This window comes from Henriciella sp. (genome assembly GCF_029936995.1).
Classification (GTDB): domain Bacteria; phylum Pseudomonadota; class Alphaproteobacteria; order Caulobacterales; family Hyphomonadaceae; genus Henriciella.
The window spans coordinates 57672-114602 of sequence record NZ_JAPYRE010000003.1 but is presented as its reverse complement, the minus strand read 5'-3'; the positions used below and the strand labels follow the sequence as shown (position 1 = coordinate 114602).

Sequence of the window (56931 nt, the reverse complement as noted above, 5' to 3'; positions counted from 1 at the left end):
CCACTACGCCTTCACAAGCCGAGTTTCTGCCTGAGTATCTGATTGACAGCCTGCGGATTTGCCTTTCCGCCCGAAGCTTTCATCACCTGCCCCACAAACCAGCCCATCGCTTTCGGCTTCTCCTTGACCGATTCAGCCTGCTCCGGATTTGCGGCAATGATCTCATCAACTATCGCCTCGATGGCGCCAGTATCAGTGACCTGTTTTAGGCCGTGCTTTTCCACAATATCGCCGGGACCGCCTTCTCCATCGATCATGCGATTGAATACGTCTTTGGCGATTTTGCCGGAAATGGTGTCGTTTGAGATGAGATCGATCAATTCGCCAAGCTGCTCTGCAGAAACTGGACTGTCAGCAAGTTCCAACTCGGCACGGTTGAGATAACCGAATAGCTCCTGGCTGACCCAGTTTGCGGCCAGCTTGGCATCGCGCCCCTTGGCAACCGCTTCGAAAAATTCAGCACGCTCGAAATCGGCCGTCAGGACACCAGCATCATAGCGCGAAAGGCCATAGTCCTTCTCAAAACGTGCGCGCTTCTCATCCGGCAGTTCCGGCAGGCTCTTGCGAATATTGTCGACGAACAGGTCGTCTATCTCCAAGGGAAGCAGGTCCGGGTCCGGAAAATAGCGGTAATCATGCGCATCTTCTTTGTTACGCATGGAGCGCGTCTCGCCTTTATTCGGATCGAACAGACGCGTTTCCTGTATAACCTTGCCGCCACCCTCAATGATTTCAATCTGGCGGCGGGCCTCATATTCGATAGCCGCCTGGATGAAGCGGAAAGAGTTCATGTTCTTGAGTTCGCAGCGTGTACCAAGATGGCTGAAATCGCCGGTCTCGCGGAACTTCTCATAACCACCAGGCTTGCAGACCGATACGTTTACATCCGCACGCAAATTGCCCTTTTCCATGTCGCCGTCACAAGTGCCCAGCGCGACAACAATAGACTTCAATTTCTTGACGTAAGAAGCTGCTTCCAGCGGGCTTCTTATATCCGGTTTGGACACAATCTCCATCAAAGCAACACCAGACCGGTTCAGGTCCACATACGTAGCTGTCGGATCCATGTCATGGATCGACTTGCCAGCATCCTGTTCCAGATGGAGCCGCTCAATGCGGACGGGAAATGCGTAGGCAGCATCGCCATGAGCCGGCTCGACATCGACTTCGATCTCGCCTTCGCCAACGATTGGAAAGTCGAACTGACTGATCTGATAGCCTTGTGGCAGGTCCGGATAGAAATAGTTCTTACGATCAAACCTCGACCACTGGTTGATCTTTGCCTTGAGACCAAGCCCTGTGCGCACAGCCTGTTCAACACACTTGCGATTGATGACCGGCAGCATGCCAGGCATCGCCGCATCGACAAGGGAGACATTGCAATTGGGGTCTGCCCCGAACCGTGTTGACGCACCAGAAAACAGCTTCGCCTCTGAAGCCACCTGGGCATGAACCTCAAGTCCCATCACCAGTTCCCAGTCTCCAGTTTCACCTTGCAGCGTATAGGTCGGGCGCTCGCTCATTCCACTCATCCCGCAATAAAATCAATTCGTCAGGCGTTTAAGCATAGCTATGCTGGCCTTGCCATAGCGCAATCCGCAAGAGCCGCAGTGTCAGCTATCTTTTTGCTGATCAGCCTGTTTCAGGGCCGCTTCTACGCGCGCCTTGCGTGCAGCCATACGGTCACTCAGCTTCGAGCTGTAGCGGCTGGGCGCATCTTCAGGTGACAGGGGCTTCTGTGACTTCCGGAACTGCATGCGTTCAACGAATACCGCGCCCCGGATCGAGACATATAGCGCCACAACAACCGCGAGCAGCCAGTACATGCGGGTTCGCGGATGAAACGGGTTAACCCCCTGTTGCCAGGCCATCAGGAATATTACGAGCAGCAGGACCAGAAAGGCCCCTGCCGCGTAAAGCACTGTTTTCGTTCGTCTGGACATGTCAGCAGATTAGCACCCGTGCCTCAGCACGTCACGCCCGGGAATGCGCTAGTCACTCCGGTCGTGATCATCCCAGTTGTCAGCCAGGGGCAACACCGGCAAGACGACAAGGAAAATGGCGAAGAGAAACAGAAGCGCCGGAACGGCAACGCCTTTATCCTGTCCATCAACGGCCATGCCTGAAGCTATAGAATGGACAGCGAGAGCCGCCAGGAGCGAAGCAATCGGCCAACGCACCCACCGATACCTGAAGACACGTGCACCGAACGTCCGGCTTATAATAAGCTCCAGAAGATTGCGATGACCTCGAACCGACATGCCTCTCAGCTTACCACCATCTCTCCGGCTTGGCGACAAATTCCGCCGCCTCTTCGAGAGCGCCGGCAACACGGAAACAGCTGGCCTCATCAAGTGCCTTACCGATGACTTGGAGACCAAGCGGAAGTCCCTGTTTATCGATTGCAGCCGGCACTGAAATGCCTGGCAGCCCGGCGAGGTTGGCTGTTACAGTGAAGATATCATTGAGATACATCTGCACCGGATCAGCCTTTTCGCCATAGGCAAAGGCAGCCGATGGGCAAGTCGGTGTCAGGAGGGCATCGCAGCCTGTAAATGCCTCGACAAAGTCGTTCAGGATCTTCTGGCGAACTTTCTGGGCACGCAGATAATATGCATCGTAATAACCAGAGGATAGCACATAAGTGCCTATCATCAGGCGACGCTGAACTTCTTCGCCGAAGCCCTGGCTGCGAGTACCTTCATAAGTATTGACCAGATTGTCTCCGGTAACACGCGCGCCATAACGCATACCGTCATAACGTGCGAGGTTGGAAGACGCCTCCGCTGGCGCCACAATATAGTAGGCGGGTAGCGCATACTTGGTGTGTGGCAGGGACACATCGACAATCTCAGCACCCTGCTCTTTCAGCCAGTCGATGCCCTGGCTCCACAGTGCCTCAATCTCTTCGGGCATGTTCTCGACGCGGTATTCTTTCGGAATGCCGATCTTCATGCCCTGCACGCCGCGTTTTACGGCATTACGCCATTCCGGCACTGGTTCCGAGAGAGAAGTTGAGTCTTTCGGATCATGCCCACACATCGCCTCAAGCAATATGGCACTATCCTCGACCGTATGCGCAATCGGCCCAGCCTGGTCGAGTGAAGAGGCAAACGCCACCATCCCATACCGGCTCGCCCGTCCGTAGGTCGGTTTAATCCCGACCGTTCCGGTAAAGCTCGCAGGCTGACGGATCGATCCCCCCGTATCAGAAGCCGTCGCCCCGAGACAGAGATTGGCGGATACTGCCGTGGCGGACCCGCCAGATGATCCACCAGGTGTAAGCGTCTGGTTTGATCCCTCACGCCGCCAGGGATTGGCCGGTGGACCAAAGCGCGAGGTCTCGTTCGACGACCCCATAGCAAACTCATCCATGTTGAGCTTACCAAGCATGACCGCACCAGCATCCCACAATTGCTGGGTCACACTCGACTCATAGGTCGGCGTGAACTCACCGAGTATGTTTGAACAGGCGGTCGTACGCACGCCCTTGGTACAATAGAGGTCTTTCACCCCGAGTGGTGCGCCTTCCAGTGAACCGGCCTCCCCATTGGCAAGCCGTTTGTCGGAAGCTGACGCCATTTCCAGCGCTTTTTCCGGCGTCTGCACGACATAGGCGTTCAGCGCATCATTGGATGCCTCGATCTCGTCGATGAAAGCCTGCGTGATCTCGGTCGCGGAAAAAGCTTTTGTCTTCAGCCCGTCCAGCGCGGCTGCGAGCGTCAGTTTGGTCAATTCGGTCATGTCGTGTTCAGCTGCCTGAAAGTAATGTTGGCCCTTCGTATGCAGGCCAATGATGAAAGTTCAAGTCCCGATGACTGATGCCTGTGATTTGAAACTTTCTGTAATACCAGACATTCATTTCTAAAGAGACGTCCAGCTGGGAAGGCCAGATCCCCCGCAGGACAAAGGAGGAAACATGCAAATGACTACCGCATTTCCGGCTTTTGCCATATCCGCACTCATGGCTCTTGGTGCCTGCACCGCCTCGAATGCTGGTTCGGATACCAAAGAAAGAGAATGGCTGCAGGATGCCCGGCTTGGCGAAAAGGTCGATCGGGTCTGCTTTAAATCCAGTATCGACAGCTTCCGAAGCCCTATGGATAAGACCGTTATCGTCGAAGAAGGCGTGAATGACGAGTACCTTATCGAGACAACCGGCAATTGCCCGGATCTCGATTGGGCACAGTCTATCAGTTTCGACACACCACGAGCAGCCTCATGCGTCACACGCGGCGATTCAATCTATGCATATGATAGCGTTTTTGGCCCGGATAATACTGGCATCGCGCCAATCCGCTGCCCTATTTCGGCCATCTATGTATGGAATGAAGAAAGTGCTGATAAGGAGGCGGACATGGACGGCGAAGAATAGTTCATTGTGACTTGCCCGGGGGCGCTTCATGCCCCCCGGCCCTCACTTCAAATTAGTGCCACAAATATTAAAATACTAAGTCTTGCGATCAGGACAATCGCAACCTGAGCAACAAGGCTCAGATACCAGGCGCTCCCAAGCTTCAGAAGCCATCCGCCTATAATCCCCGCCAGCAGCATCAGGACCAAGGCCACCAGCCAATTCATCGTAATCGCGAACACCAGCGTCAGATATCCCGTCACGAGAAGGATATGCAGACCTGTCCACCCGCAGAATTTCAGGAAACGATTAAACATCGCTTCGCGATTGGCAATATTCACTTGGGGAGGCTGGTGAGCATGCGTTTCGGAATTGGCCACTGTCGCCTCACATCATCAAGACATCCCCCGCCCTTGCCCATATAAAGGCTGCAAGAGCTGGATTGTTCCTGACCTGTATTTAACAGCAATCGGACAGTGGTTTATTCCACGGACTTCGGGACCACGAAGAACCCGTCTTCGCTCTTGGGCGCATTGGCGAGAACCTGGTCCTGAATGTTACCGTCCGTGACGACATCGTCCCGCAGAGGCAATTTCGCATCGACAACCGATGTCATAGGTTCAACACCCTCGACATCAACTTCATTCAGCTGCTCGATCCAGCCAATAATGGCAGATAGCTCATTGGCCAATGGCTCAAGGCGTTCTTCAGATACAGCAATTCGGCTCAGTTGCGCGGCCTTGCGGACATCGTCTTTTGTAACGCTCATCAGCTGTCTCTCCAATCGACAAGACGTTGCGATACGCGCTAGGCAGGGCAAATTCAAGAGATGAGACCACAAGCCCGCATGCCAGTCACAGACCTCTTTGCCCTGCCCCGCTCCGGGCCCCTCATCGGAATTGATCCCGGCAGCAAGACGCTTGGCATTGCTGCATGCGATGCTGGCCGTCTGATCGCTTCGCCCGTCGAGACGATCAGGAAAGGCCGCAAGCTTGGTCCCTCCCTGGATCGACTCTTCGTAATCATCGACGAGCGTCTGGTTTCTGGCCTCATTATTGGCCTGCCACTCAACATGGATGGCAGTGAAGGGCCACGCGCCCAGTCCGCCCGGGCGCTTGCACGCAATATACTGGCCCGGCAGGACATCCCAATAGCCTTTCATGATGAACGCCTGTCCAGTTCAGAGGCCGAACGCGCCATGATCGCTGGCGATCTTTCCCGTGCTCGCCGCGCTGAACTGATAGACGCCTCCGCGGCTGCCATCATACTGCAAACCGCCATAGATCGGCTCGCCAACGCCTCATGAGCGCTTTCCTCGCTGCCCTCGTCCCGGTTGTCCTGATCGTTGCGCTTGGCCGTTTCCTTGGCTGGCGGCGCGTCATCCCTGATGAGGGGTGGCGCGGTATCGAGAGGCTGGCATACGTTGTGCTGTTTCCGGCGCTTATCATTCGGGCACTCGCCCACGCCCCCTTTGAGGAGGCCCCCTGGAAGCTCGCCATCATCCTCATGGTGTCTCAATGCCTTCTCGGCGGTGTCGGGCTACTGGCCCGAAAGTGGCCAGATATCGAAAGCCCGGCTATCGGCTCAATCATTCAGTCGAATGTACGCTGGAATACCTTTGTGGCCCTCTCGATTGGCAGCGCACTTTTTGGCGAAGAAGGTCTTGCACTGGTCTCGATAGCTGCTGCTGCCATGATCCCTGCCGCAAATATACTAAGCGTAACGGCACTTACAGCTCATGCTGATCATACAAACCTGCCCAGACGCAATCCAGTAGCCGAGCTTGTTCGCAATCCTCTCATCATCGCTTGTGCTGTTGGTGGCCTTCTGGCGGCGCTTGACGTCGAAATTCCCGAACTTCTGGATCTGTCCATAGATCTTCTGGGCCAAGGCACGATTGCGCTGGGCCTTCTCGCCGCCGGAGCCGGGATGAATATTACTGCGCTGGGCCGCGCTGGCCTCAAGACACTTACATGGTCGCTGGTCCGGCTTCTCGGGCTACCTGCGTTCACAATCACAGGAGCCCTACTTCTTGGCCTGACAGGCACGCCCTTCGCGATCGCAATTATCTGCGCGTCCGTACCAACGGCAACCAGCTCCTATATTCTGGCCCGTCAGCTTGGCGGTGATGCCCCCCTCGCAGCTAATCTTATTGCGATGCAGACCGTGCTATCCATTCTCACCATGCCGGTAATCTGGTTTGCTTGTATGCAGGCTGGGCTTTTCTAGAGCTACCTCATTCACCCCGCCTCTTGCTCCAATCAGGAAACGAGCATAAACCGCCAAAAATCGAGAGGCAGGGCATGACGGCCATACCGGGCTATACCTACAAATTCAGTCACACCCATCTGTTGAGTATTGAAGACCTTTCCAGGCTCGACATCGAACATATTCTCGATCTGTCAGAAGAGTTCGCTGAGGCGACCCGACGCGGCGAACGTCCGGAACCGCATCTCAAGAACAATACCGTCATAAATCTCTTCTTCGAGAACTCGACGCGGACCATGTCGAGTTTCGAGATCGCCGCGAAGCGCCTCGGCGCCGACGTCGTCGCCATGCCGATTGCCCAGTCCAGCGTAAAAAAGGGCGAGACACTGATCGACACAGCCATGACGCTGAACGCCATGGCCCCGGATGCCATCGTAATCCGGCATTCAGCCTCAGGCGGTGTGAAGCTTCTCTCCCGCAAGGTGGATTGTGCTGTCATCAATGCCGGAGACGGTACACACCAGCACCCCACACAGGGCTTGCTCGATACGCTCACAATCCGACGTGCGAAGGGGCGCATCGAGGGCCTGAAAGTGACTATTTGTGGCGACATCATGCATTCGCGGGTTGCACGTTCTACGACACAGGCTCTGCACTTGCTGGGCGCTGAAGTCACGTTATGTGGCCCAGCAACCCTGATGCCAGCCGGCACCGAGACCTGGGGCGCAGCGCGCGCCATGAGCGATTTCGATGCTGCTATTGAGAAGGCTGATGTCGTCATGATGCTAAGGTTGCAGCTTGAGCGCATGAACGGAGCCTATCTACCAAGCCAGCGTGAATACTTCCGTGATTTTGGTCTGACATCAGAGCGCCTGAAGCGGGCAGCTTCCGACGCCACCGTCATGCACCCAGGCCCGATGAACCGAGGTATCGAAATCGAAAGCGCCATCGCGGATGGAGAGCGCTCGGTTATTACCGAACAGGTGGAAATGGGTGTCGCGGTCCGCGAAGCGGTCCTGAAGCTGCTTTCAGGGAGGCGCGTATGAAGACGCTGATTGAGAACGCCCGCCTGCTCTGTCCAGCGAATGGAATAGACGAAACAGGCGCCCTGCTTATCGAAAATGGCCAGATTGCCAGTATAGGCGAAGCGAATGGCAAAGCCGACCAAACGATAGATGCAGCCGGGCTATGCCTGGCGCCTGGCCTCATAGACCTGCGTGTCAAGACCGGCGAACCCGGTGCCGAGCAGAAAGAAACACTTGCGACTGCCTCCCGTTCTGCACTGTCCGGCGGCGTCACCAGCATGGTCGTCATGCCTGACACCAACCCCGTTATAGACGATGTCGCACTCGTTCAGTTTATCGCCAATCGCAGCCGGGAAACCGCAAAGACCCGGATCTATCCGGCTGGAGCTCTGACCAAAGGACTCAGGGGTGAGGCCATGGCGGAAATGGGCCTGATGTCGGAGTCGGGAGCGGTCTTCTTCACCAATGGCGACCTGCCCGTTTCTCAGCCCTCCGTGCTCCGTCGGACAATGGCCTATGCCGCCAGCTGCGGGGCCGTCGTGGCCAGCCGGGCTGACGAGCATGCCCTGGCCGCGAGCGGCGTGATGAACTCCGGTGCCCTTGCTGCCCGTATGGGGCTTTCAGGCTTGCCACGTGAAGCAGAATGGATTGGCCTCGCGCGTGACCTGCTAATAGCCGAAGCAACTGGGTGTACGCTCCTTGTGGATCAGGTTTCGACAGCACGCAGTGTTCAAATGGTGAAACAGGCCCGCCAGAATGGCGTCAAGGCATATACCAGCGTTGCAGCGCATCATCTGTTCTTCAACGAACTCGATGTCGGCGACTATCTCACTTATTGCAAAGTCAATCCGCCTTTCCGCTCGGAAGATGACCGTCAGGCGCTGGTCGATGCGCTCACGGCTGGTGAGATTGATGCCGTTGTTTCTGCACACGATCCCCAGCCACCTGAAGAAAAGCGCCTGCCATTTGCCGAAGCAAGTTTCGGCGCCGCAGGGCTTGAAACCGTCCTTTCAGCATTGCTGGTCCTGGTTCAAGACGAACGCATCACTCTTCTGGAGGCCTTGAAACCTGTGACGTGCCGCCCGGCGGATATAATCGGCGTACCGCAGGGCCGTCTGGCTGAGGGGGCGCCGGCTGACTTGATTCTGTTCGATCCGGAAAAGCCGTGGCTGTGTGAACGGGAAAACCTGCTTTCACGCTCGCTCAATTCCCCATTTGACGGTCGACGCATGGTTGGCCGCGTGATGCATACAATTATCGGTGGCGAGATAGTATTTTCCCGCTAGCACCCAGTCTGCATGATGCGAAGCAACCGTCTTTCCAGCTCATCCGGAAAAATTCGTGCTTTCCGGCTCAGGACCTCTGCCTCGACACCCCGGCAGATGGCGATAAGAACCCTAGCCATTTCCTCAGCATTTGCCTGGCCATGTGCCTGAAGAGCCGCCGTTACAGCATCAGGCAGACACGCTGCCCAAAGCCTCACTGAATCGCCGATTTCAGTGTCGCGCTGGGCCAGTGATACCAGTTCATACTCCAGCACAGCGAGTTCTGCATCAGAAGGATCGAGCGTGGTCAGCGTAGTAAGGAACCGGGCAATTTCACCTGGCGAGGACAAAGGCCGTGCAGCAAGGGCATCATCAAGGCCGCATTGATAATCATGCATATAAAGGCGGAAAGCCTCACGGATCATCCCGTCCCTGTCTGCAAAATGATACGTAAGCGTACCTGGCGACAGCTCGGCTGCCTCGGCCACAAGACGATGCGTAACACGCTCTGCCCCGTGCCTTACGATGAGGCTGAGAACGGTTCTGAGAAGGCGTTCTCTGGCGGGCATGACGAAGGTATCACTCGCTGAGATCATAAATGTACAATTAGCACGACATCCCCTTTTCGGAAGTGAAAGCAGCGGTCACGCCCGAATGACCCTGCCGTTTTCACGTTACTTCCAAGAACAGCTGCGCGATCTTTCGAAATCCTAGAAAAACAAGGTACAGCATTGTTCCCTAGCGGGCCGTGCTTGACCACAGGCGGCATCAAATAGAGAACAGAGCACAGGAAAGACAGAATTAAATTTCAGACACGCGAGACCCATGACCTATCTCCCTTTCGCCATAGCCGTGCTCGGCGGATACCTCCTCGGGTCAATTCCCTTTGGCCTGGTTATCACACGCGCCGCTGGGCTCGGTGATATCCGCAAGATTGGCTCTGGCAACATAGGCGCGACCAATGTTCTTCGAACCGGGCGCAAGGACCTCGCACTCGCAACACTCCTGCTGGACAGTTTCAAGGCAGGTCTGGCTGTCCTTGTATTTTCAATCATCTTTGCAGACAGAAATGTAGGACTGATCGCTGGTGCGGCTGCTTTTCTGGGGCATTGCTACCCGGTCTGGCTGGGCTTCAAGGGCGGCAAGGGTGTCGCAACTTATGCTGGCCTGCTCGCCTTTGCATCCCTGAAAGGCTTGTTGGTTGGTGCCCCGGTCTGGCTTGGCCTGTTTGCACTTTTGCGAATATCTTCACTTGCTGCTCTCGGCGCAGCAAGCCTCGTCCCCATCGGTGCATTCCTGCTTGGCGAAACGATTTTCGCCGTCACCGTATTGGCAGCGCTCAGCCTTCTGGTCTTCTGGACACACCGTGCCAACCTCGTCCGTTTGCTGAATGGAACTGAGCCAAAATTTGGTAAGAAACAAGAGCAGGAGAAGGAATGAGCATGGCGTTGGGGGATGCTGAGCGTGTTGACTGGATCGCGCTTGCACGTGCCCCACGTATTGGCCCGGTCACTTTCTTTCAGCTTTTATCCAGATATGGAACACCCGGAGCAGCTCTAAAGGCCCTACCTTCCATAAAAACTGACAAGACTACAGCGGCGCGTGAACTGGAAGCTACACGGGCCTTGGGAGCTGACATCCTTACTGCTAGCGATCCTGATTTTCCAACCGCGCTCTCACAGCTATCCCCACCCCCACCCGTCATTTCAGTACTTGGTCGGACAGAACTGTTCACGCGGCCAGCCATCGCGCTTGTCGGCGCGCGAAATGCCTCAGCGGCGGGGCGCCGCATTTCCCGGCAGCTTGCAAAAGGTTTGGGTGAAGCCGGTTTTGTTATCGCCTCGGGCATGGCGCGAGGTATTGATGGCGAAGCCCACGACGCCAGTCTGGAAACGGGAACCATCGCGGTTCTCGCTGGCGGAATAGACCAGATATATCCACCACAACACGCGCAATTATACCATGCCTTAAGCCAACAGGGGGCAATCATCTCCGAACGCGCATTGAGTCATCGTGCCGGCGCACGTGATTTTCCTCGCCGCAACCGCATCATCACTGGCCTGGCAGTTGGCACGGTCGTGATTGAAGCGGCCGAGCGGTCTGGCTCGCTGATCTCCGCACGGATGGCAGGTGAACAGGGACGCGAGGTGATGGCCGTGCCAGGTTCACCACTTGATCCGCGGTCGGCCGGCACCAATCGGCTTATACGGAACGGAGCAACACTCGTACGGCATGCCGGGGATGTCACTGAAGCTGTCTCTCACCAGCTTTGTAACAATGATCACATCAGCTGGTCTCCCATATTACCGCTCGCGCCCGAGAACGATCATGAGATCATGACAGAAGGGCTATCAGGCCGGATTCTGGAAGCCCTGTCACCTACGCCACTCCCAATTGCCGAGATTGCCCGCGTCAGCGGCTGTTCAGCCCGGCAATGTGCCGCCCTGCTGATGGAACTGGAGATAGATGGCAAAGCTTTCACGCATGCGGGCGGACTGGCTTCACGCGCCTGAAGACACATTGCCAATGATGACAGTAAGGTCACAGGCGTGATGAAATCCCCGCAAGCAATTCATACAGTCTCTGGACGCCGATCCCGGGCCCGCTTATGCGGAACCAAGGGTAGGAGTAGATCAGGAGACCCCATGGCCGTCTGGAAATGCGCCCTGGCAGCAATACTGCTCGGTTCGGCCAGTCACGCAGCATATGCACAGCCGGCCCCTGCCGAGTCGGAAGAAAAAGCTGAGCGCGTCACTTTGACCGCAGATAGTGCTTACGTTCTGGAAAACGAGAATCTCGTTGTCGCAGAGGGCAATGTCCAAGCCGAGTATGAAGGGCGTGTGATGACGGCCGACCGCCTGACCTATGACCGTCGCACAGGCGTTGTCCATGCACAGGGCAATGTTACAATCCTCGAACCGGACGGGACACAGCGGTTTGCCGATGAGGTCGAAACCGATGCCCAGCTGGCAAATGGGTACGCCGTCGATTTCGCGATGCGCACACCTGACGGCGCCACAGCCTCATCCAATCTTGCAACTCGCGAGAATGAAACCCGCACGACTCTGGAACGCTCGATCTATACATCCTGCGAACTTTGCGAAGAAGACAGTACACCGACTTGGGCAATCCGTGCCCGCAAGGCCGTTTTTGATGAAGAAGACGGCATGTATACTTACCGTGATGCTGTCGTCGAAATCGCGGGTTTTCCAGTCATCTACCTGCCCTACTTCGCCCATCCGGATCCACAGGCGGAACGACGCTCCGGCTTTCTCTTCCCCAAGGTGGGAAGTTCCTCAAAGCGCGGAGTATTTTATCAACAGCCCTACTACTGGGCCATTTCCCCTCACCAGGATCTCGTCATCTCCCCGATGATAAACTCGAAGGTAAACCCGGTCATGGAGCTGGATTACCGCAAAAGGTTCTACTCGGGTCAGGTCAATATCAATACCAGTTTCACTAATGAACAGAACTTCGACAGCGACGGTGAACGGTTCGGCGACAAGGAATGGCGCGGCCACATATTTGCTGACGGCAAGTTCCGGCTAAACGATGACTGGCTGTGGGGGTTTGGCGTCGAGAAAATGAGCGACGACCTCTATTCCCGTCGCTATGACATTGACGGCGAGAATGATCAGCGCGGCCTCTATACCAACCAGCCAAGAATCCTGCTATCTCAGATCTACACGCAGGGCCAGTCGACAAACTGGTACGCAGATGCCTCTGTCCTTACGTTTGACAGCCTTCGTTTTGACGACAGCCGTGAGGATAGCATCGCTGATGTCCTGCCACTGGGGTATGCCGAACGGGCTTTCGATCTGGGCGCCTTCGGTTATGCCAGCGTAAGTGGTTCAACGGCCTTTCTGAGCCGCACTAGCGGAACAGATAGCAAACGTGCCTCCATCTCGGCTGACTGGTCTGTTCAGAAAATTCTGCCTGGCGGTTTCCTGGCCGAGCCATTTGCTGAAGCCCGTTACGATTATTACGATCTGAACGACTTCCCGGTTGAAGGCCAGAGCGACGCCGTAGAACGGGGCTTCGGCACGGCTGGCCTTGAACTGTCCTACCCGCTCTACCGTGCGGGTGAGAATGTAGATATTCTCGTCGAGCCAATCGTTATGGGCGCGGTCGGCACAAGCGGGCCCAATGATTCCGAAATCCCGATTGAAGATGGCCTCTTTTACGAACTCGATGTGTCTTCACTATTCGAGGGTAACGCCCAGGTCGGCTATGACCTCTACGAAGGAGACAGCAAGGTCGCAGCCGGTATTTCAACCGTCGCACGCTGGAAATCCGGAGTTCAATTTACGGGCATCGCTGGAAGACGTTGGCGCAGCCGCGATGATCCGCGTTTTGACGAAGCAAGTAATCTTGACGGAACGGTCAGTGACTGGATTGGTGCGTTTGGCTTGGACTTCGGCAGCCCCTTTTCTATCAAGGCGAAAGTTCGTCTGGATGATGACACACTTGAGCTCAATCGGCTCGACACGAGCATGGAGCTCAATTTCGATCGAGTGAAGGCAAGCGCACTTTACTATCGAATTCAGGAGAAGGCCTCACAATCTGGCAATCGTCAGGAAGGTATTATTCTTAATTCTGAGGTGTCCGTTACCGACAACTATTTCGTGCTATACGGATTGCAGCGGGATATAGAAGGTAATCGGGACATTAGTCACTCGGTTGGCGTGGGCTATGAGGACGATTGTTCCCGCTTCGAGATTGTTTTTGCACGCTCAGAGCAGATCGACAGACAGCTTGGGCCATCCGATTCCATTCTGTTCCGGTTCTCGTTGAAGTCACTCGGTAATATTGGTTCATCAAACTTCGACTAGGTTCAATACGAACTGGGATCGGCGCATTGCCTCTCACACATTGCGCGGTATGGTTCGCCATAATTTCAGCGACTTGTCGGTCCAGACTGGCAAGTGGAGGTTAGAATGATCAGAATTGCCGTTTCAGCTTTCGCACTTGCTTTTGGAGCGCCAGCGCTTTCGTCGCAGGCGGCTGCTCAGCAGACGCAGACAATTGAAGGCATCATTACGATCGTTAATGACCAACCGATTTCCTACAGCGACGTCCGTGAGAGGGCGAGCCTGCTCCTTCTGACTCTCGGCGCCCAGCGGCCGTCCCAGGAACAGATTGCACAGATCACTGATCAGGCACTCGATGAATTGATCGATGAGAAGCTGCAAATTCAGGAATCGGCGGAATATGAAATCGAGGTTTCGGAACAAGAAATCAACGCCGCTGTTGCCGACATGGCTCGTCAGTCCGGTATGGATCGCGAGACCCTCCTCGGCGTATTGCGGGAGTCCGGGGTCGATCCCCAGAGTCTCCAGGAACAGATGCGCGCTGAAATCGCCTGGCGTCAGATCATGGGCGGGCTGTATGGCTCGCGCATCAGGATTTCCTCCAACCAGATCGACGAACGCCTGAAACGCCTCGAGACGAACGCTCAGAAGACGCAATACCGGCTTGGGGAAATTTTCCTTTACACCGCCAATGAACAGGAAAAACAGCAAGCCCTGAATGGCGCTGAAACAATTCTCGAGCAGCTGCGCAACGGCGCACCGTTTGAGGTTGCTGCGCAACGCTTTTCCTCCGCACCGACCTCAGCCGCAGGTGGAGATATGGGCTATGTTTCGCTGGCTGACGTCGATCCAGACGTCGCGGAAGCCGTTCGCGGCATGAATGAGCCCGGCTATAGTGACCCGATCGAAGTTGAGAATGGCGTCTATATCGTAGCTTACCGTGGCAAGCAGGATCCTTCGGAAACCGTGACTGTCGCCGACCTTATCCGTCTATCTGTTGAGAATGGTTCGGAAGACGATCTGATGGCCGCAACAGCAGCGGCAGATGGGTGCGAGGACATACAAGAGATTGCTGGAAATGACCCGAACCTGACGGCCACCGACCTCAGTGATGTTCGCCTTAATGACCTTGGCGCAGAAGGCCGGAACATGGTCGAATCGACGGAAATTGGAGCGGCTACGGATGTCTTCGCCATGGGGGGATCCATTGGCGTCATGTATGTGTGTTCACGTGACGAAAGCGGCAGCAGCCTGCCATCACGTGATGAAATTGAAGACCAGCTTTTTGCACGCCAGCTGAACATGATCTCACAGCGGGAACTGCGCGACCTGCGTCGTGAAGCGACCATCATTCATCGCGACCCCAGCGCACAAGGCGAAAACAGCACGCCACCAGCCGGGGCCACACCAGGTAACGCCGGAGGGTCCTAACCCGGAACCTGGCGTTATCCCGTCTAGGCAGCGCGCATAGGTCCATGATGGCCATTAAACCAGACACTCCCCCTCTCGCGGTTACCATGGGCGATCCTGCCGGGTGTGGACCGCAGATTACAGCACGGGCCTGGAATACTCTTAGACGTGAAAGCAGGCGCACACCGTTCTATGTCATCGCCGACCCGGCACTCTTTGCGTGTGAAACACAGGTAATCCAAGATCCAGCGGAGACTGGCACGTATTTCGATGACGCATTGCCAGTTCTTCCACTATCCGGAAGGTTGCCTGTTGTGCAGCCCGGCACAGCGGATAGTGCCGCTGCCGCAAGCATTCTCGAGAGCATTGAACGTGCGACCCGGCATGCACTCGAAGGCTATTCCGCCGGTGTCGTAACCAATCCCATCTCCAAGGCCGTACTTTACTCAGCGGGATTTCGTCATCCAGGCCACACTGAATATCTTGCAGCTATCTGTGAGGACGTCACAGGTGAACCTAATCCGCCCGTCATGATGCTTGCAGGCGGAGGGTTACGTGTTTCCCTTGTGACGATCCACGTTCCCCTGATGAGTATTCCCCAGCATCTGACACCGGATACCCTGGCTTCGGTTGCCCATACGACAAATCTCGCACTGAAACGCGATTTTGGCATCTCTCAACCACGTCTCGCGTTTACTGGCCTCAATCCTCACGCTGGCGAGAGCGGCAGCATTGGCACCGAGGAGCGCGATATTATCAATCCACTAGCCACGCAGCTGCGTGAAGCAGGCATGGATATTTCAGATGCACGCTCTGCCGATACGGTATTCGCGGAGATGCTCGATGGTCGCTTCGATGCTGTTATTGCAATGACTCACGATCAGGGGCTTATCCCGGTCAAGACACTGGACTTCTGGGGTGGGGTGAACACAACTCTCGGCCTGCCAATCATCCGAACCAGTCCGGATCATGGCACGGCCTATGATGCTGCCCGTGAAGGCACAGCCCGGCCCGACAGCCTGATTAGCGCCATAAGACTCGCCAGTGAAATGGCAGGCAACCGGCTGTCCCATGTCTGAGGATGATCCACCTTTCACCCAGGGCCGTGCACGAAAGGCGCTTGGCCAGCACTTCCTGTTTGATCCCGACATACTGCGTCGCACTGCTCTAGCCGCTGGGCCTGTCGAAGGAAGAACCGTTATTGAGGTCGGTCCGGGTCCCGGTGGCCTGACGCGCGCACTGCTGAACGAGGGCGCAGGAAAGGTGATTGCTGTAGAGGCTGATGACCGCTTCGCGAACGCCCTTGAGACATGGCCAGAAGCAAAAGACGGGCGTCTTCACATACACAATGCAGATGCCCGCAAGGTAGATTGGCCAAAGCTTGTAAGTTGCGCCGGCGGAACACAACCAGCCATGATCATCGCCAACCTGCCCTACAATGTCGGCACCCCCTTGGCCGTAAATTGGCTAAAGGCTGGTTCATGGCGCGGAGAGATGGCGCTGATGTTCCAGAAGGAAGTTGCCGAGCGCCTCGTCGCCGGACCGGGCAGCCCACATTATGGTCGCCTCGCCGTACTGGCCCATGCAGTTAGTAATCCCCACATCGCTTTTACGCTGCCGCCAGGTGCCTTCAAACCGCCGCCCAAGGTCGACAGTGCGGTCGCAGTGCTTGTTCCTCTACAACCGGAAAAGCAATTTGAAGACCTCGCCACGCTGGAGAAGGTGGCCGCGGCCGCATTTGGCCAGCGGCGCAAGATGCTGAGGGCTTCGCTCAAATCACTCGCGAAGACGAAGGGCATCGACGCAACTGAATGGCTCGAAAATTGTGGCATCGACCCGACAGCTCGCGCCGAAACGCTGTTACAAATTCAGTTCAGGGCGCTGGCAACAGCTTTTGCAGACGCATGAAAAGCCAAGCTTGAACGTAAATAAGGCTGCGCTCCTTTTAGGTAAGCGCAGCCTTTGAACAAGCCCACTTAATAATGGCTAGAATTGCTTTCTGACTGTAACCCCGAAGGTACGAGGCTGGTTTACGCGAAAACCAAGACGTGCACGCCCACCGCGTTCACGGTCAAAAGACAAGTCTGCATTCTCGTTGAACGCATTGTTGAGAAAGAGGGTGACCGTCCAGCTAGGATACTCCAGGCCGGTACTCAGATTCACGGTCTGATAAGCGTCGAGTTCCAGATCGACGATCTCCTGAGGGTTCTCGGCGCCCGTCAGCATCCCGAACGGTAGTCCTGTCGCAGACGGCAGTCCCTGCCCCGGAACCTGGTCACTGGGCTGGGTAAAACGTGATCCAATATGCTGGACAGACCCCGTCACGAAAGCCTGCGCATTTCCAGCCCAGTCTGCATTCCAGCGATATACACCTGATGCAGATATCTGGAGCTCGGGAACCGAAGGCAAGCGGTTACCTTCCTCAATTCCGCCGATGACCGTTCCGGTTCCATCTACAACCGTAGAATCGAACTCCGCTTCAATAAGGCTGGCCGCCAGAAAGAAATCGAGACCATCCGCCGGGCTGTAGGACAACTCGGTTTCCAAACCCGCCGTATGCGCTTTTTCCACGTTAAAGACGATGCGGGACGAACAGGATCCCGCATCCAGAGTTACCTGCAGATCTGATATGTCAGTGTAGAATGCCGCCGCATTGAAGGTCAGGTCGCCTGTCTGGGCCTTGAAACCGACTTCGTAGTTCCAGAGGGTTTCATCATCATAATCCTGAAAGCCGCCAAATATCTGTTCGTCTTCATCTGAACACAACGGCACATTTAGTGGATCATTTACGCCACCGAGGCGGAAGCCCTGGCTAGCCTGGGCATTTAGCGTAACTGACTCATTCACGTCATAGCTGGCCAGGAACCGGGGCGTGAAGCCGCTGGACGAGGTGGTGTCCATGACATTTGAATCACCATTCGCGAACAGGCCACCCGAGGAAATCGTGCGGTCTTCCTCAAAGTCGTAGAACCGGCCGCCGGCTGTCAGTGTCAGCCGGTCTGTAAGCTCATAACTGGCCTCGCCGAATACGGCGGTCTGTTCAAGAACGTAAAGAAGGTCCGAATTGAACGGTGAATCCGCCGGGTAGCCATTGGACACCGCTTCAGATGTGCCCGCTCCAAGGGCAGCATCTGTAAAGGCGTCATACCCTGGCGTTGGAAGGCGTTGATTGTAATCGCGCTCCAAGTCCGCATAGAAAACACCTACAAGCCATTCCAGTGGGCCCGTTCCATTGGAACTCAGACGTAACTCCTGAGTGAACGACTGGTAGGCCGTCGAGTCACGCAGGTTTGAAGGTATCGAGAACGCCGCCGGATCAAACCCCAAGTCCAGAGAGACACTATGTGTCAGCGAGCTTGCATCACGGCTTACCAGTATGTCGCGGTCTGTATAAGTTGTTACCGAGGTCAGATCGACCGGGCCGAAATTGAATTCAGCAGTCACATCACCAATCAGGGTTTCATCCTCGAAAGCTTCTTCGAGAAGGAGATACTGCGTATTTTCGCCCGGCGCCGGCCCACCGGTAAGCCAGTTAAAGGCTTCTTCACGGTTAAAGCCATCAGCGCTGATCTCCTGATACACAATACGCGGCGTTACCGAGATGCGGTCGGTGAGATTGAGTGTCAGAGCGGCGCGGCCACCTGTGCGGTTACCAGAGTTCACATCCTCCCGTCGACCTGTCGGCGTCTCGGCATCGATGAACCCGGCATACTCGGTATGATACCCGACCAGACGTAGGGCGGACTGCCCCTCAACAAGTGGCAGGTTCACGGCTCCCTTCAGGTATCCGCCCGTCCCGCCATCGTCGATCGTACTCAGCTGCGCTTCGGCCTTGCCCTCGAATTCATCAACATTCGGCTGATTGGTGATGTAGCGTACGGTTCCGCCAACAGAGCCTGACCCGAACAGTGTACCCTGAGGGCCACGCAAGGTCTCGACCCGGTTGAGGTCAAACAGGTCAATATCAGGCGTAAAAAGCGAGAGGGATATGACCGACTCATCGAGATACACACCAACCTGTTCTTTCACGCCCGGCTGGTCACGTACGATCTGACCAGCTGACACACCGCGGATGGCCACCTGGCTTTGTCCCGGGCCCAGATTCTGGATCGAAAGGCCGGCAACATTGCGCGACAAGTCCTCAAGATTGGTAGACCCAGTAACGGCAATGTCTTCCTGCGTCTGGGCATTGATGGAGAATGGCACATCCTGAAGGGTCTGCGCACGCTTTGTCGCCGTGACGATGATGGTTTTCTGGCGTGCCTCAGCCTCGCGCTCAACCGGATCCGGGCCACCATCCTGCGCGATTGCGACAAGGCCCGATGATAGAAACAAGGCAAGAGCCGTGCTTCCGCGTGCAGTGCATTTGATGGTATTGCTCAATATTTCCTCCCATTTTTCTTTATTCCGGGAGTATGTGACGCAGGGGAAGGTCGAGCAATTACAAATACAATTATTCTGTCATCTTCCTGTCAGAAACCAGATTCATGTGGCTAACAAGCATCAGGATTTGAGGTAGAAGAGGCGACTTAAGCCTCGCCCATAAGCTCTCGAACATGATCTTCCAGGCTCAGTTGACGGAGGCGTTTGAGCCGCTCAACCAGCAGGATTCGCTCGAGCCGATGATACGCAATCTCCAGATCGTCATTCACGATGGCGTAATCATAGCGCCGCCAGTGACGCATCTCGGCGCGTGCATCACGCATGCGTCGCTCAACGATTTCATCCGTAGAGCCCGGGCGGGCCGCCAGACGTCCTTTTAACGCCTCGATACTGGGCGGAAGAATAAATACTGATACCACGTCACGTGGCATCTGGTCATGTAGCGCATCAGCACCCTGCCAGTCGACATCGAACAGGACGTCATGCCCACTTGCCAAGAGAGCCTCAGTGTCGGCACGCGGGGTGCCATAAAGGTTGTCGAAAACAAGCGCCCATTCGAGGAACTCACGCTTGCGAATCATCTCGCGAAATTCATCACGTGTCTTGAAATGATAATCGACGCCATTGGTTTCACCAGGACGCGGCGGACGCGTTGTCGCCGAAACAGAAAGCTTTATATCGTCGAACCGGTCCATGAGCTTGCGGCAGAGTGTTGTCTTGCCTGCGCCCGAAGGCGATGAAATCACAAGCATCAATCCACGGCGTTCGCCCTGGTCCTTGGGGTGTCCGCTATTCGACATTTGCGGCCTGCTCCTTGACCTGATCCACCAGTCCTTTGAGCGCGAGTCCCTCATTCGTCAAATCAAGGCTCGCTGATTTTGAACAAAGTGTATTGGCTTCGCGATTGAATTCCTGAGTCAGGAAATCGAACTTCCGCCCAATAGCCCCGCCCTGCGCGAGCAATTCCAGGGCCGTTGCTATATGGGCCCGGAGACGATCCAGCTCTTCACGTACATCTGCCTTGGCAGCAGATAACGCGATTTCGGCAGCCATCCTGTCCGCATCGACAGAACTGTCAGCTTCAAGCTCGATGAGCTGCTTTTCGAGGCGCGCTTTCAATAAACGCGGCTGACTCGCGGCTAGCCCTTCAGCCCGCGCCACAGCAGCATCCATGTCATTCAGGTGGCTTTCCAGCAAACGCGCCAGTGCTTCGCCTTCAGCATTTCGTGCGCCCGCGAGTTCTGAGAGCAAAGCGTCACCCGCTGCTTGCAACATGCCCACCGTATTCTCATCCGCGGCAATATCTCGTGTGGATTGACTGCCAGCTTCGACAACACCTTTCACGCCCATAAGTGTGGCGAGCGCATCACTATCACTCACTGAACGCCCAGACTGAGCCTCATAAGCTTTCACGAGCGCCTGCAAAGCAGTTTCGTTTACGCTCAGTGTTTCAGTTCCGCCGCTGATCTCAATACGCAGGCCGAGTTGAAGGTTTCCGCGCGTGAAGTGCTGCTTGGCAGCCCGCTTCATGTGCTGGTCAAGCGTCTCGAAGCCCGAGGGGGTATTTACCCGTACATCCAGGGAACGACCGTTTACGCTCTTGGCTTCCCAGGCCCAGCTGCCCCACTCTGCCTCGCCGGCTACACGGGCAAACCCAGTCATTGAAGAAACACGTGCCTTCAATTGCTCCGCTCCCGTTCGATTTCCTTGCGCTCATACGCCCTGTAGGCTGCCACATTGCGATTATGCTCGGCGAGCGTTTCAGCAAAAACATGCCCGCCTTTCCCATCAGCAACGAAGAAAATATAATCAGTTTCAGGCGGATTGAGGACCGCCGCAATGGAGGCCCGGCCCGGATTACAGATTGGAGTTTTCGGCAATCCGTCGATTTCGTAGGTATTCCAGTCTGTCACCCTGTCCAGTTCAGAACGATAGAGTGTACGGCGGACCTCTTTGCCATTGATCGTCCGTGTGAGCGGTTCACCACGCGAAACGCCATAGATGACAGTTGGATCGCTTTCCAGCCGCATGCCACGCTTCAACCGCTGCGTGAACAGGCCAGCGACGAGATCCCGTTCACTGGCATCCGCAGTTTCTTTCTCGACGATGGAAGCCAGGATCAAGGCCTCTTCAGGTGTGTCGACCGGCAGGTCTTCACCACGTTCGGCCCAAAGCTTTTCAAGAAGCTTGTCCTGAGCGGCCTCCATCCGTTCGAGAAGCTGGGCACGTGAAGTGTCCGAAGGAAAAATATAGGTATCAGGGAGAAGCGTTCCCTCCGCGATCTCGCGCTCGGGCATATCTCCGACAAGCTCCTCGTGGGCCTCGATACGCCGCAGGATTTGTGCCGTCGTCCACCCCTCAGGGATCGTGATACGATACTCGATGACATCGCCTGACACGAGCTTGGCAAGTATGTCCGCGACCGAGGCCTGGGGCGAAATAGCATACTCGCCCACCTTGATAGCCGCCTCATCCCCTTCGAGGCGCGCATGCAAACGCATAGCGCGTGAATGCCTGATCAGGCCCTGCTCTTCCAGCCTGTCGGCCACACTTGCTAGGTGCTCTCCAGATTTGACTTCAAAAGTTGCCTCCTGCGGGGCCGGTCCGGGCTTGGAAATTTCACTTTGCAGCCATAGCCAGCCGGCTCCAAGCGCACCGCCACCGAGGACGATGCTGATGAAGACAAGCGCTATAATGGCTTTCAGGAAACGCATGGGTTCGACTCAGGTTGGCGGGGCCCAGACTGCATCAGGGACCCGCCCAATGGAACTAGTCGACCTGCTTGAGAATGAGACAGGCATTCGTGCCGCCGAAACCGAAACTGTTCGACATGGCTGCGCGCACATTGCCTTTCTTGGCGGCGTGCGGGATCAGGTCGATATCGGTTTCAACACTCGGATTATCGAGATTGAGTGTCGGTGGCATGATCTGGTCGCGGATGGCCAGCGCAGAGAAAGCAGCTTCGATTGCACCTGCTGCTCCAAGCAGGTGGCCTACAGCCGACTTTGTAGAAGAAAGCGACAGATTTTTCGCGTGCTCTCCAAATATCCGTTCGACGGCACCCACCTCACCTTCGTCACCTTTCGGCGTCGAGGTGCCATGTGTGTTCACATAATCAATCTCGGATACATCGAGTCCCGAATGACCGAGCGCCATCTTCATCGCGCGATAGCCGCCTTCGGAGCCTTCGGCCGGAGCTGTGATGTGATATGCATCACCCGTCAGGCCATATCCGGAGACTTCGGCATAGATCTTCGCACCACGCGCTTTAGCATGCTCATACTCTTCAAGCATGAGGATGGCAGCCCCCTCACCCATGACGAAGCCGTCCCGGTCCCTATCATAAGGACGTGAGGCTTTCTCGGGCGTGTCGTTGAAGCTGGTGGACATGGCTTTGGCCGCACAAAAACCGGCAATACCGATTTCGCAGATAACGGCCTCGGAACCCCCGCACAGCATCATGTCCGCATCGCCATACTGGATCAGGCGTGCTGAATCGCCGATCGCGTGCGCGCCTGTCGCGCAGGCGGTGACGACAGAATGGTTCGGCCCCTTGTAACCATGGCGGATCGATACCTGCCCGGAGGCGAGGTTGATCAGCGAAGAAGGAATGAAGAACGGGCTCACCCGCTTCGCGCCTTTTTCATGCAAGGTTATGGAGGTTTCATAGATTGACTGAAGGCCGCCAATCCCTGAACCGATCAGAACACCAGTCCGCTCCCTGTCTTCATCCGTTTTGGGCTCCCACCCGGAATCGGTAACAGCTTCATCGGATGCGGCCAGAGCATAAAGGATGAACTCATCAATCCGGCGACGTTCCTTGGCGCTGGCGGCCTTGTCTGGGTCGAAGGCGTGCGGATCATCCGCGCTGCCGCCCCCCCGGCCGTCATTCCACGGCACCTGGAAAGCGATCTTGCAGGGAACATCCTTGGTGTCGAACACATCGATCGGTCCGGCACCGGACTTTCCGGCGAGGAGTCTTTCCCATGTGGCTTCACGACCGCTAGCTAACGGCGAAACAAGCCCGATCCCGGTAATGACAACGCGGCGCATCAGCAATCCTTCTAGGAGACGTGAGCCTTGATGTGGGTGACAGCGTCACCAACCGTGCGGATATTCTCCTGCACATCATCGGGAATCTCGATGTTGAATTCCTCTTCGAAGGCCATGACCAGCTCGACCAGGTCCAGCGAGTCGGCACCGAGGTCGTCGATAAAGCTCGCCGACTCCGTAACCTTGTCTTCTTCAACGTCGAGATTCTCGACAACGATCTTTTTAACACGCTCGAAAACGTCAGACATGGAAACCTCTCTCATGATGTCTGATTGGAAGACCGATCCGGTCTTGAATGCCCGTTAGCACGAAGATTAATACGACGCCAAGGGCTGTGACTGTTCGGTTCGCCCTCTTTTATACCATCGCCATGCCGCCATTCACATGCAAGGTCTGCCCTGTGACATAAGCGGCTTCATCTGAAGCGAGATAAGCTACAGCGGCAGCAATGTCACTGCCCTGTCCGAGTTTGCCCGTTGGAATCTGGCCCAGAAGCGCCTCCTTTTGCGCCTCTGGAAGCCCATCTGTCATCGGCGATTCGATAAAGCCGGGAGCGACACAATTCGCCGTGATACCACGACTGGCGACTTCCTGCGCAAGTGATTTCGTAAAGCCAATCATACCAGCCTTAGAAGCGCAATAATTCGCTTGTCCGGGATTACCCATCACACCAACGATCGAGGTGATACCGATAATGCGCCCATGCTTGCGCTTCATCATCCCTCGCATACAGGATTTGGTCAGCCTGAAATAAGATCCAAGATTGACGTTGAGGACATCATTCCAGTCCTCGTCTTTCATACGCATCAGTAGTCCGTCACGTGTAATGCCGGCATTGGCCACAAGGATGTCCAGCGGCGCCATCGCCTCCTCAGCCTTGCCAACCAGACCATCGACGGAATCTGGATCAGAAAGATTACAAGGCACGATAGCCACTTCACCTGGAAGCGTGGCTTTTACCTCTTCGAGCACATTTTCGCGTGTCCCCGAAAGCACGACCTTGGCACCCGCTTCAGAAAGGGATTTCGCGATCGCGCGCCCAATACCACCTGAGGCCCCTGTGACCAGTGCCGTGCGGCCTGTCAGATCAAACATGAATGTTCTTCTCCCAGAGATGTCGCTCTTGTTTGGCTGTCTTGTTTTCTGTTGTCGCCTCAGCCGAGACGTTGTGCAACCGATTCGATCTCTTCGGGCGTGCCCAATGTCAGTCCTTCGATCTGCTTCGCAGTACGGCGATTCATGACCGTGAGGACTTTCCCCGCCCCAGCTTCAACGAAGAGCTGAACATCCTGCCCTGCCATGTACTCAACACTTTCGCGCCAGCGTACCTGGCCTGTCACCTGTTCGATCAACTGCTGGCGGATGGCAACTGGATCGCTACCGGCTTGAGCGGTGACATTGGCCACCAGAGGTGCACCCGGGGCAGCAATCTCGATCTCTGAAAGCGCCTTCATCATCTGGTCTGCAGCCGGTTGCATCAATGAGCAATGGAATGGCGCACTCACCGGCAGCATCATCGCTTTCTTCACACCGACGTCGGACACCCTGGAGGCTGCCAGCTCTACGGCTGCTTTGGAACCAGAAATCACGATCTGTCCGGGTGCATTATCATTCGCGATTTCGCAAACCCCACCCTCAGAGGCTCCGATCGCGCAAAGCTGGCTGGCCTGTTCAGGATCTGCACCCAAGAGAGCAGCCATCGCACCTTCGCCTGCTGGCACGGCTGCTTGCATAGCATTGCCGCGGATACGGAGAGTCCGGGCTGCATCGCCCACTGAAATAGCACCACTTGCTGCCAGTGCAGAATATTCTCCAAGCGAGTGCCCGGCGACGAAGGCGGCACGTTCTGCACCAGTGCCGGCCTCAGCCTCCAGTGCGCGCATCACGGCTACACTGACAGTCATTAGCGCTGGCTGGGTATTCGACGTCAGCTTCAACTCATCTTCGTCACCGGTCCACATAAGCTCGGAAAGCTTCTGCCCGAGAGCTTCGTCGACTTCATCGAACACAGCCCGAGCTGCTGGAAATGCGTCGGCAAGATCCTTTCCCATGCCGATGAACTGGCTACCCTGTCCTGGAAAGATGAAGGCAAATTTCGTCATGAGGCCCTGCCTTTTTGTGTAACGGAATCGTCTTGTCTCTTAAGCGCATTGCCTAGAAGGCTCCCTCACAATGCGCAAGTATCGGGTGGAGTCAGCATATTTCTGGATGATCGACCTACTGACGCAAGAAAGCCTGAATCGACCGAAACAGAAGGCGCGTTGGACGTCATACCCTGCCAGATACTGCCCGCTAAGCTTGATTCTTTCGTGCAGTTGAGGTTTAAGCCCGAGCTTCACCAAGGCTGCGGTCCTGCGGTGCGGAATGAGCCGTGCCATCCAGGGGCCATCGCCGGATGGGTTTCCCGCCCAACCTGCGCCGCAGTCTGTATATTTAGGGAATGACAAATGGCATTTTATGAACACGTGCTGATTGCCCGGCCGGACATCTCGCCTGCTCAGGTCGAGAGCCTGACCGAAGAGCTTTCAGAGTTTCTGAAAAGCAATGGCGCCAAAGTCGGCAAGACCGAGTATTGGGGCCTGCGTAACCTCTCCTATCCGATCAACAAGCAGCGCAAGGGACATTACACCCTGCTGAATCTTGAGGCCCCGTCGGAAGCCATCAAAGAACTTGAGCGCCGTCAGCGGATCTCCGACGACGTCATCCGCTACATGACGGTACGCGTTGACGAGCTCGACGACGAGCCGTCCGCCATGATGGGCCGTAAGGGCCGTAAGGACTAAGGGAGAAAGATATGTCTTCAGAAAGCTCCACGGGTGATATCAATATCACCAACATCCCTGCCCGGCGCACTTTCAACCGCCGCCGCAAGGTCGATCCGTTTTCCGGCGAAGGCGCACCGGCGATCGACTATAAGGATATCAAGCTCCTGCAGCGCTACATCTCCGAAAAGGGCAAGATCGTGCCCAGCCGGATCACTGCAGTGAACGTCAAGAACCAGCGCAAGCTCGCACGTGCCATCAAGCGCGCACGTATGCTCGCGCTCCTGCCAATCAGCGTGAAATAGGAGGACACCTCATGGATATCATCCTTCTAGAACGCGTCGAAAATCTCGGCGAACTTGGTGAAGAGGTTCAGGTCAAGAACGGCTTTGCCCGGAACTTCCTCCTGCCACGCGGCAAGGCCCTGATTGCCAACGATCAGAACCGCGCCCGCTTCGTCGCCGAACGCGAGGCTATCGAGAAGCGCAATGCTGATGCCCGTGCCGAAGCCCAGAAGACCGGCGACTCGCTCGAGGGCACCGACTTGGTTCTGCTGCGTCAGTCCTCTGATACAGGCAATCTTTACGGCTCGGTTTCGACCCGTGACATCTCCGAAGGCCTCGCTGAGAAGGGCTTCAAGATTACACGCGGCCAGATCAAGCTGGACCAGCCGATCAAGACGATCGGGGTCTACGAGATGGGCATTCGCCTTCATGCCGAGGTTCTGGTGAACATTACCGTGAACGTCGCACGCTCGATGGAAGAAGCCGAGCGCCAGGCTGCCGGCGAGAACATCATCGAGACACTTCAGGCCGAACAGCAGGGCATCGAGTCGGAACAGGCTTCCGAACGTGCCGAAGCCGCTGCCGAGCTTGAAGAAGAAACACGCGAGACTGAAGAAGAATAGATCTTCCCGTCTCATCACACGCAGAAAGGCCGCGCCCGCAAGAGCGCGGCCTTTTTTATTCCCTTCACCATGGGCCAGCCATCAGGTACATCTGATGACACAAAACCTGCCAGTCCGGGGGAACATGATTTCCACAAGCGAGCCATCCGCTGTGGAATGTAATGCCGGACGCTGCGTAAAGATGAGAGTCAAGCCTGCAATCCCTTACACCGCTTGGCTAATGTAGCGGACCAATCCAGACTGGTGGCGCTGATGAACGATATGTCCAATCCGCCCTCGACAATCGAGGCCCCGCACAACCTGTCGGCTGAAGCCGCCGTGATAGGTGCGGTGCTTTATGACAATAACGCCTTCCAGCGCGTCGCCGACATTCTGCGCCCGACAGATTTCTACTCGATTCCCCATCAGGAAATATTCGAGGTCTGCTCGACCATGATTCAGTCCGGCCGCGTGGCTGACGGCATCACGCTCAGCGAACACTTTGAAAAGGCCGACAAGCTGAAGGACATCGGCGGGGCCGCCTATCTTGGTGAACTCCTGCAATCAGCAGCGTTCGGACCAGAAATCTCTGACTACGCTCACATGATCCGCGATCTGGCGATGCGGCGGGAACTGATCGATATTGGCGCGAGTGTGCAGCAGCGCGCCCACACCCCTGCACCTGACGAGAACGGCGACCGCCAGCTGGAACTGGCCGAGCGCTCCCTGTTCGACCTTGCCGACCGGGGTTCGTCGGGCCGCGGGTTTCATACCTTCGCTTCAGCGCTCAAAGAGTCGCTGCACATGGCCGAAGCCGCCTATCAGCGTGACGGAAAGATCGCCGGCATCGCCTCACATCTTGACGATCTCGACCAGAAACTAGGTGGCTTTCACCCGTCCGACCTCGTTATCCTCGCCGGTCGCCCATCAATGGGTAAGACGACGCTTGCGACGAACATCGCTTTCAATGCTGCCCATGCCTGCCGGCGCGAGACACAGGAAGATGGTTCGAAGAAAACAGTGGACGGTGCCGTCGTCGCTTTTTTCTCACTGGAAATGTCATCCGAGCAGCTGGCGACGCGCATCATCGCCGAACGAACCAGCATCAATGCTCACCGCATCCGTCAGGGCGATCTCGACAAGCATGACTTCGAGAAGATTCGGGAAGCCACCGAAGAGCTTCAGAACCTTCCCCTCTACATTGATGACCAGGGCGGTATCTCTGTCAGCCAGCTTTCGGCTCGTGCCCGGCGCCTGAAACGCACGGTCGGCCTCGACATGATCGTGATCGACTATCTCCAGCTGCTGACCTCCACATCAGGCAAGGCGAGCGACTCGCGCGTGCAGGAGATCACCCAGATCACGATGTCGCTGAAAGCCCTCGCCAAAGACCTCAATGTGCCGGTCATTGCCCTGTCCCAGCTCTCGCGACAGGTCGAACAACGTGACGATAAACGCCCGCAACTGTCAGACCTTCGCGAATCCGGCTCTATCGAACAGGACGCCGACGTCGTGATGTTCGTATATCGCGAGTCCTATTACCTTGAGCGCACCGAGCCTCAGGCTTCGCCGGATGACCCGAATGCCGGCGAAAAATGGACGAAATGGCGCCAGCGCATGGATGAAGTCTACGGCACGGCAGAAGTCATTATCGGCAAGCAACGCCACGGCCCGATCGGTCGCGTTACCCTCGCCTTCGATGCCAACACGACCCGATTCGGCAATCTCGAACGCCCGGTGCCGGATGGGGAATTCGAATAAGCCCTTGTAAAATGTCCCGCTAGAGCGCGGGCTGGATCGGGCCGTCGGCACGGCCATGGACAAACTGGTCGACATGATCATTACCGGAGTTGTCGATCTGGTCAGCCGGTCCGCGCCAGATAATCTCGCCTTCATACAACATCGCAATCTCGTCGGCGATCTTGCGAGCCGATGCCATATCATGAGTAATGGAAATGGAGGCGGCTCCCAGCGCCTTCACCTGCTCAATGATAAGGTCATTGATTGCGTCGGCCGTGATCGGGTCGAGACCTGTGGTGGGCTCATCAAAGAAGATCAGGTCGGGCTCGGTGATAATGGCACGCGCCAGCGCCACACGCTTCTGCATGCCGCCGGAAATCTCGGCCGGTCTGAGATCAGCCACGGAGGCGCCGAGACGGACCTTCTTCAGGGTTGCAATCGCGCGGTCCTTCGCCTCGGCACGCTTCATCTTTTCGGCATTGAGTAAACGAAAGGCGACATTTTCCCACACGGTCAGGGAGTCAAACAGCGCGCCTGACTGGAAGAGCATACCAATACGGGCGCGCATGGCTTCTCGCTCTTTGCCCTGATCATGCGTGACATCCTCACCATCAAACAGGATCCGCCCTGAATCCGGGCTCATCAGGCCAAGTGCATTCTTCAACATCACTGACTTGCCTGAGCCGGAGCCGCCGAGAACGACAAGCGAATTACCGGGCGCTACATCTATGTTCACACCGCGCAGGACATGGTTGCTGCCAAAGCTTTTCTCTACGTCTTTCAGCTCGAGGATCGGTTGGGTCATCGCTTACGCCTTATAGTCCGATGTTCACGAAGAGCGTCGACATGATGTAATTTGCAGCAAGAACAAGCACTGCAGCCCCCACCATGGACAGGGTTGCCGCACGACCGACCCCAGTCGCGCCTGCCGATGACTTCGACCCTTGATAGCAGCCCATGATCGCAATGACCGCGCCGAAGACCACCGCCTTGATGAGGCCGACAGCAACATCTTCCATGGTCAGGAAATCCATCGTGTTGCGGATATAGGTCGTGGAATCGAAATCGAGCCCGTAGACACTGACAAGCCAGCCCCCCATCACGCCGATGATATCCGCTACCAGCACCAGCATGGGAAGCGTGATGCAAGCGGCCAGGAAGCGCGGGGCATAAAGGTAACGGAACGGATTGGCAGACAGGGTTTTCAGTGCGTCGATCTGCTCGGTTACCTTCATTGCACCGATTTCCGCGGCAATGCCGGCCGTTACGCGTCCTGCCAGCATGAGACCAGTAATCGTGGCACCAAGTTCGCGCGTGATACCAAGAACGACAATATTGGGGACAAACTGCTCGGCCCCGAACCGATTGCCGCCGGTATAGATGTTGAGCGCCAAGGCTGCCCCGATAAACACCGCTGACAAACCAACCACTGGCAGCGAGAAGAAGCCAATGGCGACCATCTGCTTGCCGATTTGCGTCAAGTTCCATGGCGGGGTCAGGGCCGAGAACATGACCTGGCCAGAATAAATGATGAGGCGACCGATTTCCGCGAACAGGGCAATCGCGCCCCGACCGATCCATGCCAGCGGATTGGGAAGAGCTCCGGATTTACTCATAGATGCGTCTGACACGATGTCCCAATCCCGTTACAAGTTCATAGCCGACGGTGCCGGCGAGTCTGGCCTGATCTTCAAGCGCAACCTCAGCCCCGATGAATTGAGCGAACATACCTGGTTTGGCAAGGGTTGCGGCTGATGTGACATCGATCGTGATGAGGTCCATCGAGACCCGCCCGACAATCGGGCAGTGGTAACCGCCAAGGTTTGCATACCCCGTATTTCCAGCTGAGCGAGGAAACCCGTCTCCATAACCTAGCGCGACTGTCGCCAGTAGACGCGGGCTATTGAATGTCCATTCAGCTCCATAGCCGGCAGTTTCACCCGCGCTAGCACGCTGCACCGTCAAAATAGGCGCTTCAAGCGTCATGCCGGGTAATATTTCCATACCTTCTGGAGCTGTGGGCCCGCCACCATAGAGACCAATACCTGGTCGGGTGATATCGAATTCGAAGCCCGTCCCCAGATAACACCCCCCTGTATTCGAAAGGCTTTTTCTCGCCTCTGGAAAAGCTGCACTCAGCTTGGCAAAAACATCTCTTTGGCGAGAATTGAAGGGATCAGACGGCACATCGGAATCGACCAGGTGCGACATGACGTGATGAGGTGGATTCGTGTGCGACAGATCCAAGAGCTCTGAGAGATCGCCAACGCGAATTCCAAGCCGGTTCATGCCGGTATCTATGTGAACTGCATATTTACCCGCGCCACCCCGGGAGAGCCATTCTCTGAGAGCCGGAATCGAGTTCATTACGGGCACTAGTCCCAGATCCTGAACCAATTGCATATCTGCGGGCTCGACACCATTGAAGATAAAAATATGAGCATCGGGCCCAATGCATTCCCGCAGCTCCACCCCCTCTTCTACATAAGCAACGAAGAAGGTCTTGCATCCCGCCTTGCGAAGGGCACGTGCGACAGGACCGGCACCATGACCATAGGCGTTGGCCTTGACCACAGCTCCTGCTTCGCTGTCAGGCGCAAGCGAAGCAATCGCACGCCAATTGGCAACGATATTGGCAGTATGAATTCGGGCACGCGGCTGAAGGCTCATGGTCTCCGGCTTTAGCGGGCGTCGCGCTACGCGCAAACCCGGAAATGTCGGCGCTTATGGAGAACCAAGCGTGCTCCTGACACGCTGATCGGCATATCCGTCGACATCCCGCTAAGACGACTGGTCTACGTGCCTGGGGGGCACAACCTCGACAGATCGAACAGAATTTTGGATGTAGAGGGTATATTATGATGAAAAAGTTACGACTGTAATGCACAGCTAACCATCACTTAGGAAACTCTCAATTCAACGTGTAAGCCATCCTCAGGGTCAACATGAAAGGCCGTCCGCCTCAGGGCTTGCGGACGGCCTTCCTCGTGAAGCCCTGTGCAAGTTTCAGCCTTCACGAACTTTGCGGAGTGCTGCCTGGCGAGCCGGGTCATCACCGATTGAAAGGAGCGTATTTTCTACGGCATCTTCTACGCATGCCTTTTCGAAACGAACTTCTTCGAGTGATTTCAGTCCACTGCGAACACCACATATACGGTCGGCAGCGCGTTCAATACGCTTCATGACCATACGCGCACCCGCATCGCTGGTCAGGTCAATTCCGGAAACATCGACCTCAATAGACCGCGGATCGCTACGTTGGTCGGCGACTGCGGGTGCAGTTGCACCAGCAAGAAGGGTTACGGCAATAACGCTTGCAAGAATGTGACGGGACATGAGTCCTCCTTGATTTCACTTTATCGACCCTTTCCCTTGAGCAATTTCAACCTATCAAAAATTATCGTTTTTCAATAATTAATTCGAAGCAATGTTACATATGTAGTTATGCATCGGCAGCTTCCATATTTTTTCGTATCACTTTAGCCCTTTCGGCATGGCCCGATCGACTACCGCTTTTACCTGTCAGAGTTGTGGTGCTGTTCATGCCAAATGGGCGGGACGCTGCGAAGCTTGCGGGGCCTGGAATACACTCGTAGAGGAGGAAACGGTTTCGGCCGCACCCGGCGGTCTGGCTTCACCGAAATCCCTTTCCAGAAAAGCCGGGAAAGCCGAACTGACGACTCTCAACGCGACAAGCGAAACTCCAGCGCGCAACGTGATCGGTGTCGATGAACTCGACCGCGTCTTCGGAGGCGGGCTGGTTCCGGCCTCTGCCACATTGATCGGTGGTGATCCGGGCATAGGTAAATCGACACTGCTCCTTCAGGTCGCTGCTCGGCTGGCACGCAACGGCCTGAAGACCGTTTACGTCTCCGGTGAGGAAGCTGCTGCCCAAATTCAGGAGCGCGCCCGCCGTCTGAAAGTTGCCGAAAGCCCGGTCGACCTGGCGACCGAGACAGATTTGCGAAAAGTTCTTTCCACGCTCAAAGCCGCTAAACCCGATTTCGTTGTCATCGACTCGATCCAGACCATGTGGTCCGACAGCCTCGAAGCGGCACCCGGCTCAGTCGCACAGGTCCGCGCTTGCGCGCAAGAGCTGACCCGGTGGGCCAAGAAGTCGGGCGTCGCACTGATCCTCGTCGGCCACGTGACCAAGGAAGGCCAGATCGCCGGTCCTCGCGTCGTTGAGCACATGGTTGACACTGTCTTCTATTTCGAAGGAGAGCGAGGGCACCAGTTCCGCATCCTACGCGCGGTTAAGAACCGCTTCGGGCCCACCGACGAGATCGGCATCTTCGAGATGCACACATATGGTTTGGCGCCAGCCCGCGAACCTTCGGCACTCTTTCTTTCAAGCGATAGTGATACATCTGGGGGCGCCGCCGTGTTTGCAGCCATGGAAGGTTCCCGGCCCGTCCTGGCGGAAGTACAGGCGCTTGTTTCCAAGTCCGCCTATGGCACACCGCGACGCAGTATTGTCGGCTGGGATGCCAATCGTCTGGCTATGGTTCTTGCTGTTCTGGAAGCACGATGTGGCGTTTCCCTCGGTGGACGTGATGTCTATCTGTCCGTGGCTGGCGGATACCGCATGGCTGAACCGGCTGGTGATCTCGCCGCCGCTGCCGCCCTCCTCACATCGCTTGCAGACAGACCCGCACCTGAAAAATCGGTTTTTTTTGGGGAAATCGCCCTTTCTGGCACGATCCGGCCGGTGGCCCGCATGGAACAGCGCCTCAAGGAGGCGCAACGCCTTGGATTCCAGCATGCCTATGTCCCCGAAGGCAGTTTACCGACAATTGAAGGGTTGACCGTTACCGGGCTGGCACGGCTATCTGAACTGGTAGACTTACTCGGTCCGGAACCAGACGCATGATGGACGCCCTCACAGCTTTCGACGCGATCGTGATCGTCCTGCTGATCATCTCCACGCTGATGGCGCTGGTGCGTGGCTTCATGCGTGAGCTGGCCACACTTGGTGCCTTCATCGCCGCTCTTGCAGCAGCCTACTATGCACGGCTCTATTTTCGAGATCCACTAGCCCGTCTCATGCCTTCAGATACGGCAGACTGGTTGCCTGATCTCATCCTTTTTGTCGGGTTTTTCCTGCTGGTCTATGTCCTTGTCGCCTGGTTCGGTGCAACTCTCTCCAAATCCATACAGGGCATTGATGGCGTCGGTTTTCTTGACCGGCTGGCCGGCGGCGTCTTTGGTTTTGCCCGCGGCGCAATTGTCTTAATCTTCTTCGTCTTCCTGATTGATCAGGCTCTGGAGGCAGACCGTATTCCGGAATGGATACGAAATGCCCAGACCTATCCAATGCTTATGGATGGCGCGGAATATGTGAAACAGGTTGCACCTGCAGTCAGCGACCGCGTTCAGCAGCGTATGCCCCTTGACGAGTGACGGGTCGCGGCATACTTCGCAGCCATACTTTGTGACAGCGAGGTGTCGATGATCTGGGACCATGATGACGACAAGCCTCGCGAAGAGTGTGGCATTGTAGGCGTTTTTGGCCATCCTGAAGCCTCGCTTCTCACAGCACTTGGGCTACATGCCCTCCAGCATCGCGGCCAGGAAGCCTGTGGCATCGCCACGTTTGATGGCGAGAAATTCCATAATGAACGTCATATGGGCCTCGTCGGCGAAAACTTTGGCGGTGATCTGACAGCCCGCCTGCCCGGTCACGCCTCGATTGGCCACAACCGCTACTCCACGCAGGGCAAGCCCGCCGCACGCAACATCCAGCCAATCTTCGCAGACCTCGCCTCTTCGGGATTCGCGGTCGCGCACAATGGCAACATTACCAATGCCCGCGCTCTGCGCCGCGATCTCATCGAAAAAGGCGCGATCTTCCAGTCGACCATGGACACCGAAACAGTCCTGCAACTGGTCGCCCGAAGCCCGAAGCCGCTTATGCGCGACCGTTTCCTCGATGCCCTGACCTATATCGAAGGCGGTTACGCGCTGCTTGGCATGACTAACAAGAAGCTGATCGGGGCGCGCGATCCAATAGGCTTGCGACCGCTTGTGCTCGGCAAGATCGGTGATGGCTGGGTACTCGCTTCGGAAACCTGTGCACTCGACATTATCGGCGCGCAATTCATCCGTGAGATCGAGAATGGCGAGGTTGTGATCATTACCGAGCACGGGGTGGAAAGCTATTTTCCTTTCCCGCGCCGGCCCGAAGCACCCTGCCTCTTCGAGTACGTCTATTTTGCGCGGCCTGACAGCATCCTGCAGGGGCGCAGCGTGTATGAAGTCCGCCGCCGCATGGGCCGCCAGCTTGCACGCGAAAACCCGGCCGATGTCGATGTCATCGTGCCCGTACCCGATTCGGGAGTGCCAGCCGCGATCGGCTTCTCAGAAGAAAGCGGCATCCCTTTCCAGCTCGGCATTATTCGCAGCCACTATGTCGGCCGCACCTTTATCGAACCGACCCAGACAGGACGTCAGCGCTCCATATCGCGCAAGCACTCGCCCAACAGGGCTGTTCTAGAAGGCAAGCGCGTCCTGCTCGTCGATGACTCCATCGTGCGGGGTAACACCTCCAAGAAGATCGTCCAGATGGTGCGCGACGCCGGGGCGAAGGAGGTCCATATGCGATCAGCCAGCCCGCCAATCACACACCCGGATTTCTACGGCATCGACATGGCCGCTCAGTCCGAACTGATCGCTGCCAACCACTCGCTTGAGGAAATGCGCGACTTTCTCAAGACAGAAACCCTCGGGTTCCTGTCCGTCCCAGGACTCTACGCTGCGATAGGAATTGAGCGGGACGCAAGCATGCCGCAATTCTCCGACCATTGTTTCACGGGCTGCTACCCTACACGGCTGGTCGATCACATGCGGGATGAAAGCGGCAAGGAACGTCAGCTTTCGCTTCTGGACTAATTTTGACCAGCCGATTAGGCCGCCTGCATGGATAAACGTATTACCCTCGTTACCGGCGCCTCCCGTGGCATCGGTCATGCTGCAGCGCTCGAACTTGCACGCCGTGGCCATCACATTGTCGCAACAGGCCGCTCCAAGCTTGCCTTGGAAAAGCTGGACGACGCCATAAAGGCCGAAGGTGGCAGCTCGACGCTGGTGCCTATGGACCTCAAGGACAAAACCGCCTTTGAGACTCTTGGCCAGGCCCTTGCCGAACGGTTCGGCCGTCTGGACTCCCTGCTTGGTAATGCCGGCGTGTTAGGCACGCTCGGCCCACTACAAGCCGTGGGGCCACGCAGTTTTGAAGAAACGATCGACGTGAACCTGACCGCCAACTGGCGATTGATCCGCGCGATGGCGCCTCTCCTTCAACGCTCAGAGAGCCCGCGCGCGGTCTTTGTCACATCAGGGGTCGTGCCACGTCCTCGCGCCTTCTGGGGGCCTTACCAAGCTTCCAAGGCGGGGCTGGAAGGGCTTGTGGCCGCATGGGCCGACGAGAACGAAAACATGGCCCTGCGCGTCAACCTCTTCGATCCGAGCGCCACGCGCACCGGTATGCGCGCTGAAGCCATGCCGAGCGAGGACCCGATGACTCTTCCGACACCGGAAGAAGTTGTACAGAAGCTCGCGCCGCTCCTGGAAGCAAGCGAGTCACGTACAGGGGCGCGGATTTCCTATAAGGACTAAGTTCGGTAGAGCTTGGACCCATCTTGTAAAGCGCAACTGATAGGCAAGTATCTCACTACTTCTTCCGCCGTGGTCTTTGCTGGCCCTTGTCGGCGTAGGGGTTATTTCCCTGACGCACGAAGAGACGGATCGGTACGCCCATCATATCGAACGCTTCGCGGATCCCGTTGATCAGGAAGCGCTTGTATTGCTCTGGCATATGCTCGCCGCGCGAAGCGATAAGCACGAACGTTGGCGGACGGGCCTTCATCTGCGCCATATAGCGCGGCTTGATGCGCTTGCCGTGAACAGCCGGAGGCGGGTGGCGCTCGATCGTGTAGCGCAGCCAGCGATTGAGATCGCCAGTCTTCACCCGCGCCGACCAGTCATCATACACTTTCGCAATTGCAGGCATGAACCGGTCCACGCGCTTGCCGGTCAATCCCGAAAGCGTAACGACGGGCGCACCTTTGGCATTCGGCAGCAGGCGTTTTGCGAGATCCGTGAGCTCCCGCATCTTCTGCGCGTGGTTTTCCACCGTGTCCCATTTGGAAATCACGAAGACGAGACCACGCCCCTCACGAACAGCAAGGTCAGCAATCTGCAGGTCCTGCTTTTCGAACGCGTCATCAGGATCCATGACCAGCGCAATGATGTCGGCATATTTGAGGGAACGGACGGTTTCACCAGTCGACATGCGTTCCAGACGCTCCTGGACCTTCGACTTGCGCCGCAGACCGGCCGTATCGACCAGCTTGATACGGCGTCCCTCATATATCCAGTCAACCGCAATGGAATCACGCGTAATACCTGCTTCCGGCCCGGTAAGAAGGCGCTGCTCGCCAATCAACTGATTGATCAACGTAGATTTGCCTGCGTTTGGGCGCCCGACAATGGCCAGACGGATCGGCCGTTTCTTCGCTTCTTCACGTGCGGCAAGTTGGGCTTCCGCTTCAGCGGCATCATCAATACCCGCTGCTTCCAGCGCGGATGTCAGCTCATCTTCCGAGAGATTCGGATCATCGACATCAATCTCAGCCATACGGTCGAGAATCTCGTCATCGAAGCCTTCTCCCTCGGCAGCATCTTCCTCGGTGAAAGCAGCTTCAAATGCTTCTTCACCGAGCGCCAGGCGAATCGCTGAATAGAGATCCCCAAGCCCTTCGCCGTGAGCACCCGAAAGACCAACAGGCTCACCAAAGCCAAGCCCCCAGGCTTCCGCAATGCCAATATCGCCCTGCCGGCCTTCCGCTTTGTTGGCTGCCAGCACGACCGGCAGGTCAGCCTTGCGCAGGACCTCTGCGAATGTTTCATCCGTCGGCGTAACACCGTCGCGCGCATCGATCAGGAAGAGTGCCAGCTCCGCTTCGCGTATCGCGACTTCCGTCTGCTGGCGCATGCGCGCTTCCAGCGACTCGTCATATGCGTCCTCGAACCCGGCGGTATCAATAAGGGTCAGCGGCAGGTCAGCCAGACGTCCGGAAGCCTCTTTCCGGTCACGCGTCACACCCGGCTGGTCATCCACCAGCGCAAGCTGCTTGCCCGCAAGCCGGTTGAACAGCGTCGATTTACCGACATTCGGCCGCCCGACAATCGCAATCTTCAACGGCATGAGCCGCCCCTTCCCGATACGCCCGGATTATCCGGAACAAAACGCAGCCCTTAACGGATTGCGATGAGGCGCGCATTATCCGTCAGCACAAACACCTTATCGCCAACTGAAATCGGCTCGAGATAAACAGGGTCCTTGAGCTCCAGGCTGCCAATCCGTTCACCCGTTTGAGGTGACAGGCTAATTAGGCCGCCAAGTGAGTTTACGACGATCACCTGGTTCGATGCGACAAGCGGTCCCGCATAGGATATGCGACCCTTCTTCTTTTCCTGCTTTTCATACCGGCGCAGCTCTGCCACCCAGAACACTTTGCCGGTATTCGCCTGAATGGCAGCAATTCGGCCATCCGTGCCACTGACAAAGATATAGTTGCCGGCCAGTGCTGGTGCCGAGGTCGAACCGACGGGCTGGACCCAGACACGATTGCCGGACCGGCCATCAATGGCGGCCATGACACCTGACTGGTTGGCGGCGAAAACAAGTCCCCCGCCGATCACAGGGCGCGAGGCGATATCGTTGATCGAGGAAATGGGCGTGAATCTGCCCGGGCGCGAGAGGGCTTCGTTCCAGAGCCGGCGTCCATTGGCAGCCAGATAGGCGATGATCTCGCCCGATGAGTAGGGCGTAATCACGATGTCCTCAATCGCGGCAGAACTGGGCGAGCCAAGGACACGCGCAGACTCGGCAATTGCCTGATCAGACCAGATGACCTGTCCAGTCTCCACGTTCAGAGCAAAAACTTCATTATTGTTCGAGGACACATAGGCGCGACCGTCCTTGATGGTTGGCGAGCCCGTCATCGGCGCTTCCATGTCCGTGCGCCAGAGCTCACCGCCATTTGACGGATCAAGAGCCGCAACAAAACCGAAACCACTTGCAACGATCAGTTTGTTGTCAGAGAGCGCAATGCCTGACCCTACCCCAATTTCATCGCGGCTGTTTCCGGAATCCAGCTTCCGCTGCCACAGGCGGTCGCCTGTATTGATATCAAACGCCCGTACAGTCTGACGGGAGTCGATCACATAAATGACTGTTTCACTTGCGACAGGTGGTGTCGTAAGTGCCGATTTACGTGTTGAGCCCTTACCAGCATCAATACTCCAGGCGATCTGGAGATCCTTGGCAGCATCGACATGACCAGCCGTCTTGGTCGCCTGCGCGCCAGCTTGCGGCCAGCTCTCAAGGCGGGTTGCCTCTGGAAGGGTAATCTCCGTCGAAGCGAGATCGCTATCGGCTTCGATAACTTCGTCGCCAAGGACCATCTCGATACGCCCCTCTCTCTCTTCTTCGGAGAGGCGTTGTTTCTCATCATTGCCAAAATCGAGGATGGAACAGCCGCCAAGGGTGAGCACGAGTATTCCGCCCACGCTCATACGCAGGATTTGCGACGTGATCATTCTGGTTGCTCTCCATTAGTTGAGGGCGTTTCACTGTCTATCTCGTCAGCCGGCGCGCTGCCCTGTTCGGCCGCTTCGGCACCTGAGTCAGCGTTTTCAACCGGCAATGCGGCCAGCGCGGACGTCGCCCGCTGCTGCACACCTTGCGGCACATTGGCTAGAAAGCGCAGCTCGTTGAAAGCCTGCCGCGCATAGGCATAGTCCTGTTCGTCCGCCGCCTTGGAAGCGATCAACTCCAGTGCCAGAGCCCCAAAAGCCGACTCTTCTTCTGCGAGACTGCTGAGATACGTTTCGGTCTCGGCCCGCGACATGGACCCGGATTTCAGGTAGGCCGCTTTCAGCAGGGAAAGCTTACCAATCGGCGTTTCCGTATTGGCTGCACGCTCAAGTGCCGCAATCGCCGAACTCTGATCGCCACTTCCCTGAATACGGGTTTCAGCGAGGAAGTTGGCCGCAACGGGCGCAATCCGCGCACCGGAAGCAGCCAGATCCTCAAAGCCACTCGCTGCTTGTTGAAAGTCCTGGGACCCAAGCGCATCGGCAGCCGCTTCGAACTCCAGCGCACTGGCTTCCACGGTCTGTGAACTGCGATGCTCCAGATACTGGTGCAATGCCACGCCGCCAATCAGGAGAGCCGCGGCAAGATAGGCAAAAACGCCGTATTTCTTCCACAACCGCGCTGCGCGATCCTGACGCAGGCCTTCTTCAACTTCCTCAAAGATATCAGCCACTTGGCATACTCCAATGCTGAACCGTCACCAGATTCTCGCGCACCCTAACCCCGGGGCCCTGCCCCGGCAACGCGTGAAAGCGGTTCACTTTATTGTTTCGACAGCTTGTAGGTTTCCGCCTTGCCTGGAAAGCGACGGCTACGAACATCTCCTGCATACGCTTCCGCCGCCTTGCCGATCTCGTTGCGCATGTCGTGATACCGGCGTACAAATTTCGGCGTCCAGTCAAAATAGCCAAGCATGTCCTGTGTAACGAGCACTTGGCCATCACAGGTTGGCGAGGCTCCGATACCGATCGTCGGACACGCAACAGCTTTGGTTATCTCCTCGGCGAGATCTTCCGCAACGCCTTCAACAACAATGGCAAATGCACCCGCTTCTTCTGCGGCTTTCGCTTCTTCCATCACGCGCGCGCGTTCATCTGAATTGCGTCCCTGTGCCTTGAAACCGCCCGTTACATTGATGGCCTGCGGGCGTAGTCCGACATGCCCCATAACCGGCACACCTCGCTCGACCAGATGCGCGATCTGGTGCGCAGTGTACGTGCCGCTCTCGAGTTTCACAGCCTGGCAGCCGGTCTCCTTCATGATGCGGGCGGCATTCTCGAAAGCCGTATCGGAGTTCGTCTCATAAGAGCCGAACGGCATGTCCACGACCACGAATGCCTTCTTCGAACCGCGCATCACGGCCTGTCCATGCAGGATCATCATGTCCATGGTGACACCGACGGGTGTGTCCAGACCGTGCACAACCATACCGACAGAATCACCGACAAGCAGCAAGTCACAATGATCATCAAGTATGGATGCCGTTGGGGCATCATATGCCGTCAGGCAGACAATCGGCTCGCCTCCCTTGGCGGATACAATATCCTTTACCGTCTTGCGGCGCGTAATAGTCTGTTTCGACATTCTGCTCTCCAATCAGGGCCTTGGAGGCCAAGGACAGTGTCCTCCTAGCAGAGCGCTATGCCCAAGGCCAAGCCACGATGTCGGCACAATGATGGTGTGTATCGTACCAGCCTGTCACATCGGCAGAACCGGGACACCAAACAGGATCGGATGAAGCCAGAAAATCAGCACCAGCCAGAAGCCCAGCCCCGCGGCGACTGCCACCAGGTCCCCGGACAGCTTGGCTTTCACTTCAGCAGGTGGTCCGTTGTCCCCGCGTTTCTTAAGCATGACCCGGTCAATAATGGCGTAGGCAAGGAAGCTGCCGAAAAGCAGGATCGAATTAAGCTCGCCATTTGCCAGCAGATGCCCGGCAGCCCAGAGTTTTACGCCGACTAGCATCGGGTGTTTCAGCGTCTTCTTGATATGTCCTGATGGCGTGTAGGCGGCAAACAGGATCATGAATGCGAAAAGCTGGATCAGGATATTGAAATGCTTCGTCCAGACCGGAGGCTGCCAGACCAGCATGGCCGGGCGCATCGCGTCATAACCGAAAGCGATCAGGATCACCCCGGCGATCGCGACCAGGCTATAAAGCCCCATATAAGGCCCTTCTCCTAGCCGGGTTCGCAGATCCTCTCCCGGTGCTCGGGAGCGAAATGTTGTAAACAGATGGGCCCCGAAAAACAGGACCAGGCCGGCAAGCAAATATCCCATCATAACCCTCCCAGGCAGCAGCCCTCGACCATGCCGCGAATGACGCCGATCAGCAAGCTTAGCGGCGATTGTGAAGAGGACAGATCCTTCCAGCCCTGCTAGGGGCATTCACAGGACAAACAGGATATCTATGAGCACGACCCGAACAGCCATAATCTCAGGTGGCGGCATAGGCGGGCTGACCGCCGCTCTCTGTCTCGTAAAAAAGGGCTGGGCCGTGCAGGTCCTTGAACGCGCACCGGTCCTTGAAGCGGTCGGCGCCGGGTTACAGCTAAGTCCCAATGCCGTGAGAGTCCTGGACGCGCTTGGGCTTGGCGAGGAAATCCGAGAGGTTGCGTTCGAGCCGGAGGCTCTCGAACTCAGGCTGGGAAAGTCTGGACAGGGTATCTTTCGTATTCCCACAGGCGCTGCCGCCCACCTGCGATGGGGAGCGCCCTATCTTCATATACACCGCGCCGATCTGATAAGCGTATTGAGCGATGCGCTTCGGACCAGCGCAAGGGCTGAAACTTGCTTAGGCACAAGCGTCACAGGCTATGTGCAGACAGGCAATGACCCTCAACTCCATCTTAAAGCGTCAGCGCCCCTTACAGCTAACCTCGTAATCGGGGCAGACGGCCTTCATTCAACCATCCGCACACAAATGCACGGGCCGGACAGGCCTCGGTTTACCGGCAATCTCGCCTGGCGTGCGGTCGTGCCGATGGACAGGCTGGAAAATCCACCACCGCCTACTGCCTGCGTATGGGCCGGCCGGGGCCGTCACGCCGTGACCTACCGTCTGCGCGGGGGCAAGCTTGTCAATTTTGTAGGTGTCGTCGAGCGTCAGGACTGGAAAGGCGAGAGCTGGACAGAGAAAGGCAAATGCGAAGAAGCACTGGAGGACTTTGACAACTGGGCCGCACCGGTTACGGAGCTCATTAGCAAGGCGGATACGCATTACCGCTGGGCCCTGTTCGACCGCCCGCCCCTGCGACGCTGGCATGACGGCGCAGTCACCCTGCTTGGAGATGCCTGTCACCCGATGCTCCCCTTTATGGCGCAGGGGGCTGCCATGGCCATAGAAGACGCATGGGTGCTGGCCGAAAAGGTGACGGAGGCCGATGCGGTCGAGGCCGGAATTGTCCGCTACGAAGCCATCCGCAAACCACGCACTTCACGCCTACAGGCCGCTTCACTCGGCAACATGAGCACTTTCCATCGCAAGACGCTACTAGGCCAGGTCGCAACGTACGCACCGATGTGGCTTGCCGGGCATATTCTTCCGGGTTTTGTCCGCTCAAGGCAGGACTGGATCTATGGCTATGACGTTACTGCGATGGATCAATAATGACGCGCCCCACAACCCGGCGTTGATCCATCTCGCCAAAGGCCTCGCGCCAATCATTCAGGCTGTAGATTCCATGCACATGCGGGCGCACAGCCTTTTCACTGACGAGCTTCCAAACCGCTTCCATATTCTCACGGCCTTTCTCAGGGAACTTGCGGCCATACTCTCCGGCTCTGACGCCAACAACGGAAAACCCTTTGATCAAGGGCATGTTCACACCGATTTGCGGTATCCGGCCGGACGCAAATCCGACCACCAGAAGCCGCCCGTCAAATCCGATGCAGCGCACGCTTTCATCGAACACATCCCCACCAACGGGATCATAGATCACATCAGCACCTCCCCCGGTCATTTCCTTGACCTGCTGGCGAAAGCCCTCGTTTACATTGATCACTGCGTCTGGCGCATAGGCCTGTCTGATCTTTTCCAGCTTTTCATCGCTGGAAGCCGTCGCAATCACCCTGGCACCGAGATGCTTGCCGAGGTCGACCGCCGCAAGGCCGACACCACCGGCCGCACCATGCACAAGCAGCCATTCGCCCAGCTGGATATTTGCCCGGCGCACGAGTGACACATAGGCCGTAAGATAGGCCGAACCGACAGCCGCAGCTTCAGCATGATCGAGATGGTCAGGAATCTTCCGTGCACGGTCTGCCGGGTAGACACCGTACTCTGCAAAAGCGCCGCCCAGACCGCCTGTCACAACACGGTCGCCAACATCAAAACCGCTTACTCCTGTCCCGACAGCAGCGACCTCACCCGAAACATCTCCGCCCGGCGTGAAGGGGAGCTCTGGCTTGTGCTGGTAGCCGCCCTTCGTCATCAGCAGGTCCGGAAAGCCAAGGCTGCCTGCCCTGATTTTCAACAGTATCTCCCCCTGCCCCGGTTGCGGCACCTCAATCTCCCGGACCTGGCATCCAGCGTACGCCTCGGCCAGTTTCTCGACACGTAGGGCGCGCATGGTTTCTGGAAGGGACATGGGTAGACTCCAAAGCTGTACTGGAATTTCCGTCAGACCTAGGCGAGGCCCACATACCCTGTCCATGCTGACACAGGGTGAGCCTCTTCAGTTTTCCGTCCAGGCAAGCCAGTCATTGTCTTGGCCCTGCTTTGCCGCCAAGACGTCAGGAGATGTCGTCACTCGAGGTCTCCAGCCGTGATTCTTCTATATCTTCTGTTTATCCTCACCGGACCTTTTGCCGGTTACATGGCCGCCTGGCTCGCGCATCAATGGCCAACTGAAACCCATGACGCCTCAACTCAAAATGGTCATGACAGATGGTTCTTTGCAGCCGGCGCGTTTGCAGGTCTGCTCGTCGCCCTCAGCGCATATGCCTTCGCACCAGCCGGCACTTTCATACTCTCATGCCTTTTCGGCTGGACCTTGCTCGCCCTCGCTACAACCGACCTGAAGCACTATATACTGCCCGATCCCCTGAACCTGACAGCAGCAGGGCTTGGCCTCATCATGATATGGCTGACACAGTCAGCTTCATGGGCCGAACACCTGATTGGCGGACTGGCCGGATTTGGCGTCCTGTTCGCCGTGGAAGTCAGCTACAGGCTGTTGCGTGGACAGGAAGGGCTTGGGCGCGGTGACGCTAAACTTCTTGGCGCACTCGGACTCTGGGTTGGCTGGACACGGCTGCCGGACATATTGCTTGTCGCCTCACTGACCGGCCTGTTTGCCGTTCTTGCAGTGCGCTGCATTGGCGGCCCCCGCTTAAACCGCACCTCTGCCGTAGCCTTCGGGCCGTGGCTGGCCCTAGCTGGCTGGGTCGCATGGCTTAGTGGCCCCTTGCTGGTCCCCGCCCCTTAGAAGCGGGCCAGGTTCGGCTATTCAGCGGGTGTGTCGGTAACGTCCTCATTGGCTTTCATGACCTTCAGTTCGTCACGCATGCCAAGATACAGGCTGATACAGCAGGCGAGCACAATCGAAGTAAAAGGCAAGGCTGCCGTAATCGTCCCAGCCTGAAGCGACTGAAGCGTCGCCTTGCCACCGCCGTACAGCAGCATTGAGGCGGTAACCCCCAGCATACAGGCCCAAAAGACGCGTTGCGGCACAGGCGCATCGGTCTTTCCGCCAGACGTGATCGCATCAACAACCAATGCACCGGAGTCTGCTGATGTCACGATGAACACAACCAGCAGAAAGATCGCCGCGGCAGAAGTAATCGCAGCCAGCGGCATGCTGTCCAGCATCTGGAAAAGCGTCATGGAAGCAGTCGTCATGCCCTCTGCCAGGTCTCCTTGGCCGTTCTCGAACTGCTGGATGGCTGTTTCACCGAATGTCGTGAACCAGATCACGCTGATTGCGATCGGCGCCAGGATTACCACGGTCATGTACTCGCGTACCGTGCGCCCGCGGGAAATTCGGGCAATGAACATGCCGACAAAAGGCGACCAGGAAATCCACCAGGCCCAATAGAATATCGTCCAGTCATGGAACCAGGCCTGATCGTTCCGCCCGATCCAGCTCGAAAGAGCCGGCGCATCGACAATATAAGCCAGAAGGTTCTGGCCAAAGCCTGTAATGATGGTCAGCGTCGGGCCAAGGATGAAGACAAACACCATCAGAACCAGCGCAATGCTCATATTTATGTTGGACAGAAGCTTCACACCGCCATCCATACCCCGCAGGACCGAGATCACAGCCAGACCGGTTATGCTGAGCACCAGCCCGATCTGCATGGCAAGTGTGACAGGACGGTCAAGCAGGTAAGCCAGACCGCTGCTGGCCTGTGTTGCGCCGATACCGATCGTCGTCGCCAGCCCGAAAACCGTTGAAATCACAGCCAATGTATCAATGACATGTCCCCAGACGCCCCAGACGCGCTCACCCAAGATCGGATAGAAAGCCGCACGGATCGTCAGCGGCAGACCCTTGTTATAGGCAAAGAACCCGAGCGCCAGACCAACAACGGCATAGACAACCCACGCTGACGCGCCCCAGTGGAAAAGCGTCGCACTGAAAGCGAGCCGGCGCGCCTGTTCGGTCTCTGGCTCGACATTGAAAGGTGTGCCGAACCAGTCTGAATAATACGCCAGCGGTTCTGCCGAACCATAGAACATGAACCCGATGCCGACACCGGCGGCAAATAGCATGGCAATCCATGAATGGACCGCAAATTCCGGTCTGGCATCGACCCCACCAAGCCGGATACGACCGAGTGGTGATATGGCAAGCGCCAGACAGAAGAAGATTAGGATAACGGGCGTAACTGCAAATAACCAGTCAAAGGTCTCAAGCGTCCACCCTCGTGAAGACTCGAGGCCGACAGCCGTCGCATCTGGAAAGACCAGCGAAGCGATCGCGAACAGAATGACCAGTCCGGCACTGAGGAAGAAAACCGGGTTGTGAATGTCCAGTCCCATCCACATGACATTGTCTTGCCCAACCTCGTAATCGGTCTCGTATTCAGATTGATAATCTGCATCACTCATAAGAAGCTCACCCGTGGCGTCGGTATCAATTCATTTGCTTGTCGAAGTAATTCTGTTTGAGCTGTCGACCACATATGCAAGGTAACGCCAAGCAACAAAACATTCCTTCCACATGTGACATATCTGTCACTATCTGACAGCACATTGATTTTACGTATTATTTTTTATGCTACCCTTAACATGGATCAACTGCAACCTGGTGACGACTGCCGAAATCCTTTTACGAATCGAAATATCACCCTAATTGCTACGCTGGCTTAGCGCCTGTCCATTTTTTAATGGCGCTACCGTCGCTTCAGGCTCCGTTTCTTGACGGGCCATAGACGTCAGTTTGAACAATGATGGGGAATATCCATGAACACACTTCGGGGTGGAGCATCCTTGCTCGCCATAGGGGCATTGCTGACAAGCGTCCCCGCCGTGGCACAACAAGCCAGCACCGATCAACCGGCTGCCCAGCAGGACCGCCGGCTGCAAGCCGTCACCGTGACCGCAACCAAGCGTACCGAGAGCGCGCAGGACATCCCGGTGACCGTCAATGCACTCGGCGAGATCGAACTCGACCAGCTGGGCGTCAAGAACTTCACCGACTATCTCGTCCAGCTTCCGGGCGTGACCGCCGGTGGTTCCGGTCCTGGCCAGAACACAATCTACATTCGCGGCCTCGCATCGACGACGCCTAACCTGACGGTTGCAGGCGTTGCCGGTCTCGCACCGAATGTCAGCTTCTATCTTGATGAGCAGCCGCTGGCACAGCCGGGCCGTAACCTGGACGTCTATGCCGCCGACATCGAGCGCGTCGAGGTTCTCTCCGGCCCTCAAGGTACACTTTTCGGTGCCAGTTCACAGGCCGGTACGGTTCGCATGATCACGAACAAGCCTGACTTCACAGGCTTTGACGCTGGGCTGAAGACCTCAAGCTCTTTCACCGATGGCGGTGAGATGAGCAACAGTGTCGAAGCCATGATCAACGTGCCCGTAAATGACAAGCTCGCACTCCGTGCAGTCGTCTACAATGACACGCAAGGCGGTTATATCGACAATGTCGGCGGCACGCTGACTGTCGAGGAGTCGGCCCGTTTTCGCCCAGCCGGGACGGTCCGCGCCAATGGTACAGTTGTCCAGCCGCGCCGTGGTGGCTTCCAGGCAGGCGCTGACCTTTCCAACGTAAACTTCATTCCGGCAGACAACGGAACGATTGCTGAAGACGACATCAACGACGTCAACTATCAGGGGTTCCGCTTCAGCGGTAAGTATCTCATCAATGAGGATTGGGACCTCCTGATCCAGCATTCGCAGCAGAAGATCGATGCCGACGGTGTTTTCTCCGCTGACCCTGAGCTTGATGACTACGACATCACTCGCTTCACGCCGGAGGAGCTTGAAGACAAGTTCCATAACACCTCATGGACACTTGAAGGCCGTATCGGCGCTCTCGAGGCCGTTTATACCGGTGCCTACACCGAGCGCACGACAGACCAGGTCGTCGACTATTCCGACTACCTCTTCGTCGGTCAGTACCTGCCTTATTATATCTGTGACGCCTCCGTGAGCTATCCGGGTGCCGGCAACGCGCCATCAGGCACATGCTACGCGCCGAACCTCTCTGTGGTTTCCCACTCGGAAACCGAGGTCCAGACACACGAACTGCGCTTCAACACGCCGGATGAGCACCGCATCCGCGCCACCTTTGGTGCATTCTACAGCGATCTCGAACTGGCAGAGCGTAATGACTACGTCTATCCGGGCACAGCTGTTGTCGAAGGCTTCAACGGCGAGACCGGCTTCGCGCCGAACTACCCGCTGACAAACACGGATGTAACTGGCGAAATCAACTCGGCATTCCCGGGTTACTTCAGTGAAGCAGGCCCCTTCCCGTCCGGAGTCGGCTTCCGTAACGATGTACTTCGTACCGACAAGAAACTCGGCCTCTTCGGTGAGACCACTTTCGACATCAGCAACCAGCTTGCCCTGACAGTCGGTGCGCGCTGGTACGATATCGAGGTTGACCTGAAAGGCAGTGCAAACTCGTCCTTCGGCAATCTTGGCCAGGATACGGACTCCCAGCAGTTCGGCACCAACATCTCCTTCATCTACGGTCCGAACGGACCTGAAGCCGCCCCGGACAAGGCTGCCACGGATGGTGTGATCTACAAGGTCACGGGTGAGTGGACACCAACAGAAGACCTGCTCTTCTACGGCACCTATTCCGAAGGTTTCCGCGCCGGTCTGCTGAACCGCCCCGGCGGCACGCAAGGTCCTGGTGACTATGTCGTGCCTTATGCCGTCGACACCGATGACGTGAAGAACTACGAGATTGGCTGGAAAACCGAGCTGCTCGACAATTCACTCCGCTTCAACGGCGCAGCTTTCTTCGTCGACATTGAAGGTCTCCAGACCACGATCTTTGATCCGTCAATCGTGAACCTTTTCTATTCGGACAACGCAGCGAACGCCGAACTGAAGGGGATCGAGGGTGACTTTACATGGGCGCCGAGGGCCATTGACGGCCTCACCTTTGCCGGTGCCTTCTCGTTGCTCGATACCGAGGTCAAGGAAGTCCTGGTCCCGACCGAAGATGTGAAGGAAGGCTCCGAGCTTGCCTTCGCCCCTTCCTATCAGGGTAATCTGCGTCTTCGCTATGAGTGGGACCTTGAGCAGGAGATCGCCGGTCAGCGTCTGCGCGCTCACGTCATGCCGCAAGTTGTCTTCTCGGACAGCTCGTTCACCGACATCATCGAGATCAACAAGATGGAGATCGATGGCTACACCACGCTTGGTGGCACGCTCGGTGTATCGGCTGACCAGTGGTCGGCAGAACTGTTCGCAACGAACCTCACGAACGAGTATGCCGAACTCAGCGGCAGCTTCATCTTCGACCGTGAGCGTGTGACGCCCATGCGGCCACGTACGATCGGCCTGCGTCTCCAGTACGACTACTAGGTTTGCATTCGCAGCCTTGAACCCATCCGCAGCGCCCCGTTTAATCGGGGCGCTGCATTTTTATGTGACGGAAGACCATGACCACCGAAGCCACGTCCAATGCCGATAGCCTTAAGGCAGTAAAATCAATGATGCAGGCTGGCCGCTTCGATGAGGCCGCCGGCCGCCTGGACGATCTCCTCACCGGTGAGCCGGAAAACCAGGACGCGCTATACATGGCCGCTGCCACGGCCCGCTACCGCGAGCGGCATGCAGAGGCGTTCAGCTTTCTCGATAGGCTGAAACGCGTTGCGCCAGATTTTGGTCGTGCTTTCCAGGAAGAAGGCCATCTCCTGCGCCAGCTGGACAAACCCGCCGAGGCGCGAACCGCTTTCCAGCGGGCCGTGCGTTACAATCCTGCCCTGATCGCCAGCTGGACAGCCCTCACGGAACTGAACCAGGCTCTCGGAGACACAGCTTCTGCCCAGGAATGCGCCGCTCAACGCCAACGCCTTCAGCAGCTGCCCCGTGAACTTCTGGCCGTCACCAACTTCATTCATGAAGGCCGTGTCCTTCACGCCGAGCGCATTGTCCGTGCCTTCATGCAGCAGAACCCGCGCCATATTGAAGGCATGCGGCTTCTGGCGGACATCGGCACCCGGCTCGGCGTGCATGAAGATGCCGATTTCCTGCTCGAAACGGCTATCGAACTCCAGCCAGACAATCCGCAACTGAAGATCGATCACATTCAAGTCCTTCGTAAACGCCAGAAATACGAAGCCGCGCTCGCTCAGGCAGAGAAACTGCTGGCACATGATCCGGAAAGCCCGGTCTTCAGATCTATCTACGCCATCGAGTGCATGCAGGCGGGCGAGTACGACAAGGCACTTTCTGTCTTCGATGAGGTCCTGGCAAGCCTGCCTGATGACCTCTCAACGCTGACTTCCCGTGGCCACGCATTGAAGACGGCTGGCCGAACAGATGACGCAATCGCTTCTTACCAGAAAGCTGTCTCGATCGATCCGCAACATGGCGATGCATGGTACGCTCTCGCAAATCTCAAGACGTTCAGGTTCAAGGACCAGGACATCGAAACGATGCTCGCTGCCAAGCAGGACCCGAACCTCTCCTTCATGGGCAGGGTCCACATCGCTTTCGCGCTCGGCAAGGCGTTCGAGGACAAGGGCGATATCGATGCAGCCTTCTCCAACTACAGTGAAGGCAACGCGCTCAAGAAAATCCAGACCCGCTATACGACTGAACAGATGCAGGAAGAGTTTGCCGCACAGAAACGTCACTGCACGGCCGACCTGTTCGAGATGAAGGCCGGCACCGGTCATGAAGACCCTGCTCCGATCTTTATCGTCGGCCTCCCGCGGGCGGGCTCGACCCTTATCGAGCAGATCCTCGCTTCCCATAGCCAGGTCGATGGCACATTGGAGCTGCCCAACATTCTTTCGCTCGCCCATGGGCTGCGCGGACGCAAACAGGTGACTGACCGCGAGCGCTATCCTCGTATTCTACATGACTTACCTGAAGAAGAGCTCGAAGCTCTGGGCAGGGACTATATCGAGAATACCGCGATCCACCGTCAGGGGGCGCCATTCTTTACAGACAAGATGCCCAATAATTTCAGGCATATTGGCCTCATCCACATGATCCTGCCAAACGCGAAGATCATTGATGCCCGCCGCGAGCCGATGGCCTGCTGCTTTTCAGGATTCAAGCAGCTCTTCGCGGAAGGACAGGAATTCAGCTACAGCCTCGAAGACATTGGGCACTACTATCGCGGCTATGTCGACCTCATGGATCACTGGGACAACGTCCTGCCTGGCAGGGTCCTTCGCGTACAACACGAGGATGTCGTGGAGGACCTTGAAGGGCAGGTCCGACGCATCCTCGAGTATTGTAACCTGCCGTTCGAGCAGGCCTGTGTCGACTTCCACAAGACCCACCGCGCCGTACGAACAGCCAGCTCCGAACAGGTACGCCAGCCGATCAGCCGCGCAGGCCTTGATCAATGGCAGAAATTCGAAAGCCATCTCGGCCCGCTCAAGGCAGCTCTGGAAAATCGCAACAACACCTGAAATACGCACGTTCCATGGATCAGAAGACCACAGACGCCCTCATTGCACTGCGCCGCATCCAGCGGCGGACTGAGCTCTACGCCCGGTCGCTGGCTCAGGCCACGGGCCTGAGCGTTTCACAGCTGAAGGTTCTACAGCTCCTGTCCGGGGTCCGGTCTGCCACAGCCGGTGAGCTTGTCCGCATGACAGCCCTGAGCAATGCGTCGATCACATCCCTGATAGACAAGCTGGAACGTCTCGGCCTTGTCAGCCGTCAGAAGGACGAGGCGGATGGCCGCCGTGTTGTTCTCGTTCTGGAAGAGGCTGGCCTAAATGTCCTGCGCTCGGCGCCAAACCCGCTTCAGGATCACTTCGAACTTCTTTTTGTGGACTTGCCGGAGTGGGAGCGCTCAATGATCGTCTCTACACTCGAACGTGTGGCGCAGATCGTCGATGCCCGTTCAGAAATCACCGACTCCGAACCCATTCTTGATGTCGGCCTTTTCGACGAACCTGCCCGTCCCTGAATGCGATTTTGGGCTCGACGGCTAATAGCCTCTCTTCACATCCACTGAAGCAGGCGGCTCGCCTGATTGCATATAAGCTTCCAGCAATTCACAAAAACGTTCGATCGTATCCACCGTCCGCGTCGGCCCTGAAACATGAGGCGTCACCGTGACATCCGGATGCGCCCAGCGCCAGTCATCCTCCGGCAAAGGCTCGACCTCGAATACGTCCAGAATGGCTGCAGCAATATTGCCGTCTGCCAGCGCCTGCCTCAACGCGCCGGAATCCAGCGTCGCCCCGCGGCCAATATTGATGAGAAGCGCGTTATTCAGCGCCTTCAGCATGCCAGCGCCAACGACACCTTCTGTATCCGGTGTCGATGGAAGCGCGAGTATGACGATGTCTGCCTGCTCCAGCCCCTCGGGATCAGCAAAGGTCATCACATCGTCAAACCCCTCTCGCGGGGTACCGCTGCGAGAATACCCGAGAACTTTTGCGCTCAAGGACCTGAAAATATTAGCAATACTGGCTCCGATAGCGCCTGTGCCCAGTATGGCAACACGGCAATCGAACAGCTGCTCCGCCACAGCGCCCTGCTTGTCCCAGCGCCGGTCTCGCGCCAGATTCTCCCGCCACCGCATCTTCTGCAAATGGGCCAGAGCATAAGCGAGGCAGTATTCGCCAATCTGCTCCCCCATCCGCCCCGTTGTCCGCGTGATGACCGGTGCCATATCGATGTCAGTGATCGCGTCACATAGATAATCCACACCTGCCCCGGCCGCATGAACCCAGTCATAGCTTTCCAGCGCCTCATCCGTTGGCGGGCGAAAACCAAGCAGAACTTTCAGCCCTGATGTTTCAAAAGGCCCATCGGAAAAGCGCAAGTCCGGGAAACGCTCCGCGATTGCGGCCCGAATTTCGGGAGCATTCTTGTCATGGATTCGCAGGGTTATGTCGTCACGCGTCCAGGCCATTCGCTCGCTCAACCCGCGCTGTTTTCGTTGAACTGATCACGCAAGGCCTTCCGGTTCAATTTCCCGACAGCTGTCTTGGGGATTGCCTCAACAAACTCGACACCGCGCGGCTTCTTGTAGGAGGCCGTTCGTTCAGCAGTAAAGGCGATGATGTCGTCGGCCGCTGCCTTCACACCGTCCTTAAGCGCAACGACTGCTGTGACAGCCTCAACCCATTTCTCATCCTTGATCCCAATTACGGCGCACTCAGCCACGGCCGGATGCGCCATCAGTACATCTTCGACCTCCCGTGGATAGACATTGTAGCCGCCGGTTATGATCATGTCCGATGTACGGTCCTTGAGGTGCAGAAGCCCGCCTTCATCAAACACGCCCATGTCCCGCGTACGCAGCCAGCCGCCCTCCATGAATGTCTCAACATTGAGCTGGGGGGCATCGTAATAGCCGAGCATACGCTGCGGGGCACGCACCGCGATCTCGCCCATCTCACCTGGAGCAACATCCTTGCCTGCGTCATCGACAAGACGGATGGCCACATCTAGTGCAGGGCGTCCACAAGCTCCCAATGCATCGCCCTCATGATCTTCTGGACGAAGTACGGCGACCGCAAGTGGACACTCCGTCTGTCCATAATACTGCCAGAAAAGCTCCTGCCCCCATGCGGCCATGGCCTCTTCGATCACAGGACGCGGCATTGGCGAGGCACCATAGATCACCTGACGCAAATGGCCTTTTCCAGCTTCCGTGAAACCTGGCTGCCCCAGCAGCATCTGTAACATCGTCGGCACAAGGTTGATGGCTGTGACTTCATGCACATCCAGCAGTCGAAGGTATTCCCGCGGCTCGAAGGCACTCATGATGACCGTGCGTCCGCCACGCAGCCAGTAGGGCAACACAAATACGCCGCTTGCGTGAATAAGCGAAGCAGCATGCAGCATCGTATCTCCCGGCTGCACATTGATGAGATTGAGCAGTACGTTCCTGCATATCGCCGCATACGAGCCCTGCGTATGCTGGGCCGCTTTCAGCGTGCCTGTTGTGCCTGATGTGAAAAGTGTCAGGACAACATCATCCTCTTCCACCGGTATCTCAGGATCCACAGAACTGGCTTGCTCAGCCTCCCCAAGCAAGCCGCCGCCACTGCCATCCCCAAGTGGCAGGCACTGGAGTTCGGGAAGCATCTCTTTCAGCGCCTGTGCACGGTCTGCCAGATCAGCTCCATGGATAAGCGTCCCGCAATCGGTGTCGGCCAGCATTCGGGAATGTTCCTGCACCGAAAGTCGCGCGTTGAGAGGCACACGGTTTAGACTCATTTTCGCACAGGCGAAATCAACCGGCACGCTGTAAAGGCCGTTATTGAGCAGCAGCGCTACCTTGTCGCCGCGCTTTAGCCCCTGGTCGAGCAGTACGTTCACCAACTGGTTTGTCAGCCTGGTGACTTCGGCAAAGCTCAGCGAGCGATCCTCGAATATAAGCGCGGTGTCTTCAGGTGTCGCGAGGCCACCACGATTGATCAGGTCTGCATACGTCGTCGTCATGGCACCACTATCCACACAGGCCAGCAACAGGCCAAGGTTTCAACGCAGAGACCAGCGCTTCCCTTGCTTGTTCTTCTCAGCCACGGCGTCAGGAACTACCGCCAGACATCAACCATGTACCCGGATACCTGTAAGCTCAACATCCGGCGCAGGCCTGCATGGGCTGGAACGCTCCATTGTCCCGAACGTTCGAGAAATTCCACGAGGTACGTATTCAGGGACGCTCCCTCGAGTTCAGGGACATGGAATTTTCAGTGGACGAAAATAATCAAGCAGAAACTGGCAGAACAGACTCGACGACCAAAGATAGTCACCACCCATTGCTGGTTATCACGGGTGCCGCTGGCGCATTAGGGAGTGCGCTGGTCGCAGCACTGGGACAGAATTTCCGGATCATCGGGCTTGATGTGCCCGGTCAGAAAGCAGATTGCGAGTTGATTCCCTGTGACCTCACCTCCGATAATTCGATTCAGGAAGCGCTCGGCAGGATCCGTGAAGATCACGGCAGCAAGATAGCCGCTGTGATTCATCTGGCCGCCTACTTTGACTTCACTGGAGAGCAGCATCCTCTCTACAAAAAGCTGAATGTCGAGGGCACCCGCAGCCTGCTCAATGGCTTGCAAGATTTTGAAGTTGGCCGCTTCATCTATTCCGGTACGATGCTGGTGCACCAAGCCAGTGATCCGGGCATGCCGATCTCGGAAGGAACCGAGCTCAATCCGAAATGGGCCTATCCGCAATCGAAAGCGGCTGCCGAAGAAGCCATCCGGCAATCGCACGGCGATATACCGTATACGCTGCTGCACCTTGCTGGTGTCTATGACGAACATTCCGCTGTCCCGACCCTGTCAGAACAGATCCGACGCATCTATGAGCGAGATCCGCACGGGCACGCCTATGCAGGGTCACTCGATGTGGGGCAGGCCTTTGTGCACAAAGCCGACATGGTCGAGGCTTTCAAACGGACTGTTGAGCGCCGTCAAAACCTGCCAGAAGAAAACACCATCCTCATCGGCGAGCCAGAGACCCTCAGCTACGGTGAATTGCAGGACGAACTTGCCCGGCTCATCCACGGAGAGACAGAGTGGCGCACTTTCACCTTGCCCAAACCGCTCGCAGCCGTCGGCGCTTGGCTGGAAGCAAAGTCCGAACCGGTCGTCCCGGATGACATCGACCACGGCGAGAAACCCTTCATCCGGCCATTCATGGTCGACATGGCCGATGATCACTACGAGCTCAATATTGAACGAGCGCGCAGGCTTCTCGACTGGGAGCCAAAATACAGGCTGCGTAACGTACTTCCTGACATGGTTGCCAGCCTCAAGAATGATCCGGTCGAGTGGTATGAGACCAATGGCATAACGCCGCCCTCCTGGCTGACGGCCGCAACCGAAGAAGACCATGATCCCGAAAAAGTTCGCAGGGACTCAGAAGGAGAATCCATTCGCCTGCACCGGAATTTTATCTGGGCGCCATTCCTCAACATCGTGATGGGCGCCTGGCTGGCAACCAGCCCGGCCATGATTGTCTATAATTCCGTCCCGCTGGTCTGGAGTGACGTAATCAGTGGTATTGTGGTAATGCTACTGGGTTTTCTTTCCCTGTCATGGAAGCTGAGGCTGGTTCGGTGGCTGATTGCAGCCGTTGCCACATGGATCATGTTCGCGCCCCTCCTGTTCTGGGCCCCTACAGGCGCTGTATACCTGAACCAGACAATCAGCGGAGCCTTGATCTTCGGTTTCGCCGTTCTCGCCCGCCCTACGCCCGGTGTAAGCGAAACAGCCGCCGCAACCGGCCCGACCATTCCCCCCGGCTGGGATGCATCGCCCTCCAGCTGGTTCCAGCGTGTACCGATCATCGCACTCGCCGTCTTTGGCTTCCTGGTTTCCCGACATCTCACGGCTTACCAGCTTGGTCACATAGATGGGGTCTGGGAGCCCTTCTTCTCAGGCGTAGGCGGAGACGGGAAAAATGGGACCGAAGAGATCATCACTTCGAGTGTTTCAAAAGCCTGGCCTGTACCGGATGCAGGCGTTGGCGCCCTGACCTATATGCTGGAAATCCTGATTGGCGTGGTCGGCTCATCGCGGCGCTGGCGCACCATGCCGTGGCTGGTCCTGATCTTTGGTATCATGATCGTGCCGCTGGGCGCGGTATCAATCACTTTCATCATCATCCAGCCCATCATTCTTGGCACCTGGTGCACGCTATGCCTCGTGACAGCGGCCGCCATGCTTTTCCAGATTCCCTATTCCGTGGACGAACTGATCGCGACCATTCAGTTCCTTATTCGCCGCAAGAAGAAAGGTC

At 56.8% G+C, this 56931-nt stretch carries 53 protein-coding genes (1 of these 53 cut by a window edge); 25 read left to right on the top strand and 28 right to left on the bottom strand.

All coding sequences use genetic code 11. The features are described from left to right. Window positions 1–11 precede the first annotated feature (11 nt). The 4 genes from gatB to gatA all read right to left on the bottom strand — a co-directional run bounded on the left by gatB (window position 12) and on the right by gatA (window position 3744). Window positions 12–1523 (bottom strand): Asp-tRNA(Asn)/Glu-tRNA(Gln) amidotransferase subunit GatB, encoded by a 1512-nt coding sequence (gene gatB / locus Q1K31_RS07690; protein ID WP_300378452.1) that lies wholly within the window; start codon window positions 1521–1523, stop codon window positions 12–14. A gap of 90 nt (window positions 1524–1613) precedes the next feature. Beyond that, on the bottom strand, window positions 1614–1943 hold the full coding sequence (locus Q1K31_RS07685; protein WP_300378451.1) for a hypothetical protein: 330 nt from the start codon (window positions 1941–1943) through the stop codon (window positions 1614–1616). Window positions 1944–1991: 48 nt separating this feature from the next. Next, a complete protein-coding gene (locus Q1K31_RS07680; RefSeq protein WP_300378450.1) occupies window positions 1992–2180 on the bottom strand; it encodes a hypothetical protein in 189 nt (62 codons plus the stop codon). 91 nt (window positions 2181–2271) lie between these two features. After that, complete coding sequence (gene gatA / locus Q1K31_RS07675; protein WP_300378449.1) at window positions 2272–3744, bottom strand: Asp-tRNA(Asn)/Glu-tRNA(Gln) amidotransferase subunit GatA; 1473 nt, start codon at window positions 3742–3744, stop codon at window positions 2272–2274. A 175-nt stretch (window positions 3745–3919) separates the two neighbouring features. On the opposite strand from gatA, the gene Q1K31_RS07670 reads away from it, so the two are divergent. Then, window positions 3920–4375, top strand: coding sequence for a DUF6491 family protein (locus tag Q1K31_RS07670; protein WP_300378448.1), 456 nt, complete (start codon window positions 3920–3922; stop codon window positions 4373–4375). A gap of 47 nt (window positions 4376–4422) precedes the next feature. On the opposite strand, the gene Q1K31_RS07665 is transcribed toward Q1K31_RS07670, so the two are convergent. Further along, window positions 4423–4734 carry a hypothetical protein gene (locus Q1K31_RS07665; protein WP_300378447.1) on the bottom strand — a complete coding sequence of 104 codons (312 nt, stop codon included), beginning with the start codon at window positions 4732–4734 and terminating at the stop codon, window positions 4423–4425. A 101-nt stretch (window positions 4735–4835) separates the two neighbouring features. After that, window positions 4836–5123 carry an Asp-tRNA(Asn)/Glu-tRNA(Gln) amidotransferase subunit GatC gene (gatC, locus tag Q1K31_RS07660; protein WP_300378446.1) on the bottom strand — a complete coding sequence of 96 codons (288 nt, stop codon included), beginning with the start codon at window positions 5121–5123 and terminating at the stop codon, window positions 4836–4838. A 78-nt stretch (window positions 5124–5201) separates the two neighbouring features. Here gatC and ruvX point away from each other — a divergent pair, with 78 nt between their 5' ends. From ruvX to Q1K31_RS07640, 4 genes are all read left to right on the top strand, one after another. Next, on the top strand, window positions 5202–5660 hold the full coding sequence (gene ruvX / locus Q1K31_RS07655) for a Holliday junction resolvase RuvX (RefSeq protein ID WP_300378445.1): 459 nt from the start codon (window positions 5202–5204) through the stop codon (window positions 5658–5660). Continuing rightward, window positions 5657–6583, top strand: coding sequence for an AEC family transporter (locus Q1K31_RS07650; RefSeq protein WP_300378444.1), 927 nt, complete (start codon window positions 5657–5659; stop codon window positions 6581–6583). The genes ruvX and Q1K31_RS07650 overlap by 4 nt, the downstream gene beginning before the upstream one ends. A gap of 74 nt (window positions 6584–6657) precedes the next feature. Next, a complete protein-coding gene (locus Q1K31_RS07645) occupies window positions 6658–7608 on the top strand; it encodes an aspartate carbamoyltransferase catalytic subunit (RefSeq protein ID WP_300378443.1) in 951 nt (316 codons plus the stop codon). Beyond that, complete coding sequence (locus Q1K31_RS07640; RefSeq protein ID WP_300378442.1) at window positions 7605–8873, top strand: dihydroorotase family protein; 1269 nt, start codon at window positions 7605–7607, stop codon at window positions 8871–8873. The genes Q1K31_RS07645 and Q1K31_RS07640 overlap by 4 nt, the downstream gene beginning before the upstream one ends. Here the strand turns inward: Q1K31_RS07640 and Q1K31_RS07635 are convergent. Continuing rightward, window positions 8870–9421 carry a TetR/AcrR family transcriptional regulator gene (locus Q1K31_RS07635; RefSeq protein WP_300378440.1) on the bottom strand — a complete coding sequence of 184 codons (552 nt, stop codon included), beginning with the start codon at window positions 9419–9421 and terminating at the stop codon, window positions 8870–8872. The two genes, Q1K31_RS07640 and Q1K31_RS07635, sit on opposite strands and share 4 nt — an antisense overlap. Window positions 9422–9677: 256 nt before the next feature. On the opposite strand from Q1K31_RS07635, the gene plsY reads away from it, so the two are divergent. From plsY to rsmA, 6 genes are all read left to right on the top strand, one after another. After that, entirely contained in the window at window positions 9678–10292 is a 615-nt protein-coding gene (gene plsY / locus Q1K31_RS07630; RefSeq protein ID WP_300378438.1) for a glycerol-3-phosphate 1-O-acyltransferase PlsY, read from the top strand. Next, a complete protein-coding gene (gene dprA, locus Q1K31_RS07625) occupies window positions 10289–11365 on the top strand; it encodes a DNA-processing protein DprA (RefSeq protein WP_300378436.1) in 1077 nt (358 codons plus the stop codon). The genes plsY and dprA overlap by 4 nt, the downstream gene beginning before the upstream one ends. Before the next feature lie 132 nt (window positions 11366–11497). Then, a complete protein-coding gene (locus Q1K31_RS07620) occupies window positions 11498–13684 on the top strand; it encodes an LPS assembly protein LptD (RefSeq protein ID WP_300378434.1) in 2187 nt (728 codons plus the stop codon). 93 nt (window positions 13685–13777) lie between these two features. Then, the gene (locus tag Q1K31_RS07615; protein WP_367187543.1) at window positions 13778–15094 is read left to right on the top strand and encodes a SurA N-terminal domain-containing protein; all 1317 of its coding nucleotides are present in this window, start codon (window positions 13778–13780) and stop codon (window positions 15092–15094) included. 44 nt (window positions 15095–15138) lie between these two features. Then, a complete protein-coding gene (pdxA, locus tag Q1K31_RS07610; RefSeq protein WP_300378430.1) occupies window positions 15139–16152 on the top strand; it encodes a 4-hydroxythreonine-4-phosphate dehydrogenase PdxA in 1014 nt (337 codons plus the stop codon). Then, window positions 16145–16981 (top strand): 16S rRNA (adenine(1518)-N(6)/adenine(1519)-N(6))-dimethyltransferase RsmA, encoded by an 837-nt coding sequence (gene rsmA / locus Q1K31_RS07605; protein ID WP_300378428.1) that lies wholly within the window; start codon window positions 16145–16147, stop codon window positions 16979–16981. The genes pdxA and rsmA overlap by 8 nt, the downstream gene beginning before the upstream one ends. Before the next feature lie 78 nt (window positions 16982–17059). Here rsmA and Q1K31_RS07600 read toward each other — a convergent pair whose 3' ends face one another. The 8 genes from Q1K31_RS07600 to fabD form a co-directional block, all read right to left on the bottom strand. After that, window positions 17060–19456, bottom strand: a complete 2397-nt coding sequence (locus tag Q1K31_RS07600; protein WP_300378426.1) for a TonB-dependent receptor — start codon at window positions 19454–19456, stop codon at window positions 17060–17062. Window positions 19457–19602: 146 nt separating this feature from the next. Next, a complete protein-coding gene (gene gmk / locus Q1K31_RS07595; RefSeq protein WP_300378424.1) occupies window positions 19603–20256 on the bottom strand; it encodes a guanylate kinase in 654 nt (217 codons plus the stop codon). Beyond that, entirely contained in the window at window positions 20246–21139 is an 894-nt protein-coding gene (locus Q1K31_RS07590) for a YicC/YloC family endoribonuclease (RefSeq protein ID WP_300378422.1), read from the bottom strand. Before Q1K31_RS07590 ends, gmk begins: the two co-directional genes overlap by 11 nt. Then, complete coding sequence (gene mltG / locus Q1K31_RS07585) at window positions 21136–22170, bottom strand: endolytic transglycosylase MltG (protein WP_300378420.1); 1035 nt, start codon at window positions 22168–22170, stop codon at window positions 21136–21138. Before mltG ends, Q1K31_RS07590 begins: the two co-directional genes overlap by 4 nt. 55 nt (window positions 22171–22225) lie before the next feature. Beyond that, window positions 22226–23509, bottom strand: a complete 1284-nt coding sequence (gene fabF / locus Q1K31_RS07580; RefSeq protein ID WP_300378418.1) for a beta-ketoacyl-ACP synthase II — start codon at window positions 23507–23509, stop codon at window positions 22226–22228. An 11-nt stretch (window positions 23510–23520) separates the two neighbouring features. Then, entirely contained in the window at window positions 23521–23757 is a 237-nt protein-coding gene (locus Q1K31_RS07575) for an acyl carrier protein (RefSeq protein ID WP_084396812.1), read from the bottom strand. Between the two features lie 109 nt (window positions 23758–23866). Further along, window positions 23867–24604: a 3-oxoacyl-[acyl-carrier-protein] reductase gene (gene fabG, locus Q1K31_RS07570; RefSeq protein ID WP_300378414.1), complete on the bottom strand. Its 738-nt coding sequence runs from the start codon at window positions 24602–24604 to the stop codon at window positions 23867–23869. 59 nt (window positions 24605–24663) lie between these two features. Then, window positions 24664–25611: an ACP S-malonyltransferase gene (gene fabD, locus Q1K31_RS07565; RefSeq protein ID WP_300378412.1), complete on the bottom strand. Its 948-nt coding sequence runs from the start codon at window positions 25609–25611 to the stop codon at window positions 24664–24666. Between the two features lie 345 nt (window positions 25612–25956). On the opposite strand from fabD, the gene rpsF reads away from it, so the two are divergent. The 4 genes from rpsF to Q1K31_RS07545 all read left to right on the top strand — a co-directional run bounded on the left by rpsF (window position 25957) and on the right by Q1K31_RS07545 (window position 28918). Beyond that, window positions 25957–26292, top strand: a complete 336-nt coding sequence (rpsF, locus tag Q1K31_RS07560) for a 30S ribosomal protein S6 (RefSeq protein WP_300378410.1) — start codon at window positions 25957–25959, stop codon at window positions 26290–26292. A gap of 11 nt (window positions 26293–26303) precedes the next feature. Further along, a complete protein-coding gene (rpsR, locus tag Q1K31_RS07555; RefSeq protein WP_300378408.1) occupies window positions 26304–26576 on the top strand; it encodes a 30S ribosomal protein S18 in 273 nt (90 codons plus the stop codon). A gap of 11 nt (window positions 26577–26587) precedes the next feature. Next, window positions 26588–27178, top strand: coding sequence for a 50S ribosomal protein L9 (gene rplI, locus Q1K31_RS07550; RefSeq protein WP_300378406.1), 591 nt, complete (start codon window positions 26588–26590; stop codon window positions 27176–27178). A gap of 252 nt (window positions 27179–27430) precedes the next feature. After that, the gene (locus Q1K31_RS07545) at window positions 27431–28918 is read left to right on the top strand and encodes a replicative DNA helicase (protein WP_300378404.1); all 1488 of its coding nucleotides are present in this window, start codon (window positions 27431–27433) and stop codon (window positions 28916–28918) included. 19 nt (window positions 28919–28937) lie between these two features. Here the strand turns inward: Q1K31_RS07545 and Q1K31_RS07540 are convergent, their stop codons facing one another. The 4 genes from Q1K31_RS07540 to Q1K31_RS07525 form a co-directional block, all read right to left on the bottom strand. Further along, the gene (locus Q1K31_RS07540) at window positions 28938–29702 is read right to left on the bottom strand and encodes an ABC transporter ATP-binding protein (protein WP_300378402.1); all 765 of its coding nucleotides are present in this window, start codon (window positions 29700–29702) and stop codon (window positions 28938–28940) included. Between the two features lie 10 nt (window positions 29703–29712). Next, on the bottom strand, window positions 29713–30513 hold the full coding sequence (locus tag Q1K31_RS07535; protein ID WP_300378400.1) for an ABC transporter permease: 801 nt from the start codon (window positions 30511–30513) through the stop codon (window positions 29713–29715). Further along, window positions 30506–31567 carry an alanine racemase gene (alr, locus tag Q1K31_RS07530; RefSeq protein WP_300378398.1) on the bottom strand — a complete coding sequence of 354 codons (1062 nt, stop codon included), beginning with the start codon at window positions 31565–31567 and terminating at the stop codon, window positions 30506–30508. Before alr ends, Q1K31_RS07535 begins: the two co-directional genes overlap by 8 nt. Window positions 31568–31903: 336 nt before the next feature. After that, entirely contained in the window at window positions 31904–32233 is a 330-nt protein-coding gene (locus Q1K31_RS07525) for a UrcA family protein (RefSeq protein ID WP_300378396.1), read from the bottom strand. Window positions 32234–32390: 157 nt separating this feature from the next. Between Q1K31_RS07525 and radA the strand changes: the two genes are divergently transcribed. Genes radA through Q1K31_RS07505 form a run of 4 tightly spaced genes read left to right on the top strand, consistent with a single transcriptional unit; the run spans window position 32391 to window position 36514 of the window. Next, window positions 32391–33770, top strand: a complete 1380-nt coding sequence (radA, locus tag Q1K31_RS07520) for a DNA repair protein RadA (protein WP_300378394.1) — start codon at window positions 32391–32393, stop codon at window positions 33768–33770. Further along, the gene (locus Q1K31_RS07515) at window positions 33767–34300 is read left to right on the top strand and encodes a CvpA family protein (RefSeq protein WP_300378392.1); all 534 of its coding nucleotides are present in this window, start codon (window positions 33767–33769) and stop codon (window positions 34298–34300) included. The genes radA and Q1K31_RS07515 overlap by 4 nt, the downstream gene beginning before the upstream one ends. Before the next feature lie 48 nt (window positions 34301–34348). Beyond that, window positions 34349–35788: an amidophosphoribosyltransferase gene (purF, locus tag Q1K31_RS07510; protein ID WP_300378390.1), complete on the top strand. Its 1440-nt coding sequence runs from the start codon at window positions 34349–34351 to the stop codon at window positions 35786–35788. Between the two features lie 27 nt (window positions 35789–35815). Then, window positions 35816–36514: an SDR family NAD(P)-dependent oxidoreductase gene (locus Q1K31_RS07505; RefSeq protein ID WP_300378388.1), complete on the top strand. Its 699-nt coding sequence runs from the start codon at window positions 35816–35818 to the stop codon at window positions 36512–36514. 55 nt (window positions 36515–36569) lie between these two features. Here Q1K31_RS07505 and der read toward each other — a convergent pair whose 3' ends face one another. From der to Q1K31_RS07480, 5 genes are all read right to left on the bottom strand, one after another. Next, window positions 36570–38105, bottom strand: coding sequence for a ribosome biogenesis GTPase Der (gene der, locus Q1K31_RS07500; RefSeq protein WP_300378386.1), 1536 nt, complete (start codon window positions 38103–38105; stop codon window positions 36570–36572). 50 nt (window positions 38106–38155) lie between these two features. Further along, window positions 38156–39502, bottom strand: a complete 1347-nt coding sequence (locus Q1K31_RS07495) for a PQQ-binding-like beta-propeller repeat protein (RefSeq protein ID WP_300378385.1) — start codon at window positions 39500–39502, stop codon at window positions 38156–38158. Further along, window positions 39499–40233 carry a hypothetical protein gene (locus tag Q1K31_RS07490; protein WP_300378383.1) on the bottom strand — a complete coding sequence of 245 codons (735 nt, stop codon included), beginning with the start codon at window positions 40231–40233 and terminating at the stop codon, window positions 39499–39501. Before Q1K31_RS07490 ends, Q1K31_RS07495 begins: the two co-directional genes overlap by 4 nt. Window positions 40234–40322: 89 nt before the next feature. Next, window positions 40323–41144: a 3-methyl-2-oxobutanoate hydroxymethyltransferase gene (panB, locus tag Q1K31_RS07485; RefSeq protein WP_300378381.1), complete on the bottom strand. Its 822-nt coding sequence runs from the start codon at window positions 41142–41144 to the stop codon at window positions 40323–40325. A gap of 114 nt (window positions 41145–41258) precedes the next feature. Further along, window positions 41259–41840: an NnrU family protein gene (locus tag Q1K31_RS07480; protein WP_300379034.1), complete on the bottom strand. Its 582-nt coding sequence runs from the start codon at window positions 41838–41840 to the stop codon at window positions 41259–41261. Between the two features lie 130 nt (window positions 41841–41970). Between Q1K31_RS07480 and Q1K31_RS07475 the strand changes: the two genes are divergently transcribed. After that, window positions 41971–43170 (top strand): FAD-dependent monooxygenase, encoded by a 1200-nt coding sequence (locus Q1K31_RS07475; protein ID WP_300378379.1) that lies wholly within the window; start codon window positions 41971–41973, stop codon window positions 43168–43170. On the opposite strand, the gene Q1K31_RS07470 is transcribed toward Q1K31_RS07475, so the two are convergent. Beyond that, window positions 43151–44149, bottom strand: coding sequence for an NADPH:quinone oxidoreductase family protein (locus Q1K31_RS07470; RefSeq protein WP_300378377.1), 999 nt, complete (start codon window positions 44147–44149; stop codon window positions 43151–43153). The genes Q1K31_RS07475 and Q1K31_RS07470 overlap by 20 nt on opposite strands. A gap of 177 nt (window positions 44150–44326) precedes the next feature. Between Q1K31_RS07470 and Q1K31_RS07465 the strand changes: the two genes are divergently transcribed. Further along, window positions 44327–44989, top strand: a complete 663-nt coding sequence (locus Q1K31_RS07465) for an A24 family peptidase (protein ID WP_300378375.1) — start codon at window positions 44327–44329, stop codon at window positions 44987–44989. 17 nt (window positions 44990–45006) lie between these two features. On the opposite strand, the gene Q1K31_RS07460 is transcribed toward Q1K31_RS07465, so the two are convergent. Further along, on the bottom strand, window positions 45007–46614 hold the full coding sequence (locus Q1K31_RS07460; protein WP_300378373.1) for a BCCT family transporter: 1608 nt from the start codon (window positions 46612–46614) through the stop codon (window positions 45007–45009). A gap of 354 nt (window positions 46615–46968) precedes the next feature. Between Q1K31_RS07460 and Q1K31_RS07455 the strand changes: the two genes are divergently transcribed. The 3 genes from Q1K31_RS07455 to Q1K31_RS07445 all read left to right on the top strand — a co-directional run bounded on the left by Q1K31_RS07455 (window position 46969) and on the right by Q1K31_RS07445 (window position 52129). Beyond that, window positions 46969–49557 (top strand): TonB-dependent receptor, encoded by a 2589-nt coding sequence (locus tag Q1K31_RS07455; RefSeq protein WP_300378371.1) that lies wholly within the window; start codon window positions 46969–46971, stop codon window positions 49555–49557. Window positions 49558–49634: 77 nt separating this feature from the next. Next, complete coding sequence (locus Q1K31_RS07450; RefSeq protein WP_300378369.1) at window positions 49635–51623, top strand: tetratricopeptide repeat-containing sulfotransferase family protein; 1989 nt, start codon at window positions 49635–49637, stop codon at window positions 51621–51623. A 14-nt stretch (window positions 51624–51637) separates the two neighbouring features. Continuing rightward, window positions 51638–52129 (top strand): MarR family winged helix-turn-helix transcriptional regulator, encoded by a 492-nt coding sequence (locus tag Q1K31_RS07445; protein ID WP_300378367.1) that lies wholly within the window; start codon window positions 51638–51640, stop codon window positions 52127–52129. A gap of 21 nt (window positions 52130–52150) precedes the next feature. Here Q1K31_RS07445 and Q1K31_RS07440 read toward each other — a convergent pair whose 3' ends face one another. Both Q1K31_RS07440 and Q1K31_RS07435 read right to left on the bottom strand, forming a co-directional pair. Continuing rightward, window positions 52151–53083, bottom strand: a complete 933-nt coding sequence (locus Q1K31_RS07440) for a D-2-hydroxyacid dehydrogenase (RefSeq protein ID WP_300378365.1) — start codon at window positions 53081–53083, stop codon at window positions 52151–52153. Window positions 53084–53091: 8 nt separating this feature from the next. Then, entirely contained in the window at window positions 53092–54621 is a 1530-nt protein-coding gene (locus Q1K31_RS07435) for a class I adenylate-forming enzyme family protein (protein WP_300378363.1), read from the bottom strand. Window positions 54622–54863: 242 nt separating this feature from the next. Here Q1K31_RS07435 and Q1K31_RS07430 point away from each other — a divergent pair, with 242 nt between their 5' ends. Beyond that, on the top strand, window positions 54864–56931 hold the 5' portion of the coding sequence (locus Q1K31_RS07430) for a vitamin K epoxide reductase family protein (protein WP_367187556.1). The gene runs 458 nt beyond the window's last position; only the first 2068 of its 2526 coding nucleotides appear in the window; the start codon lies at window positions 54864–54866; its stop codon lies beyond the right edge, outside the window.

What these genes read in the sequence shown, in the direction of transcription:
- gatB (WP_300378452.1), bottom strand. Translation starts at nt 1,523, where the DNA reads ATGAGCGAGCGCCCGACCTATACGCTGCAAGGTGAAACTGGAGACTGG.
- Q1K31_RS07685 (WP_300378451.1), bottom strand. Translation starts at nt 1,943, where the DNA reads ATGTCCAGACGAACGAAAACAGTGCTTTACGCGGCAGGGGCCTTTCTG.
- gatA (WP_300378449.1), bottom strand. Translation starts at nt 3,744, where the DNA reads ATGACCGAATTGACCAAACTGACGCTCGCAGCCGCGCTGGACGGGCTG.
- Q1K31_RS07670 (WP_300378448.1), top strand. Translation starts at nt 3,920, where the DNA reads ATGCAAATGACTACCGCATTTCCGGCTTTTGCCATATCCGCACTCATG.
- gatC (WP_300378446.1), bottom strand. Translation starts at nt 5,123, where the DNA reads ATGAGCGTTACAAAAGACGATGTCCGCAAGGCCGCGCAACTGAGCCGA.
- ruvX (WP_300378445.1), top strand. Translation starts at nt 5,202, where the DNA reads ATGCCAGTCACAGACCTCTTTGCCCTGCCCCGCTCCGGGCCCCTCATC.
- Q1K31_RS07650 (WP_300378444.1), top strand. Translation starts at nt 5,657, where the DNA reads ATGAGCGCTTTCCTCGCTGCCCTCGTCCCGGTTGTCCTGATCGTTGCG.
- Q1K31_RS07645 (WP_300378443.1), top strand. Translation starts at nt 6,658, where the DNA reads ATGACGGCCATACCGGGCTATACCTACAAATTCAGTCACACCCATCTG.
- Q1K31_RS07640 (WP_300378442.1), top strand. Translation starts at nt 7,605, where the DNA reads ATGAAGACGCTGATTGAGAACGCCCGCCTGCTCTGTCCAGCGAATGGA.
- Q1K31_RS07635 (WP_300378440.1), bottom strand. Translation starts at nt 9,421, where the DNA reads ATGCCCGCCAGAGAACGCCTTCTCAGAACCGTTCTCAGCCTCATCGTA.
- plsY (WP_300378438.1), top strand. Translation starts at nt 9,678, where the DNA reads ATGACCTATCTCCCTTTCGCCATAGCCGTGCTCGGCGGATACCTCCTC.
- dprA (WP_300378436.1), top strand. Translation starts at nt 10,289, where the DNA reads ATGAGCATGGCGTTGGGGGATGCTGAGCGTGTTGACTGGATCGCGCTT.
- Q1K31_RS07620 (WP_300378434.1), top strand. Translation starts at nt 11,498, where the DNA reads ATGGCCGTCTGGAAATGCGCCCTGGCAGCAATACTGCTCGGTTCGGCC.
- pdxA (WP_300378430.1), top strand. Translation starts at nt 15,139, where the DNA reads ATGATGGCCATTAAACCAGACACTCCCCCTCTCGCGGTTACCATGGGC.
- rsmA (WP_300378428.1), top strand. Translation starts at nt 16,145, where the DNA reads ATGTCTGAGGATGATCCACCTTTCACCCAGGGCCGTGCACGAAAGGCG.
- gmk (WP_300378424.1), bottom strand. Translation starts at nt 20,256, where the DNA reads ATGTCGAATAGCGGACACCCCAAGGACCAGGGCGAACGCCGTGGATTG.
- mltG (WP_300378420.1), bottom strand. Translation starts at nt 22,170, where the DNA reads ATGCGTTTCCTGAAAGCCATTATAGCGCTTGTCTTCATCAGCATCGTC.
- fabF (WP_300378418.1), bottom strand. Translation starts at nt 23,509, where the DNA reads ATGCGCCGCGTTGTCATTACCGGGATCGGGCTTGTTTCGCCGTTAGCT.
- Q1K31_RS07575 (WP_084396812.1), bottom strand. Translation starts at nt 23,757, where the DNA reads ATGTCTGACGTTTTCGAGCGTGTTAAAAAGATCGTTGTCGAGAATCTC.
- fabG (WP_300378414.1), bottom strand. Translation starts at nt 24,604, where the DNA reads ATGTTTGATCTGACAGGCCGCACGGCACTGGTCACAGGGGCCTCAGGT.
- fabD (WP_300378412.1), bottom strand. Translation starts at nt 25,611, where the DNA reads ATGACGAAATTTGCCTTCATCTTTCCAGGACAGGGTAGCCAGTTCATC.
- rpsF (WP_300378410.1), top strand. Translation starts at nt 25,957, where the DNA reads ATGGCATTTTATGAACACGTGCTGATTGCCCGGCCGGACATCTCGCCT.
- rpsR (WP_300378408.1), top strand. Translation starts at nt 26,304, where the DNA reads ATGTCTTCAGAAAGCTCCACGGGTGATATCAATATCACCAACATCCCT.
- rplI (WP_300378406.1), top strand. Translation starts at nt 26,588, where the DNA reads ATGGATATCATCCTTCTAGAACGCGTCGAAAATCTCGGCGAACTTGGT.
- Q1K31_RS07545 (WP_300378404.1), top strand. Translation starts at nt 27,431, where the DNA reads ATGAACGATATGTCCAATCCGCCCTCGACAATCGAGGCCCCGCACAAC.
- Q1K31_RS07540 (WP_300378402.1), bottom strand. Translation starts at nt 29,702, where the DNA reads ATGACCCAACCGATCCTCGAGCTGAAAGACGTAGAGAAAAGCTTTGGC.
- Q1K31_RS07535 (WP_300378400.1), bottom strand. Translation starts at nt 30,513, where the DNA reads ATGAGTAAATCCGGAGCTCTTCCCAATCCGCTGGCATGGATCGGTCGG.
- alr (WP_300378398.1), bottom strand. Translation starts at nt 31,567, where the DNA reads ATGAGCCTTCAGCCGCGTGCCCGAATTCATACTGCCAATATCGTTGCC.
- Q1K31_RS07525 (WP_300378396.1), bottom strand. Translation starts at nt 32,233, where the DNA reads ATGTCCCGTCACATTCTTGCAAGCGTTATTGCCGTAACCCTTCTTGCT.
- radA (WP_300378394.1), top strand. Translation starts at nt 32,391, where the DNA reads ATGGCCCGATCGACTACCGCTTTTACCTGTCAGAGTTGTGGTGCTGTT.
- Q1K31_RS07515 (WP_300378392.1), top strand. Translation starts at nt 33,767, where the DNA reads ATGATGGACGCCCTCACAGCTTTCGACGCGATCGTGATCGTCCTGCTG.
- purF (WP_300378390.1), top strand. Translation starts at nt 34,349, where the DNA reads ATGATCTGGGACCATGATGACGACAAGCCTCGCGAAGAGTGTGGCATT.
- Q1K31_RS07505 (WP_300378388.1), top strand. Translation starts at nt 35,816, where the DNA reads ATGGATAAACGTATTACCCTCGTTACCGGCGCCTCCCGTGGCATCGGT.
- der (WP_300378386.1), bottom strand. Translation starts at nt 38,105, where the DNA reads ATGCCGTTGAAGATTGCGATTGTCGGGCGGCCGAATGTCGGTAAATCG.
- Q1K31_RS07495 (WP_300378385.1), bottom strand. Translation starts at nt 39,502, where the DNA reads ATGATCACGTCGCAAATCCTGCGTATGAGCGTGGGCGGAATACTCGTG.
- panB (WP_300378381.1), bottom strand. Translation starts at nt 41,144, where the DNA reads ATGTCGAAACAGACTATTACGCGCCGCAAGACGGTAAAGGATATTGTA.
- Q1K31_RS07480 (WP_300379034.1), bottom strand. Translation starts at nt 41,840, where the DNA reads ATGGGATATTTGCTTGCCGGCCTGGTCCTGTTTTTCGGGGCCCATCTG.
- Q1K31_RS07475 (WP_300378379.1), top strand. Translation starts at nt 41,971, where the DNA reads ATGAGCACGACCCGAACAGCCATAATCTCAGGTGGCGGCATAGGCGGG.
- Q1K31_RS07470 (WP_300378377.1), bottom strand. Translation starts at nt 44,149, where the DNA reads ATGTCCCTTCCAGAAACCATGCGCGCCCTACGTGTCGAGAAACTGGCC.
- Q1K31_RS07460 (WP_300378373.1), bottom strand. Translation starts at nt 46,614, where the DNA reads ATGAGTGATGCAGATTATCAATCTGAATACGAGACCGATTACGAGGTT.
- Q1K31_RS07455 (WP_300378371.1), top strand. Translation starts at nt 46,969, where the DNA reads ATGAACACACTTCGGGGTGGAGCATCCTTGCTCGCCATAGGGGCATTG.
- Q1K31_RS07450 (WP_300378369.1), top strand. Translation starts at nt 49,635, where the DNA reads ATGACCACCGAAGCCACGTCCAATGCCGATAGCCTTAAGGCAGTAAAA.
- Q1K31_RS07445 (WP_300378367.1), top strand. Translation starts at nt 51,638, where the DNA reads ATGGATCAGAAGACCACAGACGCCCTCATTGCACTGCGCCGCATCCAG.
- Q1K31_RS07440 (WP_300378365.1), bottom strand. Translation starts at nt 53,083, where the DNA reads ATGGCCTGGACGCGTGACGACATAACCCTGCGAATCCATGACAAGAAT.
- Q1K31_RS07435 (WP_300378363.1), bottom strand. Translation starts at nt 54,621, where the DNA reads ATGACGACGACGTATGCAGACCTGATCAATCGTGGTGGCCTCGCGACA.